This window comes from Zoogloea sp., from assembly GCF_028689785.1.
In the GTDB taxonomy this organism is placed as follows: domain Bacteria; phylum Pseudomonadota; class Gammaproteobacteria; order Burkholderiales; family Rhodocyclaceae; genus Zoogloea.
Genome location: NZ_JAQVCN010000004.1, coordinates 111,986 through 169,150, shown reverse-complemented (window position 1 = coordinate 169,150; position 57,165 = coordinate 111,986). Strand labels below are relative to the sequence as shown.

Annotated in this window: 46 protein-coding genes (1 of these 46 running past the window's edge); 20 read left to right on the top strand and 26 right to left on the bottom strand. The window is 65.9% G+C overall.

The annotated features are described in order from the left end of the window. The 5 genes from PHI64_RS03890 to kdpE form a co-directional block, all read left to right on the top strand. Nucleotides 1–289: the 3' portion of a hypothetical protein gene (locus PHI64_RS03890; RefSeq protein WP_299878882.1), read on the top strand. 47 nt of this gene lie to the left of the window's left edge; only the last 289 of its 336 coding nucleotides appear in the window; its start codon lies beyond the left edge, outside the window; its stop codon occupies nucleotides 287–289. A gap of 107 nt (nucleotides 290–396) precedes the next feature. Continuing rightward, complete coding sequence (locus PHI64_RS03885) at nucleotides 397–699, top strand: hypothetical protein (protein ID WP_299878879.1); 303 nt, start codon at nucleotides 397–399, stop codon at nucleotides 697–699. 283 nt (nucleotides 700–982) lie between these two features. Further along, on the top strand, nucleotides 983–2,617 hold the full coding sequence (locus PHI64_RS03880) for a CorA family divalent cation transporter (protein WP_299878876.1): 1,635 nt from the start codon (nucleotides 983–985) through the stop codon (nucleotides 2,615–2,617). 2 nt (nucleotides 2,618–2,619) lie between these two features. Continuing rightward, nucleotides 2,620–5,337 carry a two-component system sensor histidine kinase KdpD gene (kdpD, locus tag PHI64_RS03875; protein WP_299878873.1) on the top strand — a complete coding sequence of 906 codons (2,718 nt, stop codon included), beginning with the start codon at nucleotides 2,620–2,622 and terminating at the stop codon, nucleotides 5,335–5,337. Further along, the gene (gene kdpE, locus PHI64_RS03870) at nucleotides 5,334–6,056 is read left to right on the top strand and encodes a two-component system response regulator KdpE (RefSeq protein ID WP_299878870.1); all 723 of its coding nucleotides are present in this window, start codon (nucleotides 5,334–5,336) and stop codon (nucleotides 6,054–6,056) included. The genes kdpD and kdpE overlap by 4 nt, the downstream gene beginning before the upstream one ends. Nucleotides 6,057–6,089: 33 nt before the next feature. Here the strand turns inward: kdpE and PHI64_RS03865 are convergent, their stop codons facing one another. Together PHI64_RS03865 and PHI64_RS03860 are read right to left on the bottom strand one after the other, a co-directional pair. Beyond that, nucleotides 6,090–6,764 (bottom strand): hypothetical protein, encoded by a 675-nt coding sequence (locus PHI64_RS03865; protein ID WP_299878867.1) that lies wholly within the window; start codon nucleotides 6,762–6,764, stop codon nucleotides 6,090–6,092. Continuing rightward, nucleotides 6,764–7,546 carry an exodeoxyribonuclease III gene (locus PHI64_RS03860; protein ID WP_299878864.1) on the bottom strand — a complete coding sequence of 261 codons (783 nt, stop codon included), beginning with the start codon at nucleotides 7,544–7,546 and terminating at the stop codon, nucleotides 6,764–6,766. The genes PHI64_RS03865 and PHI64_RS03860 overlap by 1 nt, the downstream gene beginning before the upstream one ends. Before the next feature lie 34 nt (nucleotides 7,547–7,580). Here PHI64_RS03860 and pyrE point away from each other — a divergent pair, with 34 nt between their 5' ends. The 4 genes from pyrE (at nucleotide 7,581) to PHI64_RS03840 (ending at nucleotide 10,669) form a co-directional block, all read left to right on the top strand. Next, the gene (pyrE, locus tag PHI64_RS03855) at nucleotides 7,581–8,231 is read left to right on the top strand and encodes an orotate phosphoribosyltransferase (RefSeq protein ID WP_366945127.1); all 651 of its coding nucleotides are present in this window, start codon (nucleotides 7,581–7,583) and stop codon (nucleotides 8,229–8,231) included. Between the two features lie 4 nt (nucleotides 8,232–8,235). Continuing rightward, nucleotides 8,236–8,859: a hypothetical protein gene (locus PHI64_RS03850; protein ID WP_299878858.1), complete on the top strand. Its 624-nt coding sequence runs from the start codon at nucleotides 8,236–8,238 to the stop codon at nucleotides 8,857–8,859. A gap of 354 nt (nucleotides 8,860–9,213) precedes the next feature. Next, nucleotides 9,214–9,855, top strand: coding sequence for an MBL fold metallo-hydrolase (locus tag PHI64_RS03845; protein ID WP_299878855.1), 642 nt, complete (start codon nucleotides 9,214–9,216; stop codon nucleotides 9,853–9,855). An 85-nt stretch (nucleotides 9,856–9,940) separates the two neighbouring features. After that, nucleotides 9,941–10,669: a response regulator transcription factor gene (locus PHI64_RS03840; RefSeq protein ID WP_299878852.1), complete on the top strand. Its 729-nt coding sequence runs from the start codon at nucleotides 9,941–9,943 to the stop codon at nucleotides 10,667–10,669. A 41-nt stretch (nucleotides 10,670–10,710) separates the two neighbouring features. On the opposite strand, the gene mscL is transcribed toward PHI64_RS03840, so the two are convergent. Next, nucleotides 10,711–11,133, bottom strand: a complete 423-nt coding sequence (gene mscL, locus PHI64_RS03835) for a large conductance mechanosensitive channel protein MscL (RefSeq protein WP_299878849.1) — start codon at nucleotides 11,131–11,133, stop codon at nucleotides 10,711–10,713. A gap of 266 nt (nucleotides 11,134–11,399) precedes the next feature. Here mscL and PHI64_RS03830 point away from each other — a divergent pair, with 266 nt between their 5' ends. The 4 genes from PHI64_RS03830 (at nucleotide 11,400) to PHI64_RS03815 (ending at nucleotide 18,650) form a co-directional block, all read left to right on the top strand. Further along, nucleotides 11,400–12,935, top strand: a complete 1,536-nt coding sequence (locus PHI64_RS03830; RefSeq protein ID WP_299878846.1) for a FecR domain-containing protein — start codon at nucleotides 11,400–11,402, stop codon at nucleotides 12,933–12,935. Next, a complete protein-coding gene (locus tag PHI64_RS03825) occupies nucleotides 12,932–15,268 on the top strand; it encodes a CHASE2 and HATPase_c domain-containing protein (protein WP_299878843.1) in 2,337 nt (778 codons plus the stop codon). The genes PHI64_RS03830 and PHI64_RS03825 overlap by 4 nt, the downstream gene beginning before the upstream one ends. A gap of 30 nt (nucleotides 15,269–15,298) precedes the next feature. Next, entirely contained in the window at nucleotides 15,299–17,599 is a 2,301-nt protein-coding gene (locus PHI64_RS03820) for an AsmA family protein (RefSeq protein ID WP_299878840.1), read from the top strand. 82 nt (nucleotides 17,600–17,681) lie between these two features. Then, nucleotides 17,682–18,650 carry a nitronate monooxygenase gene (locus PHI64_RS03815; protein ID WP_299878837.1) on the top strand — a complete coding sequence of 323 codons (969 nt, stop codon included), beginning with the start codon at nucleotides 17,682–17,684 and terminating at the stop codon, nucleotides 18,648–18,650. Between the two features lie 55 nt (nucleotides 18,651–18,705). Here the strand turns inward: PHI64_RS03815 and PHI64_RS03810 are convergent, their stop codons facing one another. Genes PHI64_RS03810 through PHI64_RS03800 form a run of 3 tightly spaced genes read right to left on the bottom strand, consistent with a single transcriptional unit; the run spans nucleotide 18,706 to nucleotide 21,053 of the window. Beyond that, a complete protein-coding gene (locus PHI64_RS03810; protein ID WP_299878834.1) occupies nucleotides 18,706–20,004 on the bottom strand; it encodes a diguanylate cyclase in 1,299 nt (432 codons plus the stop codon). Nucleotides 20,005–20,039: 35 nt separating this feature from the next. Further along, nucleotides 20,040–20,684, bottom strand: coding sequence for a chemotaxis protein CheC (locus PHI64_RS03805; protein WP_299878831.1), 645 nt, complete (start codon nucleotides 20,682–20,684; stop codon nucleotides 20,040–20,042). 3 nt (nucleotides 20,685–20,687) lie between these two features. Further along, nucleotides 20,688–21,053 (bottom strand): response regulator transcription factor, encoded by a 366-nt coding sequence (locus tag PHI64_RS03800; protein ID WP_299878828.1) that lies wholly within the window; start codon nucleotides 21,051–21,053, stop codon nucleotides 20,688–20,690. Between the two features lie 256 nt (nucleotides 21,054–21,309). Here PHI64_RS03800 and PHI64_RS03795 point away from each other — a divergent pair, with 256 nt between their 5' ends. Further along, entirely contained in the window at nucleotides 21,310–22,539 is a 1,230-nt protein-coding gene (locus PHI64_RS03795; RefSeq protein ID WP_299878825.1) for an MFS transporter, read from the top strand. 7 nt (nucleotides 22,540–22,546) lie between these two features. On the opposite strand, the gene PHI64_RS03790 is transcribed toward PHI64_RS03795, so the two are convergent. The 17 genes from PHI64_RS03790 to ilvA all read right to left on the bottom strand — a co-directional run bounded on the left by PHI64_RS03790 (nucleotide 22,547) and on the right by ilvA (nucleotide 43,009). Beyond that, the gene (locus tag PHI64_RS03790) at nucleotides 22,547–23,842 is read right to left on the bottom strand and encodes a DUF2325 domain-containing protein (RefSeq protein WP_299878823.1); all 1,296 of its coding nucleotides are present in this window, start codon (nucleotides 23,840–23,842) and stop codon (nucleotides 22,547–22,549) included. Beyond that, complete coding sequence (locus PHI64_RS03785; RefSeq protein WP_299878820.1) at nucleotides 23,826–24,074, bottom strand: hypothetical protein; 249 nt, start codon at nucleotides 24,072–24,074, stop codon at nucleotides 23,826–23,828. The genes PHI64_RS03790 and PHI64_RS03785 overlap by 17 nt, the downstream gene beginning before the upstream one ends. A 130-nt stretch (nucleotides 24,075–24,204) precedes the next feature. Beyond that, nucleotides 24,205–24,618: a Fur family transcriptional regulator gene (locus tag PHI64_RS03780; RefSeq protein WP_299878817.1), complete on the bottom strand. Its 414-nt coding sequence runs from the start codon at nucleotides 24,616–24,618 to the stop codon at nucleotides 24,205–24,207. A gap of 139 nt (nucleotides 24,619–24,757) precedes the next feature. Continuing rightward, nucleotides 24,758–25,762, bottom strand: a complete 1,005-nt coding sequence (locus tag PHI64_RS03775) for a cytochrome-c peroxidase (RefSeq protein ID WP_299878814.1) — start codon at nucleotides 25,760–25,762, stop codon at nucleotides 24,758–24,760. Between the two features lie 221 nt (nucleotides 25,763–25,983). Then, nucleotides 25,984–26,247: an amine oxidase gene (locus tag PHI64_RS03770; protein WP_299878810.1), complete on the bottom strand. Its 264-nt coding sequence runs from the start codon at nucleotides 26,245–26,247 to the stop codon at nucleotides 25,984–25,986. A 138-nt stretch (nucleotides 26,248–26,385) separates the two neighbouring features. Continuing rightward, nucleotides 26,386–28,566 carry a primosomal protein N' gene (locus PHI64_RS03765; protein ID WP_299878807.1) on the bottom strand — a complete coding sequence of 727 codons (2,181 nt, stop codon included), beginning with the start codon at nucleotides 28,564–28,566 and terminating at the stop codon, nucleotides 26,386–26,388. Between the two features lie 467 nt (nucleotides 28,567–29,033). Continuing rightward, nucleotides 29,034–30,107: a uroporphyrinogen decarboxylase gene (gene hemE, locus PHI64_RS03760; RefSeq protein ID WP_299878804.1), complete on the bottom strand. Its 1,074-nt coding sequence runs from the start codon at nucleotides 30,105–30,107 to the stop codon at nucleotides 29,034–29,036. A 95-nt stretch (nucleotides 30,108–30,202) separates the two neighbouring features. Continuing rightward, complete coding sequence (locus tag PHI64_RS03755) at nucleotides 30,203–31,660, bottom strand: potassium transporter TrkG (RefSeq protein ID WP_299878801.1); 1,458 nt, start codon at nucleotides 31,658–31,660, stop codon at nucleotides 30,203–30,205. Beyond that, on the bottom strand, nucleotides 31,660–33,087 hold the full coding sequence (trkA, locus tag PHI64_RS03750; protein WP_299878798.1) for a Trk system potassium transporter TrkA: 1,428 nt from the start codon (nucleotides 33,085–33,087) through the stop codon (nucleotides 31,660–31,662). Before trkA ends, PHI64_RS03755 begins: the two co-directional genes overlap by 1 nt. A gap of 30 nt (nucleotides 33,088–33,117) precedes the next feature. Continuing rightward, on the bottom strand, nucleotides 33,118–34,368 hold the full coding sequence (locus PHI64_RS03745) for a response regulator (RefSeq protein ID WP_299878795.1): 1,251 nt from the start codon (nucleotides 34,366–34,368) through the stop codon (nucleotides 33,118–33,120). Beyond that, a complete protein-coding gene (locus PHI64_RS03740; RefSeq protein ID WP_299878792.1) occupies nucleotides 34,346–36,487 on the bottom strand; it encodes an ATP-binding protein in 2,142 nt (713 codons plus the stop codon). The genes PHI64_RS03745 and PHI64_RS03740 overlap by 23 nt, the downstream gene beginning before the upstream one ends. Then, entirely contained in the window at nucleotides 36,484–37,020 is a 537-nt protein-coding gene (locus PHI64_RS03735) for a DUF4390 domain-containing protein (RefSeq protein ID WP_299878789.1), read from the bottom strand. The genes PHI64_RS03740 and PHI64_RS03735 overlap by 4 nt, the downstream gene beginning before the upstream one ends. 37 nt (nucleotides 37,021–37,057) lie before the next feature. Next, nucleotides 37,058–38,386 carry a 16S rRNA (cytosine(967)-C(5))-methyltransferase RsmB gene (gene rsmB, locus PHI64_RS03730; protein WP_299878786.1) on the bottom strand — a complete coding sequence of 443 codons (1,329 nt, stop codon included), beginning with the start codon at nucleotides 38,384–38,386 and terminating at the stop codon, nucleotides 37,058–37,060. Between the two features lie 5 nt (nucleotides 38,387–38,391). Then, nucleotides 38,392–39,255: a fused MFS/spermidine synthase gene (locus PHI64_RS03725; RefSeq protein ID WP_299878783.1), complete on the bottom strand. Its 864-nt coding sequence runs from the start codon at nucleotides 39,253–39,255 to the stop codon at nucleotides 38,392–38,394. Between the two features lie 127 nt (nucleotides 39,256–39,382). After that, nucleotides 39,383–40,216 (bottom strand): Sir2 family NAD-dependent protein deacetylase, encoded by an 834-nt coding sequence (locus PHI64_RS03720; RefSeq protein ID WP_299878780.1) that lies wholly within the window; start codon nucleotides 40,214–40,216, stop codon nucleotides 39,383–39,385. Beyond that, nucleotides 40,213–40,974: a trans-aconitate 2-methyltransferase gene (gene tam / locus PHI64_RS03715; protein ID WP_299878777.1), complete on the bottom strand. Its 762-nt coding sequence runs from the start codon at nucleotides 40,972–40,974 to the stop codon at nucleotides 40,213–40,215. The genes PHI64_RS03720 and tam overlap by 4 nt, the downstream gene beginning before the upstream one ends. Before the next feature lie 361 nt (nucleotides 40,975–41,335). Continuing rightward, nucleotides 41,336–43,009, bottom strand: coding sequence for a threonine ammonia-lyase, biosynthetic (gene ilvA, locus PHI64_RS03710; protein ID WP_299878774.1), 1,674 nt, complete (start codon nucleotides 43,007–43,009; stop codon nucleotides 41,336–41,338). On the opposite strand from ilvA, the gene PHI64_RS03705 reads away from it, so the two are divergent. From PHI64_RS03705 to PHI64_RS03685, 5 genes are all read left to right on the top strand, one after another. Next, nucleotides 42,953–43,309 carry a RidA family protein gene (locus tag PHI64_RS03705; protein WP_299878771.1) on the top strand — a complete coding sequence of 119 codons (357 nt, stop codon included), beginning with the start codon at nucleotides 42,953–42,955 and terminating at the stop codon, nucleotides 43,307–43,309. The genes ilvA and PHI64_RS03705 overlap by 57 nt on opposite strands. 212 nt (nucleotides 43,310–43,521) lie before the next feature. After that, nucleotides 43,522–47,424, top strand: coding sequence for a DUF3683 domain-containing protein (locus PHI64_RS03700; RefSeq protein WP_299878768.1), 3,903 nt, complete (start codon nucleotides 43,522–43,524; stop codon nucleotides 47,422–47,424). Nucleotides 47,425–47,547: 123 nt separating this feature from the next. Next, nucleotides 47,548–49,449, top strand: a complete 1,902-nt coding sequence (locus PHI64_RS03695) for an SAM-dependent methyltransferase (protein WP_299878765.1) — start codon at nucleotides 47,548–47,550, stop codon at nucleotides 49,447–49,449. 24 nt (nucleotides 49,450–49,473) lie between these two features. After that, a complete protein-coding gene (cobA, locus tag PHI64_RS03690) occupies nucleotides 49,474–50,259 on the top strand; it encodes a uroporphyrinogen-III C-methyltransferase (protein ID WP_299878763.1) in 786 nt (261 codons plus the stop codon). After that, entirely contained in the window at nucleotides 50,252–51,556 is a 1,305-nt protein-coding gene (locus PHI64_RS03685) for a cobyrinate a,c-diamide synthase (RefSeq protein ID WP_299878758.1), read from the top strand. Before cobA ends, PHI64_RS03685 begins: the two co-directional genes overlap by 8 nt. Nucleotides 51,557–52,390: 834 nt before the next feature. On the opposite strand, the gene PHI64_RS03680 is transcribed toward PHI64_RS03685, so the two are convergent. Next, nucleotides 52,391–53,605, bottom strand: coding sequence for an RtcB family protein (locus PHI64_RS03680; protein WP_299878755.1), 1,215 nt, complete (start codon nucleotides 53,603–53,605; stop codon nucleotides 52,391–52,393). 139 nt (nucleotides 53,606–53,744) lie between these two features. On the opposite strand from PHI64_RS03680, the gene PHI64_RS03675 reads away from it, so the two are divergent. Further along, a complete protein-coding gene (locus PHI64_RS03675) occupies nucleotides 53,745–55,391 on the top strand; it encodes a diguanylate cyclase (RefSeq protein ID WP_299878752.1) in 1,647 nt (548 codons plus the stop codon). On the opposite strand, the gene PHI64_RS03670 is transcribed toward PHI64_RS03675, so the two are convergent. Together PHI64_RS03670 and PHI64_RS03665 are read right to left on the bottom strand one after the other, a co-directional pair. Continuing rightward, entirely contained in the window at nucleotides 55,378–55,842 is a 465-nt protein-coding gene (locus tag PHI64_RS03670) for a DUF2269 domain-containing protein (protein ID WP_299878749.1), read from the bottom strand. The genes PHI64_RS03675 and PHI64_RS03670 overlap by 14 nt on opposite strands. Then, nucleotides 55,830–57,122, bottom strand: coding sequence for an SDR family oxidoreductase (locus PHI64_RS03665; RefSeq protein WP_299878746.1), 1,293 nt, complete (start codon nucleotides 57,120–57,122; stop codon nucleotides 55,830–55,832). The genes PHI64_RS03670 and PHI64_RS03665 overlap by 13 nt, the downstream gene beginning before the upstream one ends. Nucleotides 57,123–57,165: the final 43 nt, after the last annotated feature.

Here is a 57,165-nt window from a genome sequence, read left to right as displayed (position 1 = left end):
GGTTCTTGCCGAAGCGCTTCCCTACATCTACGCCTATCACGGTAAGACTTTCGTCATCGACTACCAGCGCAGCAGCGCCGGACATCCTCTCGCGTGGAACAGCCTGGGGCGGGATCTGGCCTTGCTCAGCCTCGTCGGGCTCCGTCTGGTTGTCGTCCATCGCGGTAGCGTCCTCAATGCAGAACTGGTCAGCCTGATCAGCCGTCATGGCGGCCGGGCGGCAGGTCTCACCGGTGTGGATGGAGGCTTCTTGAAGCTGCACGCGGCGCCCCGACGTCCTGCTGCTTGAAATACTGACCAGCGAAAGTCGTGGAACCCTGGTACGCCCGGATGGAACTGCAGGAGTGGTCGCCAAGAGCGCGCTATACCTGTCGCCGGATGAATGAGGAGATGAACGTGAGTCCTGTTGAACTGTGTGTTGGCATCCTTGCACGCGAGAACAGCTGTGAGGTGGCCATCCTTGATGCGTCGGGCGTGCCCGAGCCTTTCGGGTTTCCGGCATCCCCGCTGGGGCGGGAGGCCTTGCGCGTCTGTCTGGCCGGCCAGCATCGCCCGGTGCGCCTCGCGGTGTCGGGCAATGCCGCCATGGGTATGGCCTTCGCCGTTGGCCCCGTGGAGAACTGCAACATCTATATCGTGGCCAGGGGCGTGGCCGACCATCCGGTCGCCCTGGTGCGTTACGCGTTGCGGGCCCTGTAAAACATGCCCATCCATGTGTGCCCGGTGTGTGGTGCCCGGCATGAAGTCCCGGTGGTACTCCACCGTCTTGCCTGGGGGTGTGCCCTGACGTGCTCACCCAAGTGCAAGGTGGCACTGGCGGCGCTGGCCCGAAGGCGCACACTGGCGGAAATGGCCGAGTCTGCCGACCGTTGCCGGAAGTCGGCCAGAACGGAAGACTAGCCAGTCGGTGACCTTCAGGTGCGGCGCCAGCAGCGGAGGCCAGGCATTCCGGGCCGCCCGGGGACAAGAAAAAGGGAGACCCATGCTTTCACAACCAGAGCACCTTGTGCGCCATTTCCGGGATGTACTGGTATGGCCGGTTCAGATCCGGCCCGCTTTCTCGGGTGAAAACGTCGCCCGCATTCATCACTTGATGACCGCTGACGGCCAGTGGGCACCCGTTGACGACGAGTTCACCGCCGATCCGGCAGATTTCCAGGAGCGCCACTACAAGGAGTTCGTGGCCTTTTTGCCCTACGTGCAGCGCTTTCTGTATGGCGAAAGCCGTTCTGGCGGCTCGGGCGGAAGGGCTCATCGGGCTGCGCCAATGGCTGTATACCGGCGCACCGACGTGGCTGGCCTGAACGTTACCCTGCGTGCCGGGGATACGCCGATCTACCTGCGGGTAGCGCATGTAGACCTGTACCTGTTCCTCGACATGGATGTGGCCCTTCTCAATGTGGAGGTTGCTGCCGATGATCTGCCCCTCTCCACCGCGTTGGAGCTGCTCTACCGCTTCGGCCGGGCCTACCCTACAGGCTGGGATAGCGACGGACAGGGCGTGCACAACGTGTATCGCTCCGAGTTGCTGGACCGCCAGGGGCAGGTGCTCGCCGCCTCTGACTCCGAAAACCGGGCGCGTTATCTGCATTTCGTATGCAGAAACCGGGCACCTTGTGTCGGCGCCCTGTGGGCCTGGCTGCTGCGGCCGCTGGTACTCGATCAAGAGGAGGAGATCAGCGAACTGCGTTTTCGGCTGATTGAGTACTACCGGATGCCCATGATGGCCTACCTGGCCCTGGATAACCCGCGCCGTCTCAGCCGGGAGGATTTCATCCGCATCGGCTTCGCTGCCAACCTGTCGTCCCGCGATCCGGTGCCATTGCGCGATCCGGCGGTGGTCCGCTTCGAACGACTGCACTGCGAGGATCGCTACTGGACCGATTCGGATGGCGGGCCCAATACCCGCTTCATCTGCACCGGGAATGCACTGCTGCTGGTGGGCGAAGCCGGATCGGATTACTTCCGTGATGCGGACCAAGGCTTCCTGGCCCGCTTCCGGCACCAGTATTTCCTCGTTTTCCTGATCGCCCACTTTCATCGCGCCGCCCTCCTCTCCTTTTCAGACGGGCTGGCCAGTGCGGTGAATGATCTGGATATTCGCGACAGTGAATCGGTACGCCGCTTCAAGCGGCGCATCCGTCAGTCCTTCGAGACCTTTCTGCGCTTCACCCATCGTTACTGGTTTCATGAGGTCTCCGAGCAGGGGCTGGTGCAGGCGTTGTTCCAGCGCACCACACGCCTGCTGCGCAATGACGAGCTGTTCTCCGATGTGAAGGGTCAGGTTCGCGAGATGAGTGCCTACCTGGATAGCGACAGTCAGCGGCGTCAGTCGGCTACCGTGCTGAGACTTACCGTGGTGACCATCTTTGGCCTGATTGCCACCGTGGTGACCGGATACTTCGGGATGAATCTGTTCAACTTCCCGGAGGTGCCGGAGTCGCGCAAGCTGCTGCAGTTCAGTCTGGTGACCGGCGCCGCCCTGGGTCTTGTGCTGTTTGCGGTTGCCCGCTCCAAGCGACTCTCGGACTTCCTGGAGGCCGTGTCCGACGAGCGTCTCGGTCTCCGGGCCAAGTGGACGTCCCTGGCCCGTGTGTTCAGGAAGGCGGAGGAATAGGAATGGCGCTTGGTGAGCTCCCCGGCAAGGGGCGCCCTGACCCCGACGAACTGCTCGCGCGGGTGCAGCAGGATGAGGCGCGGGCCGGCCGCGGGCGTTTGAAGATCTTCTTCGGCGCCTCCGCTGGCGTCGGCAAGACATGCGCCATGCTCGCGGCGGCGCGCCAGCAACTCATCCAGGGTGTTGATGTGGTCATCGGTGTGGTTGAAACCCACGGGCGTGCGGAAACCGAAGCGATGGCCGACGGGATAGAGCGCATCGCGATGGTTGAGGTGCCCTACCGGGGGCGCGTACTGGCCGAGTTTGATCTGGATCTGGCCCTGGCGCGCAAACCGGCACTCATCCTGATGGACGAACTGGCCCATTCCAATGTCGCGGGCTCACGTCACCCCAAGCGCTGGCACGACGTGGACGAGCTGCTGGCGGCCGGCATCGACGTGTATACCACCATCAATGTCCAGCACCTGGAGAGCCTTAACGACGTGGTCAGCGGCATCACCGGCATTCGCGTCTGGGAGACGGTGCCGGACAAGGTCTTCGATGACGCCGACGAGGTCGTTCTGGTGGATCTGCCGCCGGATGAGCTGCTGGAGCGCCTCCGGGACGGCAAGGTCTATCTGCCCAATCAGGCGGAACGGGCGATCCGCAACTTCTTCCGCAAGGGCAATCTGCTGGCCTTGCGCGAACTGGCCCTGCGCCGTACGGCCGACCGGGTGGACGATGATGTGCAACAGTACCGGCGTGATCGGCTGGTCTCCCCTGTCTGGCAGACCCAGGACTCACTACTGGCCTGCATCGGGCCTGGCGTGGGGAGCGAGAAGATCGTGCGTACCGCTGCTCGCATTGCCGGGCGCCTCGAGGCGCCCTGGCATGCGATCCATGTGGAGACCCCGGATCGCCAGTACCTGTCGGCCGGTAGCCGGGAGCGCATCCTGAAGACACTCAAGCTCGCCGAGGAGCTTGGTGCCACCACCGCGACCGTTGCAGGCACGAAGGTTGAGGATGAGGCGGTGCATTACGCTCGTGCCCACAACCTTTCCCGGATCATGGTCGGCCGGGACGAGCCATCGCCCTGGCGTATCTGGACGCGCTCGGTGGCCGATCGGATCGGACAGCGAGCCCCTGATCTCGATGTCATTCAGGTGGCGCGCGGGGATGGGCATGTGCCCGCAGCCGAGGGCCTTTCACAACGGCCTGCAGGCCCGCTCGCGGTTGACGGGCGGGCCTACGCGTTGACCGTCGTGGTCTGTGGTCTGGCCGGGCTGCTTGCCACCCCGCTGCATCCGCTGTTTGATCTGGCCAATATCGTCATGGTCTTTCTGCTCGGGGTCGTGTTCGTGGCGGTCCGCTTCGGTCGAGGCCCTGCGGTGATGGCGTCCTTCTTATGCGTGGCCATCTTCGACTTCTTTTTCGTTCCGCCACGGATGTCCTTCGCGGTCAGCGACGTTCAGTACCTGATGACCTTCGCGGTGATGTTGGTTGTCGGCCTGGTGGTGGGCCAGCTCACCGCCGGGTACAAATACCAGGCGTATGTCGCAGGTAGTCGGGAGAGCCGTGTCAGAGCCCTCTACGAAATGTCGCGGGACCTGTCCGCAGCCTTGTTGCCGGAGCAGATTGCCGAGATTGGTGAGCGGTTTCTCATGGCGGAGATGGGCGCTCGGTCGGCTTTCCTGCTTGCCGACGACGCTGATCGCCTGCAAGCCCCCATCTTTGCCTCCGCGGGCCTGCCCGAGATCGATCCCGGCATTGCCCAGTGGGCCTTCGACCATGCCGAGCCCGCCGGCCAAGGAACCGACACGCTGCCGGCCAGCCCTGTTCTTTATCTGCCCCTCAAGGCCCCCATGCGCCTGCGTGGCGTGCTGGCCCTGGAGATGCACCATCCGGCCCGCCTTCTCATTCCCGAGCAGCGACGTCTGCTGGAGACTTTCGCATCGCTGATCGCCATTGCCCTGGAACGGGTGCATTACGTTGTTGTGGCTCAGGAGAGCACCGTACAGATGGAGTCCGAGCGCCTGCGCAATTCCCTGCTGTCCGCCATTTCCCATGATCTGCGTACGCCATTGAGCGTGATGATCGGGTTGGCGGATTCCATGTTCCTGACCCAGCCGCCGCCAACCGATGCGCAAGCGCTCATCTCCCGGAAGCTGCGGGAGCAGGCTTTGCGGATCAACGCTCAGGTGGACAACCTGCTCGACATGGCGCGCCTGCAAGCGGGCCGGATTCAGCTGAACCGTCAATGGCAGCCCGTTGAGGAGGTGGTCGGCAGTGCGCTAAAGAGCCTGCGGCCAGTGCTGGGCATGCACCAGGTCAGGGTGGAACTCGATGAGGATCTGCCTCTGATCGAGGTGGACTCGGTTCTGATGCAGCGGGTGTTCTGCAATCTGCTTGAAAATGCGCTGAAGTACACACCGTCGGGTAGCCACATCTGGATTCGGGCCATCACGACAGACCGCAGGATGGAGATACGCCTGGAGGACGACGGCCCGGGCCTGCCGCCTGGTCGTGAGGAGGCGATATTCAAGAAATTCGAGCGGGGGATGCCGGAGAGTAATACGCCCGGGGTTGGTCTGGGGCTGGCGATCTGTCGTGCCATCGTCGAAGCACATGGGGGCACCATCCACGCACGACAACGCCCCGGTGGCGGAGCGTGCTTCATCTTCACCCTGCCTCTGGGGTCTCCGCCGACACTTGAGACCGACGAAGCCGACGCGGCAACATGAAGGTCAGGGAGAAAACAGCCATGTCTCACTCAATGCCGACAGTCATCGTCGTCGAGGACGAAGCCAATCTGCGCCGCTTCGTGCGCCTGGCACTGGAAGCCGAAGGCTGCGAGGTCTTCGAAGCCGATTCGCTCAAGCGTGGCCTCATCGAAACGGGAACGCGGAAACCCGACCTCCTGGTGCTTGATCTCGGGCTGCCGGATGGTGACGGGATCGACCTGATCCGGGAGCTCCGTGCTTGGTCGGAGATTCCGATCATCGTCCTGTCCGCCCGCACCGCTGAAGCCGAGAAGGTTGCCGCTCTCGATGCGGGTGCCGACGACTACCTCACCAAACCGTTCGGATCGGCGGAGTTGCTGGCGCGCATACGGGCCCATCTGCGGCGCCGTCAGCGCGCAGGCACCGACGGGCCCAGCCTGCTTGCGTTCGGCTCAATCCAGGTTGACCTGGGCCGGCGGCTGGTCGAAAAAAACGGGCAGCCACTGCATCTGACCCCGATCGAGTTTCGGCTGCTGGCTTACCTGCTGGCCAATCCCGATTGCGTGCTGACGCATCGACAACTGCTCAAGGCCGTGTGGGGGCCTTCCCATGCAGAGGATAGTCACTATGTTCGTGTCTACATGGGACACCTGCGCAAGAAGCTCGAAGCCAACCCGGCCAATCCGGACCACATCGTGACCGAACCGGGTATTGGCTATCGGTTTGTTGTCGAGCCCTGATACGCAAGGCCCTGACCCTCGCAGGAGGGGGTATCAGAACTTCTGCACGAACTCCATGATGTACGCGTCGCTGGCGTGGCGGCCCGTGCCCGCTTCCCAGTTGCGCACGAAGCGGAACTCGATTTCCGAGGCGCGGCCCAGATCGAAACTCGGGCCGATGCGGAACTTGTTGAAGTCATGGCCCGGGCTGCCATCGATCGAGCGCACGGCGCGAAAACCCATCATCATCTCCAGGGCATCGAAGTCGTACCTGAAGCTGGGCTCCAGATAGGCGTAGGAGTAGCCCTCTCCAGCGATGAAGGCGTGGCCGAGAAGCCCGCGCAGGACGAGGCGGGCGCGCTCCGTCAGGGCGAAGTCCTTGCGCAGGCGCAGGCCCAGCTTGCTTGCCCTTTCCGTTACGCGGCCGGCTTCGCGCTCTTGTTCGGTCTCGATCAGCAGCTCGGTCATGGTCAGCCAGCCCGAGCGCCATTTCACGCCGGGCACCAGGGTCAGTGCGTCGGTGCGCTGCCGTCCGTCCGCGGCCTTTTCGTACTCGTACTCGACACCCAGCTGAAACTGGCCGTCGATGATGGGCGGGCTGTCGGCCGGCACCGTACTCGCCAGGCTCATGAGGCCGGTGGCAACGGCAAGGCGCACCAGGGGCTTTCGGGCAAGGGGGTGGCTGGCGGGCCCGATGGTCGCACCCTGGCTATGGTGCAGCGCGGGCATCAGAAGGCGTGCTCGTAATCGACAGTGAGCGGGGCGTGGTCGCTGAAGCGTTCGTCCTTGTAGATGGTCGTGTTGCGGGCCAGAGCCCCGATGCCGGGGGTGGCGAGCTGATAGTCGAGGCGCCAGCCCACGTTTTTGGCCCAGGCCTGGCCGCGGTTGGACCACCATGTGTAGCAGGCATCGGTGGCTTCCGGATGCAGGTGACGGTAGGTGTCCACCCAGCCCTGTTCGTCCAGCAAACGGCTGAACCAGGCACGCTCTTCGGGTAAAAAGCCGGAGTTCTTCTGGTTTGAGCGCCAGTTCTTGAGGTCGATGGCTTGGTGGGCGATGTTCCAGTCTCCACACACGATCACTTCACGGCCGCTGGCACGCAGGGCCGCCATGTGAGGCAGGAAGATGTCCATGAAGCGGAACTTTGCCGCTTGGCGTTCCTCCGAACTGGAACCGGACGGAAGGTAGAGGGAAACGACGGAGAGGGGGCCGAAATCCAGCTGGAGATAGCGCCCCTCGGCGTCGAACTCTTCGTTGCCGAGGCCTTCGATGACCCTGTCAGGTGCCCGGCGGGTGTAAATTCCCACCCCGCTGTAGCCCTTCTTCACGGCACAATGGAAGTATCCGGTATATATGCCGGGCTTGCGCATTTCGGGCGACAGGTCGGAAATCTGGGCCTTCAACTCCTGGACACACACCACGTCGGCGTCTTGTTTGTGGAGCCAGTTGAGGAAACCCTTCACATTTGCCGAGCGGATGCCGTTGAGGTTGGCGGAAACGACGCGTAACATTTTTAGAGACATGGTCTGATTTTTGGCTGGGAGCATCGTGGATTTTAGCCGTGATTTCATCGCACTTTCGTGCGACAAGGGTGTTTTGAGGTTCGGGGAATTTGTGACCAAGGCGGGTCGCCTGTCTCCCTACTTTTTCAATGCAGGCCTTTTCAATGACGGGGCCTCCTTCGGCAGTCTGTGTGATTTTTATGCCCGGACCCTGCTGTCCGCCAGCCTGCCCTGCGACATGCTCTTCGGGCCCGCCTACAAGGGTATTCCTCTGGTGGCGGGCACGGCCATGCGTCTGGCAGAGCGCGGGCACAACCTGCCCTTCTGCTTCAACCGCAAGGAAGCCAAGGACCACGGCGAAGGCGGCACCCTGGTCGGTGCACCGCTGCAGGGGCGTGTGGCCATTCTTGATGACGTGATTTCGGCAGGTACCTCGGTGCGTGAGTCGGTGGAGATCATCCGTGCCCACGGCGCCACCCCGTCGGCCGTGGTCATTGCCCTCGATCGCATGGAGCGCGGTACCGGCAGCCTGTCGGCGGTTCAGGAGGTGCGCGAAGCCTACGGCATTCCCGTACTGGCCGTGGCCAGCCTCAAGGATCTGATCGGCTTTCTGGCCGACAGTCCGGCGCTGAATGCCAATCTGGATGCTGTCCAGCGTTACCGTGAAAGCTATGGTGTTAGTGGAGACGCATAGGCCCATGCGTCGTCTGGTTTTCGTCTCCTTGCTGGTGGCTCTGCCCCCTGTCCACGCCCAGACGGCGCCGCGGGGGACGGTCTATTGCTGCACGGACAACGGGCACCAGGTGTGTGGTGACGTGTTGCCGCCCCAGTGCTTTGGCAAGAGTTACCGGGAAATGAGCCCCCAGGGTACGGTGCGGCGCACGGTCGAGGCGCCCCTGAGCCCTGAGCAGTTGGCCAAGCGTGAAGCCGAGGAGCGCGCCCGGCGGGCCGAGGTGGCCCGTCAACGGGCAGAGATGCGGCGCAATCAGTCTTTGCTTGAGACCTACTCCAGCGTGGCCGACATCGACACCCGGCGTGATCGGGCCATTGAGGCGGTCGAACTGGAGTTGAGGCAGGCGGAGGCACGTCAGGCCCAGCTCGTCAAGAAGCGTTCGGGCCTGCTGCGCGAAGCCGAGTTCTTCCAGAAACGCGCCATGCCTCCTAACTTGGCGGCGGCCTTGCGTGATTCCGACAGCGAGCTGGCGGCCCAGGGTTCGGTCATCGAAGCCAAGCGGCGCGACATCGAAGCGATCCGCAGTCGTTACGAGCAGGACCGCAGCCGCTACATCGCCCTCACGGAATCACGCCCTTTCCCCCGCTGAAGGTTTTCTCCGTGCGTCTCCGGCGGTAACGCCGGAGGGCATTCTCCCCTCTGGCGCGCATGCCCCTTCCGCAAGAAGGGGCATGGGGCTCCAGGGTCCGTTCCGCAAACCTGCTTTTCTGCCCGGCATTGTTTTTTGACGTTTGAATAAACTCAAACGAATGGACTGTGAAAACATGCGTGTCAGCAAGCCTCCTGGAGGCAAGGGGGACGATAGGGTTTATGGCTCCCCAATTTGAGCGTGATAAACTTTGGCGCATGCCGAGACCAGTTACGCCGGTCTTGATAATTGTGCGGCCCAGGCGTAATTAGTCTTTTTACCGACCCCTGCCCTTTTGGCAGGCATGTGCAAACCATGCTCAGATACCAGATCGTTCCCGTAACGCCCTTCGAACAGAACTGCTCGATACTGTGGTGTGACCAGACTCGCAAGGCCGCGGTTGTAGACCCGGGGGGCAACCTCGAACGCATTCTCAAGGCTGCCGAAACTCTCGGCGTCAGCATCGAACGCATCCTGCTGACCCACGGCCACATCGACCATGCCGGCGGCACGGCGGCGCTTGCCCGCCAGCTGGCGGTGCCCGTCGAGGGGCCGGAGAAGGAGGATGCGTTCTGGATCGACGATCTGCCCAAGCAGAGCAAGATGTTCGGCTTTCCCCTGGTAGAGGCCTTTACGCCGGGGCGCTGGCTGGAGGACGGCGACAGCGTGCGCGTGGGGGAAGAGACCCTGTCGGTCATCCATTGCCCCGGGCATACCCCGGGTCATGTGGTGTTTTTCAGTGAAACTGCACGTTTGGCGGTGGTCGGTGACGTGCTGTTTGCCGGTTCCATCGGCCGCACGGATTTTCCGCGGGGCAACCACAAGGATCTGATCGATTCGATCCGGCAGAAACTGTGGCCGCTGGGCAAGGACGTGAGTTTCATTCCCGGTCATGGGCCGATGTCGACCTTTGGCGATGAGCGGGACAGCAATCCGTATGTGGGTGACTATGCGTAGAAAGGCCCCCGAAGGGTTTCTCCCGGTGCGGCCGGCGCATAGTCTTGAGTGGTGTGCTTCAATTTCTCGATAAAGGTAAACCAGCGTGCGATTCGCTATTCTCGAAGACGATCCGGCCCAGATGGAAGTCCTGACGGGCTGGCTGCGGGAAGCCGGGCACGATGTGCATGGCTTTGGACTGGCCCGCGAATTGATGCGGGTCGCCAGCCGCGAAAGTTTTGACCTGTTCCTGGTGGACTGGGTGCTGCCCGATCTGACCGGCGAGCAGGTTCTGCGGTGGCTGCGGGTGGAAAGGGGCAACGATACCCCGGCGATCTTCATCACCTCCCGCGATGCGGAAGAGGATATCGCCAATGCCTTCAGTGCTGGCGCTGACGACTACCTGATCAAGCCGCCCCGGCGCATCGAGTTGCTGTCGCGTATCGAAGCCGTGCTGCGTCGGGCCCAGCCGCGCAACACCAACCAGACCCTGACGGTGGCGCCCTACCACTTCGATCTGGTCAAGAAGGCCCTGACCATCGATGGCGTGGTGGTGGAAATGACCGACAAGGAATTCGAACTGGCGGCCTTCCTGTTCCGTAATCTTGGTCGGCTGCTGTCGCGGGGGCATTTGCTGGAAGCGGTGTGGGGGCGCAACCCCGATCTGGCCACGCGTACCGTTGATACGCACATCAGCCGAGTGCGCAGCAAGCTCAACCTGCGACCTGAGAATGGTTTCCGGCTGACTCCGACCTACAACTTCGGCTACCGGCTGGAGAAGATCGATCCGTCTGAAGCGCCGACTCTTGGCGAGGCCGCCATGTCGCAGGCCTGATGACTTCAGGGGTCCCGGGGAGGGACCCCTGTCTTGCGCGCTTACTTCTTCAGCGCGTCGCGGATTTCCCGCAGCAGCTTCACATCTTCCGGCTCGGCCGGGGGCGCTTCGGGCGCCGGCGCCGGTTCGTTACGCTTGAGTTTGTTCATGGCCTTGATGGCCACGAAGATGGCCAGCGCAACGATGGTGAAGTCGATGATCGAGTTGACGAAAACGCCATACTTGAACAGCGGGGCACCAGCCTTTTCAGCCGCTTCCATGGTTTCGAAGGTCTTGTCTCCGAGGTTGAGGTAGAGGTGCTTGAAATCGACACCGCCGAGGAGCTTGCCGATCACCGGCATCAGCATGTCCTTGACGAGGGAGTCGACGATTTTCTGGAAGGCGCCGCCAATGATGACGCCGACCGCCAGGTCGACGACGTTGCCTTTCATGGCAAATTCCTTGAATTCCTGAATGAAGCTCATAGGGTTTCCTTTGAGAGAGTAGTGAAAGAGGGAAAAGGATATGACAACAACCCGGACGGGGAATGGCCGATGTGTCTGCTCCAATGATAGGGCCCAGGCGGGCCGCCCTTAGCGTGTAATTGGCATCTCGGGCACGACTTCATCCCCCATTTTGCGAAGTTTTGCACCCTGTGCCAGGCCGGGAACTAATATAGTCCCCCAAATTCGACTGAAAGATTTCGTCCGTGGCCCGTCAATCCGTTTGTCTCCTGGGTGCTGCCTTAGGCTTGGCGGCTTCTTCCGGTGTCTTTGCTAGTGATCTGGAAGTCATCTACACCACCCGTGCCGGCGACACTCTGATCGGGCTGGAGCGCCAGTACCTTTCAGCGCCCTTCGGCTGGAAGGGCGTCAAAGCACTCAACCGCATCGGCAACCCGATGCGCATCCCCGTCGGCACGCCCCTGCGCATCCCTGAAAGCTGGCTGCGGGTGGAGCCGCGCATCGCCCGGGTGGTGGCCCTCAGCGGAGATGTCACCATGGATGGGCAGCCTCTCACGCTGGATGCCAAAGTGCCGGCAGGCGCCATCCTGCGCACCGGTGCGGGCGGCTTCATTACCCTGGCTATGCCCGATGAATCTCGCCTGACAGTACAGCCGGGCAGTGCAGCACGTATGGAGAAGATCCAGGGTTTCCAGGGCTTCACCGGTCAGAACACTCGCATTTTCCTGGAGCAGGGGCGGGTTGAGACGACGGTCTCACCCCAACGGGGCCCGGCCGCCCGATACCAGATCCGTACCCCGACGGCGGCTCTCAGTGTGCGTGGCACGGCGTTCCGGGCAGGATCGGATTTGGCTTCCGGCGTAGCCCAGGCCGAAGTCACGGCTGGCGAAGTCGGCGTGAGTGGCGCCTCAAGCTCTGCCGCCACCGCCTTGCCAGCGGGCTTTGGCGTGGTTGCGCGGACCGGTCAGCCGCTGCCGTCGCCCCGGCCGCTGCTGGCTGCGCCGTCCCTTGACGGAGTTCCGGCGGTGTTCGAGCGGATCGACATGCAGATACCCTTCCCGTCTGTGGACAAGGCTGTCGCTTATCGGGCGCAGATCGCCCGGGACGCGCAGTTCAGTGATGTCGTGGCGACCGCAGTTTTCACTACGCCCAGGGCCCGCTTCAATGCCCTCCCCGACGGGAGCTACCAGCTGCGTATCCGTGCCATTGACGCTGATGGCCTGGAGGGCCATGACGCCACCCGATCCATTGAACTGCGTGCCCGTCCGGAGCCGCCCCAGGCCATCAAGGCTCCGCCCGGGGTTCTGGCATGGACGCCAAGCCCCGACGCGGTGGGGTTCCGGCTGCAGATCGGCCAGGACACCAGCTTCGCCAGGCCTCTTATTGAACAGGACATCGAGGGATTGCGCAGCGAGCCGAATCTTGGCCCGGGCCGATACGCATGGCGGATCGCCAGCCTGCATGCCAGCGGCAAGCGCGGCCCATGGAGTGATGTAGGAACCCTGGACATCCGGCCGGCTCCCGGCCCGGCCAGCGTGGAGGGATACAACAACCGACTGCGCTTCGTCTGGGCGGGCAAGCCTGGGCAGATCTACGACGTCCAGCTGGCCCGCGATGAGGCCTTCCAGGATCTGCTCGTCGATCAGCGTATCGGCGAAGCCGCCCTGACCATCGCCGAGCCTGGGCGGGGACGTTATCGGCTGCGGATTCGCGCCACCGATCCGGATGGCGGAAGTTCCCCCTGGTCCGGCATCCAGAACCTGCAGTCCCTGTTCGTGCTGCCCGCGTGGACGCTCTCCGCCCCCGCAGCAAAGAGTCCGTGAGTTCCCACGCAGCGACCCTGCGCCGACCCACCCTTGAGTGGTTCGCTGTCACGCTCCTGTGCGTCCTGCTGACCCTCGTGGCGGCGGTCGAGGGCTGGCTGTGGAGAATCGACCAGACGCTCTATGACGGGGTGCTGTCTGCCTGGACGCGCCCGGCCAGCGAGGATGTGGTGATCGTTTCCATCGACGATGCGAGCCTCGCCAGCATTGGTCGCTGGCCCTGGTCGCGGCGGGTGCATGCGGCGCTTATCGACGTGGCCCGGGAGGCCGGAGCGCGGGCCGTCGTGCTTGATCTGCTCCTCGAAACCGCCAGCTCCGATGATCCGGGCGCCGACGCGGCCCTGGCCCGGGCCATCCGCGACCACGGGCGGGTGGTACTGCCCCTCGCCCAGGCCACCACTGGCGCGATCCTCTCCGGGGAGGTGTATCCCCTGGGTGTGTTTGCCGACGCGGCTGCCGCCATCGGTCACAGCCAGGTCGAGTTCGACCCGGACGGTATCGCCCGCAGTGTTTACCTTTGGGAAGGCTTTGGTGCGGCCCGGCACCCCCAATTGGCTCTCGCCCTGTTGCGCCTGGTCGATCCGGATGCCGCCAGCCGTTTCCCGCCCCCGCCCATCGGCGAAGGGCGGGATCATCAGCACTGGCAGCGTGCCGACTGGTTGCGCATGCCCTTCTCCGGCCCTCCTGGCACCTATACCCATTTCTCCTACCGGGCCGTGCTCAGCGGCGAGGTGCCGGCCGAGGCTCTGCGTGGCAAGATCCTGATGGTGGGGGCCACTGCAGCCGGCATGGGTGACGCGGTGCCCACGCCCACCTCCGGACTGTCCCGGCCGATGTCCGGTGTCGAAGTGCAGGCCAACGTATTTGACGCCCTGCGCCGGGGGGTGGCTGTCACCCTTCTGTCGGCGTGGGTCTCCGCCGTCGTGGCGATGGTGCTGGTCCTCGTCCTCATGTTGATCCTGCTCTACGCCGAGGCACGCGCCGGCCTGATGGCTTCCTTCATCCTCGGGGCTTCCGCCGTGCTGCTGGCCGGTCTGGGCCTGCATCTGGGGGGCTGGTGGTTCGGCCCCGCGCCGGCAGTTCTCGGTTGCATGCTGGCCTACCCGCTATGGAGCTGGCGCCGGCTGGAGTCCGCCCAACGCTACCTGGATGCCGAGCTGATCGCCCTCGAACGCGAGGGGACGCCCCTCGGCCTGCCCAGCGGTGACGCCGGGCGGGGGGCCGCCGACCCCCTCGAACAGCGCATCCGCATCGTGCGTCAGGCGGCCCAGCACCAGCGCGATGTGCGCCGCTTCATTGCCGACACCCTTGAGCACCTGCCCATTGGTGTGGTGGTGATCGACCAGATGGACCGGGTCATCCTTCACAATGAACGGGCCCGCCATTTGCTGCGCGCCTTTCGCAGTGATGCCCTGCTGCGCGCCCTGCGTACCCTGCCGTGGCCCGGCTACCTGCCGATGCGCGATGGCCTGCCGGACCTGAGCGGCTATTCCGGTACCCGCCAGTTCGAGCTCACCCCCGACAAGAAGCGCTACCTGCTGGTGTCGGTGGCCGACCTGATGACCGAGTCCAGCAGCCGACCCGGGCGAGTCATCGGTCTGGCTGACGTTACCGCCATGCACGAGGCCCAGCGCAGCCGTGAGGACACCATGCACTTCCTGTCCCACGACCTGCGGGCGCCCCTCGCCTCCATCCTGACCCTCATCGACGGCTACAGGGACGATCCCGCCCTGCAGGCCGAACAGATTCCCCGCATCGGCCGCTACGCCCGCTCGGCCCTTGATCTGGCCGACGGCCTGTTCCGGCTGGTGCGTGCCGAAGGGTCCGATCCCAAGGACTTCGTCGAACTCGACCTGGCCGGTCTGGTGGACTCCGCAGCCGACGAAGTGTGGCCCCAGGCCAACGCCCGGGGTATCCGCATTGAGGTGGATACCCGTGATGCCGACAAGGAGGAGGCCATCGTGCGGGGTGACTTCTCCTTGCTGCGCCGGGCGGTGATCAACCTGCTCACCAACGCCATCAAGTATGGCAATGCCGGCAGCCGCGTGGCGGTGAGCCTGAAAGCCCAGGGTAGCGACTGGATCATCCGGGTCAGCGACCAGGGAGCCGGTATCCCCGCCGAGGCCCTGCCGCGGCTGTTCCGGCGCTTCAGCCGCATCGTCGAAGAGGGGCGCGACAAGCCGTCAGGGGTTGGGCTTGGCCTGGTGATCGTCAAAACGGTGGCCGAGCGTCACGGCGGCAGCGTGAGCGTGGAAAGCCAGGCAGGTGAAGGCAGTACCTTCGAGCTGCGCCTGCCCTTGCGCAGCCACGCGGCGCAGCCGGCCGGTGCTTGAGCCCCCTGGGGTAAGATCGGGGCATCGGTGATGGATTTGCCTGACATGCGCTTCAAATACCTCAAGTACCTGGCCTTTGTTCTGGGTGGGTTGAGCACGGTCGTCGCCGCTGGCGCCCTGTACCTCTACGCCACCTTCGACGGCGTGCGCCTGGCCGCCGAACTGACCTACTTTGCCAAGCAGCGTTATCAGCGCAGCCTGCGCATGGACGGGCCGGTGGAGCTGTCCATGTTCCCCCGTCTGCGCCTCAAGCTACCGGCGACCACGCTGTCCGGGCGCAATGGCGGCAGCGAGTTCATTGGTATCGAGCAGGCCGTCGTCAGCGTCAGCCTGCTGCCCTTGCTGACCCGTCGGGTGGTGGTCGAGCGGATCGAGGTGGACGGGCTGCGGATGGCCCTGCAGCGCGACAAGGCGGGCAAGCTCAATGCCGAAGATCTCCTCGATCCGGGTAACGAGGCCGCGCCGGCCAGTGCCGTCACCCCCTTCGAGCTGGATGTGGGAGCCCTGATGGTGCGTAGCGGCGCCCTTACCTGGGCCGACGAGCAGAGCGGCCGTCAGCTTGCGCTCTCCGGGCTTGGCCTCGAAACCGGGCGTATCGGCCGCAACGCCGACGGCCACCTGCACGCCACGACCCGTCTGACCCGTGCCGAACCTGCCACTGATGTGAGCATTGAGCTGGAGAGTGCCTACCGCTTGGACGCAGGTGACAGCCTGCCGCGCCTGCGCCAGCTGCGCCTGGTGGCCCGCGGCGATGTGGGTGGCTGGGAGGCCCTGGACAGCGAGCTGTCCCTGACCGAGATGGAATGGGCCGACGGCAGCCCGTCGGTGATCCAGGGCTGCAGCCTGCAGGTGCGCGGCAAAGCCGCCGGTGAGCCCTTTGAGCTGAAGGCCAGCACGCCCCGCCTCAAGCTCGGTCCGCGGGGCCCTGATACCGATAGCGTCGATGCCAGCCTGCGCCTGGATGGCAAGCTGCGCGGTGGTAACGTGCGTCTGCGTCTGACCGAGCTGCAGGCGGGCGACAAGGGCCTGCAGGTCAGCAAGCTGATGACCGAGCTGGACCTGCGCCTCGCCAGTGGCCGGCTCACCGGCACTCTGGCCGGTCCGGGCCGCTGGCAGGGCAACAGTGGCCAGCTCGACCTGGCGGCCCTCACCGGTGAGCTCAACTTCGCCCCAACCCGGGCCGGTTTGCCCCCTCTCAAGTTTTCTACCGAAGCCGATGCACGCATCGACCTGACGCGTAGCTCCGCGGCGGGCCACCTTGCGCTGCGCTCGGCGCAGAGCCAGATCAAGGGTAGCTGGACCCTGCCCCGGTTCGACGGCGCAGCCCTTGGTTTCGACATGGACGTGAACCAGCTGGATGTGGACGCCTATCTGGCCGGCAAGCCCGGACGCACGCCGGTACCGGACAAGGCAGTCGACGAGCGCTTCGACCTGTCGCCCCTGCGCGGGCTGGAGATGGATGGAGTGATCCGCTTCGGCCAGCTGAGGGTGGCGGGGCTCAAGCTGGAACACGTCAAGCTGCCGCTCAGCGTGCACGGGGGGCGCCTGCAGTCCGCCGGACATACGCTCTCCCTTTACGGCGGGAGTCTGGAGGGCAGCCTCAGCTTGAACGCAGAGGACGCCCAGGCGAGCTATAGGGCTTATCTGCAGAATGCAGAGCTTGGCCCGTTGCTGAAGGATTTCGGAGTGCAGCAGAAGCTTGGGGGGACGACCAACTTCTTTGTGGACCTCAGCAGCAAGGCTGAGAGCCGCAGTGGCCTGGTGAACGCGCTGCAGGGACTGGCCCGGGTGCGGATACGCAACGGCAGCGTGCCCGGCATCGACATGGGGCAGGCCATGAAGGAGTGGCGTGGGCTGCTCAGCACCCGGCAGGGTGCCAGGCGGCCTCACCGGGCGCGCGAATCCACCCCGGTGGGTGAGCTCACGGCGAGTTTCCTGATTGCCGACGGGGTGGCCCGCAGTACGGATCTGAAGGCCAAGAACGGCATGCTGCAGGTGGGGGGCGCCGGCGAGATCGACCTGAGCCGGAGCCACATCGATGCTCTTTCCCGGGTGACCCTCGTGCTTGTGCCGCCGGGGCCCGACAGCGGCTCCCTGTCCAGCCTGCGTGGCATGACCCTGCCGGTTCGTGTCAAAGGCCCCCTGAGCGGGCCCGACTGGCATCTGGAGCCCGGCGCCAGCCTGTCTTCGGTGGTGCCTGGTGCCGGGCAGGCTGCGGCCGGTAATCCGCCCAAGGTGATCCCCAAGCGGGCTGTCCGGGCGGTGAGCAAAGTGGTGAAGCAGGCCGGGCCGGCGGCCGAAAAGGCCGGCGAAGCGCCTGTGACGGAGTAGGCTGACCACTGCTGTCTCCTTGGTGACGTGCTAGATTCGCCACCGCAGGACCCACAAGAAGATAAATCCAGGAGACAGCAACATGACACTTCCGCACGCATTCCGCGGCGCAATGCGCCTTCCCGCCATCGCCGCGCCGATGTTCCTGGTGTCCGGCCCCGAACTGGTCACCGAAACCTGCAAGGCCGGCGTTGCCGGTAGTTTTCCTGCCCTCAATGCGCGCACGCCAGAGCAGCTTGACGTCTGGCTGGGCAGCATCAACGGGGGGCTGGCCGAGGCCAGGGCCGCCGATCCCTCGGCGCCCGTCGCCCCTTACGGCATCAACCTAATCCTGCATGCCTCCAACGCCCGGGTTGAACCCGACCTGGCGCTGATCTGCCGCCACCGGGTGCCTTTCGTGATCACCAGTCTGGGCCATCCGGGCGAGGTGGTGAAGGCCGTCCACGCTTACGGCGGGTTGGTTTTCTCGGATGTGATCCACACCTACCATGCCCGCAAGGCCGCAGCTGCCGGGGTGGACGGGATCATCGCCGTGGCCGGTGGGGCCGGCGGCCACGCTGGCACCCAGAGCGCTTTCAGCCTGGTCCGCGAGATCCGTGAGTTCTGGGACGGTGCCCTGATCCTCGGCGGCGCCATCTCCGATGGCTATGCGGTGAGGGCCGCTGAAGTTCTCGGCGCCGATCTGGCCTACATGGGCACGCGCTTCATTGCCACCCGCGAATCCAGCGCCCAGGACGCCTACAAGCAGATGCTGGTGGATTGCGGGGCGGCAGACATCGTCTATACCGACGCGGTTTCGGGCACCAATGCCAATTTCCTGTGGCCGAGCCTGGAAAAGCTCGGCCATCAGCGCGAAAACCTGGTGCAGGGGGTGGGCAAGGGCAAGCTCAAGCCCCTGGCTGATGAGGCCAGGGCCTGGCGCGATGTGTGGAGCGCCGGCCACGGGGTTGCCACCATCCATGATGTGCTTCCCGTGCGTGAGCTGTGTGACCGCCTTGCCGCCGAGTATCGGGCGGCCTGCGGCTTGCCGCCCAGTCCTGCGCTGGGCTGAGTCGAGCCGGCCCTGGCCGCACTGGAGAGTGCTGCTGCCCCTGCCGGTGGGTGCCTCAGGCGGGGGTGGTGATTTGGCCTGAGCGGGAGCGCTTGGCCGCGTACATGGCCTTGTCGGCGTGGGTCAGCAGGCTCAGCGGGTCGCTGCCATGGTCGGGAAAGACGGAAACCCCGATGGAGCAGCCGATGCGCACGTGGCAGTGGCCCAGATTGATGGGCAGGCCAACGGCCTGGTGGATCTTGAAGATGATGGCGTCGAGGGTGGCGCTGTCGCCAGTGCCGGTGAGCAGCACGGCAAATTCGTCACCGCCGTAGCGGGCCACCATGTCTTCGCTGCGCAGCACCCGGCGCACCCGGCCGGCGATGGTCTTGAGCACGGTGTCGCCGGCATGGTGGCCATGGGTGTCGTTGATGCCCTTGAAGTCGTCCAGGTCGATGAACAGCAGGGCCAGCCGGTCGGCAACCTCGCGGGCGCCGGAGATGGCGGCGCGCAGGTGACGTTCGAAGCGATCCCGGTTGAGCAGGGAGGTGAGGCCGTCGTGGTTGGCCCGGAACTCGTTACGGATGGCCCGCTCGTGGAACTCGGTGACGTCCAGCATGGTGCCGATGAAGCCGCTGATGCGCCCGTGTTCGTCGTGCTGTGGGCCGGCCTCGGCGCGCATCCAGCGGTACTCGCCATCAGGGCGGGTATAGCGGAACTCCTCGGCAAAACGGGTAGCGGATTCGGCCGCCAGACACCAGATGGCGCGTACCCGGGCCTGCTCGCCCACGGGCAGGAGGTTGATCCATGGCGTGCCGGCAACCTGCTCCAGATCGTGTCCGAGGATCTGTTCGCAGCGCTCGTTGAGGAAGGTGCAGCAGGCCTGCGCATCGGCCTCGAAGAGCCCCGCCGGGGCCTGACGGGCCAGTTCGCGGAAGCGCATCTCGCTGCGCTGCAGCTCTACCTGGGCTCGGGACAGGCGCTGCAGGTCGAGGCGCAGCTGTCGGGACTGCTGCTTGAGCAAGGCTTCGCGGCGCACCGTCTCGGTCACGTCGCGCACCTGCAGCAGGCAGTGATAGCGGCCTTCGCTGGCTACCGGGGTGACGTCGATGGACTGCTTCATGCGTTCGCTGCGACCCCCGCCAGGAGGGTAGAGGGGCAGGGGCGTGGGATGCAGGGCGTGGGACAGACGTGCTGACCATCCAAAATCGAGGGCTTCGCGCACGACGAGCGCGACCCGTGGGTCTACGTGGGGGCCAAAGGCTTCTGCCAGGGTGATGCCGGTCACCTGGCTGGCCGCCAGCCCGGCCCGCTCTTCAATCCAGCGATTCCAGAGCAGGATGCGGCCCTCCCCGCTGATGAGGATGAGCCCCATATCGACGCTGTCCGGGAGGAGGTGGCAGCAATCCATCACGAGGGCTGGCTTTCTCCGTGTTGGGGGAGATGGAAGAGGCGGCTCACCTGGTCCATGAAGTGCTCGATGGAAGGCACGTCCATGATGAACAGCACGAAGCCGGAGAGATTGTGAGCGGCCATGGTCATGCCGATGCGCGCTACCAGGATCACGTCGGTGGCGGCTTTGTCATCGAGCAGGGTGCGGGCCGTGCGCGACTGGACCCGGGGCAGGGAGCCGCTCATCTCGGTGCCGAAAAGATTGGCCAGGCTGCTCATGCAGCTGTTGATGATGATGTTGCCGATCTCGGCCAGGGCGTCCTGTTCGAGTTCGGTGATCTGTTCGATGGAGGTGTCGTCACCGAGCATGCGGCGCACGATCTCGAGGCTGCCGTGCTCCGGGAAGAGCAGCAGGGCGTCGGTTTGAAAGCCGCTGGCGGCATCGAAGTGCTGGTTGATGCGGCACAGGCGCTCGGCGGCACCACCAGGCTGGGTACTTTCCAGGCGGAGGGTCAGCTCTTCCCGGGAGACGATCTCGATGGTGGGCACCGACAGTTCGATCTCCTCGCGGACAATGGCCGAAAAGGTGTTCGCGGCTTCTCCGAGGGACAGGTTGAAGGCCTCGGTCAGGGCATCCATCTCGAGTTCCGAGAACGTCCGCATGCTCTACTCCAGCAGCGCCAGGATGTTGGCAATTACCGCCTCACCGATGGGTTTGCGGAAGAAGTGTACGCCGAGGTCTGCGGCCCGACGCTGGATGGCGTCCTGGGCATTGGCGGTGAGCAGCGCCAGTTTCATCTCGGGGTGGCTGGCGCGGAGCTTTTCAGCCAGCTCAAGGCCGGAGATGCCAGGCATGTTCATGTCGAGCACTGCCAGAGCGGGGCTCACGTCCACCAGCATGGCCAGGGCAGCGGCGCCGTCACCGGCTTCGAGCAGTTGCAGGTCGGGACGGACACTGCGCATGACCGAAGCGCACAGCATGCGTGAAGCACGGCTGTCATCAACGAGCAGAATCGTGGCGGGCGTGGGCATGGCTACATTCCGATGATGTCGTAGGCCGGTAACGACGGCTGCTGTGCAAACTTTAGTTAAATTATGCACAGCAAATCGATGAATCGCGCCGTTGCGCGCGCCCGGCTTTCCGGGGCCGGAACAAAGCCAGTCAAGGTGTTCCGGACCGTTGGAGAAGGTGCACAGGATGCGCCCTGGGGCTTTCCCTGATGTTCCGACACGAAGGCCATCGGGCCCGGTAAGCTCCGGGCTCGCCCAATCCCAGCACGTCCGTCCCATGCACGCCCGCCCAGCTCCTTCGTCGCTCTTTCTGGTCAGCCGGATCTTCCTGCCCTTCGCCCTGGGTTATTACCTGTCTTACCTGCTGCGTACGGTCAATGCGGTGATTTCCCCGGATCTGACCCGGGAGCTGGCGCTGACCGCTGCGGACCTGGGTCTGCTTACCAGCACCTACTTTTTCGCCTTTGGCCTGGCCCAGATTCCGGTTGGCATCGCCCTGGACCGCTACGGCCCGCGCCGGGTGGAGGCTGCGCTGTTGCTGATTACGGCCCTCGGCGGGGTGCTCTTTGCCACCGGAGACAGCCTGCCCACCCTGGCCAGCGCCCGGGGGCTGATCGGTCTGGGGGTGGCGGCCTGTCTGATGGCCGGGTTGAAGGGCTTCACCCTGTGGTTTCCGCGGGAGAGACTGGCGTCGATGACCGGCTACATCATGTCTTGCGGTGCTCTGGGGGCTGTCACCGCGTCGGCGCCGCTGGAGGCGGCGTTGCCTTTTCTCGGCTGGAGAGGGGCTTTTTGGGTGGTGGCAGCCCTGGCTGCGGGCATTGCCACCCTGATCTTTCTGGCCATGCCGGAGAAGGATGGCGGGGGGCATGGCGTAGATCTGCAGAGCGCCTTGCGGGGCGTCACAGAGGTCTTGTCGGCAGGGCGTTTCTGGAGCTTTTCAGGGCAGTCGGCCTTCTTCACCGGTGGGTTCATGGCCCTGCAGGGCTTGTGGGCCGTGCCCTGGCTGATGGAGGTGAATGGCTACAGCCGCAGTGTGGCGGCGGACCACCTGTTCTGGCTCAACGTCGGCATGCTGGCCGGCCAGCTGTCCATCGGTACGTGGGCCACCCGGCTTGCTGCCCGGGGCATCACGCCGCTACGCTTGATGCAGGTGGGGCTGTTCCTGACCATGGTGGTGGAGGGGCTGATCATTGCCGAAGCCGGGCCGACGCTGGTGCTGTGGTGCGCGCTCGGCATCGTGTCGGCCACTGGCGCCCAGATGTACGGGGTGGTGGCCGGCCTGTTTCCCCTGCATCTTACCGGCCGGGTGACCACCAGCATCAACCTGATGGCCTTCATCGGCGCCTTCGTGGTCCAGTGGGGCCTGGGCGGGCTGCTGGACGGCCTGGGGGCCGAGGGTATGGGCGGCGCGGATGCCCTGCGGGTGGCCTTCCTGATCTTGCTGGGGGCGCAGATCCTGAGCTTTGTGCCACTGGCCCGGGCCGGCCGCTTCAAGCCCCACTGAGGGGCGTTCAGCCGGCCTCGCTGCCCGCCACGCTGAACTCGCCCCGGCTGACCCGCGCCATGGCCACGGCAAAGCCCGAGACGCCGCCGCCGCGGTAGAACAGGCAGGGTTTGCCGACCCGTTTGCAGTGGGCCTTCACATGGTAGTAGGCGTTGTGGCTGATACGGTCGGTGGGGCACACCACTGCGTCGGCGCCATGGATCAGTTCGGGCAGGCGTGACAGGGACTCCTCCTGCCCGCCATCGTGGTGGATCAGGGTAATGCCCAGGCGTTCGGCGAGTTGCCGGTACTGCGCCAGCAGGGACGCACGTCCCCCCACGTAGAGCACGCAGCGGGCCGTGAGGGACTGGCTGCAGCCGGCGCAGTCGTCGCTGCCGGCCTTGTCGCAGACGGGGCTATCCAGGGCCTGGAGCAGGTGTTCGAGGGCGCCCCGTTCGGCCACCGCGGTGTCGCGCTCGGCCACCAGCCGGCGGGATTCCTCGCGGCTGTCCTTGAGCTGGCGTTCCAGCTCAAGCAACTGCCGGGTGCTGTCGAGCAGGGCCTCGTGGGAGGTCTGCAGGGCCAGCAGGCGCTGCCCCATCTCGACGTAGACCTGGCCGGATTCGAAGCGCTGCAGGCGCTTCTGGAACAAAGCCGCCTGCTCGATGGCTGCATCCCGCGCGTCGAGTCCGGCTGTTGCCTCGCTGAGCTGCCGACGCAGTGCGGCCACCTCACGCGCATGGTTGCGCTTCAGTTCGGCGTTTTCGGCCTCCAGATGGGCCAGGCGCCGGGCGTCGGCCGCCTGCCCAGCCCCCACCTGATGGGACAGCATGTGGATGTCGGTGTAGGCGCGCTGGCGGGTTTCGGCGGACACGGCACGATGGGTGCACACCGCCCACAGGGGACCAGCCACGTCGCCCCGGTTGCAGCACTCGATCCATTGCTGACGGACTTCCGTATCGCTCTTGAGTTTGCTGAAGCGCTCCACTGCCAGATGAAATTTTTTCTCCAGGTGGCGCTGCAGGGCTTCGGACACCGGGTTGCGACTGCGCGCCAGACCCACGGCTTCCACGTGTACCGTGAAGTCATCGTCGGACGGGCGGGCAAACTGGAAGCGCCGCGCAAAACGCTGAAGTTCGTCAATGGAGATGCAGGTGCCGATGATGGGGCAGTGCAGTTTATCGTCCAGATCCCACAGGCGGGCGCGGCGCAGGACGGGCACTGTGCCTGGCTTGGGCAGGTCGATGGCGACCAGAGCGCTGGCGTATTCGGCGCGTAGCAGGGACTGCAGATCGCCGCCTTTGGGGTCAGAAGCCAGACACATGGCGACGCTCCTGTTCTGGGTGGATCAGTCGCTGGCAGGCCCGTTCGCACAGGTCGCGCACGTCACGATCGACGGCGGGGCTGTCGGCCAGGCGGGTCAGGAGGTCAACCGCCCGTTGCGCCGACTGGCGGCAACCGGTTTCACCGTGATTGAGGAGTTCACTGAGCGCCCCGGCCCAGAGGCTGGCCGGAACAGGGGCAGGGGCGGAAGGCAGTCCGCTGACAGGATCCATGGAGTCACCCGATCGGGATTGATGAGAACAGTTCTCAATTTAATCCCGCGGCTCCATTTTGTAAACGAGAATAATTCTCAAATTGTAAGCAAGCACCGCATCTGTTCCTGCAGCGGGCAGGCGAGGGGCCTTAAGCGCGACTCCGCACACGGATGATCACATCCACCTCTTCAAGCTCCATCCCGGGGGGAAGGGCCGGCATGCCGACCACCTTCAGCTCGTCGGCGGAAACGTCGACGAGCCGGCCGCTTGCGGCGTCATAGAGGTGATAGTGGGGCGCGGTGTTGGAGTCATACACAACCCGTTCCGGGTCCACGATGAGCTCTCGTACCAAGTTCTTCTCTCTGAACAGTTTAAGGGTGTTGTACACCGTGGCCCGGGAGGTGGCCGGCACGCTTTCGCGGACACGGCTGAAGACCTGGTCGGCCGACAGGTGGACGGGCGCGGACAACATGCTGCGGGCGATTTCGACACGCTGCAGGGTGACCGGTATGCCGGCCTCGCGCAGCAGTTCGGTGGCCTGCCTGATGCTCATGTCTGCCATGGTGGGGTCTCCGTCGGGCGTCCGTACTGTTCGAGTTCTGTCTCCCCCTTGGGAGGAGTGATCCGGATCTTATCGAGTCAGGGCGCCACACGTCCACGCGGGCGGGGCCGTCCATGCCGGACCACCCCGCCAGAGAGACTTACTCGAAGGGCTTCGGACGTGGCGTGGCGTTGGTCGAAGGCGGCAGGATGGGCATCCGGAAGTTGGGCTGATCGCCGGTCAGGGTCTTCAGGAAGGCTACGATCTTCGCGTTCTCTTCGGTCGTGAACTGCTTGCCGAGCTGCAGGCGGCCCATCGTATCGACGGCCTGTTCCAGGGTTGCGGCTTCGCCGTCGTGGAAGTACGGATAGGTGAGTTCGACGTTGCGCAGGGTGGGCACCTTGAAGTTGAAGCGGTCGGCGTCCTTGCCGGTGACCGCTGAGCGCCCTTCGGCCGGGCTGGTGGCCTTGTACGGCTCGACCACGCCCATCTTCTGGAAGGAGGTGCCGCCCAGTGCCGGGCCGTTATGGCAGGCCACGCAGCCACTGTTCTTGAACAGGGCATAGCCGGCCAGTTCCTTCTCGTTGAGGGCCTTCCTGTCGCCCTTCAGCCACTTGTCGAAGCGGGAGTTGGGGGTGACCAGGGTTTCCTCGAAGGCGGCGATGGCATCGGTGACCTTGCTGATATCCACCGTCTCCGAGCCGAATACAGCCTTGAACTCGGCCACGTACTGGGGAATGGACTTGAGCACATCCACGGCCAGCTCGTGGGTGAAGGCCATCTCGCCCGGGTTGGCGATGGGGCCACCGGCCTGGGCCTTGAGGTCCTTGGCCCGGCCGTCCCAGAACTGGGCCAGAGCGAAGCTGGAGTTGAGGACCGTGGGGGCGTTGATGGGGCCCTTCTGCCAGTTGTGACCAATGGAGGTCTTGAGGTTGTCGGTGCCGCCCATGGACAGGTTGTGGCACGAGTTGCAGGAGATGAAACCCGACCTGGACAGGCGCGGATCGAAGTAGAGCTTCTTGCCCAGCTCGACCAGCTTGGGGTTGGTGACCTTGGCCGGCTGGATCGGGCTGACCGGCTCGCTGGCGGGCTTGGCTGCCCATGCAAAGGGGGTGAGGCTGCCGCAGACGACGGCAGTGGCAAGGGCAAGGTGGCTGATCTTCATGTTTTCATCCTCCAGAAAATGCTGATGTCAGAATGCTGAAACCGGATCTCTGGGGGTATTTTTTAGATTAAGTCTAAAGCGCGGAATGATTTGACGCCTTTCGCGTGGGCTTGATCTTGATCTGAGTCATGGAAGCGCGCGGTAAACGGCTGAGGGGGCGTGCCCCGGTTATCCGGGACACGCCCCCTCGAAGGGCAGGGAAGAGGCTGACCTGGCAGGGCTTACTTGGCAGCGGGTGCAGCAGCAGCCGGCGCAGCGGCGGGCACCTCGGCGTGCTTGGCATGGGCCTTGGCGTGCGCCTTGGCCTTGTGGGCCTTGTCGGTAGCGCCCTTCTCGACCTTGGCCACTTCAGCCTTGACCGGCTCGGCCTTCTTTTCTGCTGCAGCGGCAACCGGGGCAGCCGCGGGGGCGGCAGCCGGCGCCTGGGCAAAGGAGACGGAAGCGAAACCGGTGGCGATGGCAAGGGCGATGATCTTGTTCAGCATGGTGTTCTCCTGGGCAGTGTTTGCTTTTAAGCCAGGCCGGCGTGATTGCCAGCCCGTGGGGAGATCAACGCGCCCTGTCTGCGCCGGGTTGGCAATCCAGTTGTAAGGGTATGTGGAGATGTAACAGGCGGGCCCGGCTCACACCTCGGCCGGGTCTACGTCCAGGTGCCAGCGCAGCTCGCGGGGAGGGCGCAGGCTCCACAGGTGGTGACTCCATTCGGTGAGGAAGGCCTGCAGTGTGGGGCGGGTGGCGGCCTCGACGAGTAGCTGGGCGCGTTCGCGGCGGGCCAGGCGGAGCATGCGCATGGGTACTGGGTCGAACACCTGCACGCCAAAGGCCTGGGCCAGGGGCGCGGCGCGGGCGCGGGCCTCCTTGAGCCAGTCGATGGCGGTGGCCACCTCTGGTGCCGTCGCAAACAGCAAGGCGTTGGCAGCGTAGGGCGGGAAGTGGGCCTGTTTGCGCTCCTCAAGCTGGAGGGCGGCGTAGCGGGCGAAGTCGTGGGCTTCCAGGCACTTGTAGAGGGGGTGATCCGGGTATTGGGTCTGGATCATCACCTCACCTGGCAGCTCCCCCCGGCCGGCCCGGCCGCCCACCTGCATGAGCTGCTGGAACATGCGCTCAGGGGCGCGGAAGTCGGCGGCAAAGAGGGATGAGTCGGCATTGAGCACGCCCACGAAGGTGAGCCTGGGAAAGTCGTGACCCTTGGCCATCATCTGGGTGCCGACGAGGATGTCGGCATCGCCTCGGCCGATCTGGTCGAGGAGGGCGTCCCATTGGCTGCGGGTGCGGGCGGCGTCCCGATCGACGCGCAGCACACGGGCGTCCGGGAAGCGTTGGCCGAGGGTCTCTTCGAGGCGTTGGGTTCCGCGGCCGAAGGGCTGGATGTCCTGGTCGCCACAGTCGGGGCAGGCCAGGGGGATGCCGGCCTCGTAGCTGCAGTGGTGGCAGCGCAGACGCTTGTCGGCCAGGTGCAGCACCATGTTGGCGGTGCAGTGGGGGCAGCGGCTGACCCAGCCGCAGGACGGGCAGGAGAGCACCGGCGCGTAGCCCCGGCGGTTAAGGAAGACGAGGCTCTGTTCGCCGCGCTCCAGACGGGCCGCGATGGCCCGCAGCAGATGCTCCGACACCCCGTTCTGCAGTTTCTCGCGGCGGATGTCCACCGGCCGGACTTTGGGCAGTGTGGCGGCGACGGCGCGGCTGGTCAGTTCCACGCGCCGATAACGGCCGGTATCCGCCGCATGCCAGCTTTCCAGGGACGGGGTGGCCGAGCCCAGGACGATGGGCACGCTGCGCTGGCGGGCGCGCCAGATGGCCAGATCCCGGGCGTTGTAGCGGACGCCTTCATGCTGCTTGTAGCTGGCGTCGTGCTCTTCATCCACAACGATCAGGCCGAGGCGGGGCAGAGGGGTGAACACCGACAGGCGGGTGCCGAGGACGATGTCGGCGCGCCCCTCCATGGCCTGCACGAAGCCCTGGGAGCGGGCGCCTTCGGCCAGCGCCGAGTGCAGGCTGATTACCCGGGCGGCGGGGAAGCGCCCTGCCACGCGGCCTTCGAGCTGGGGCGTGAGGGCGATTTCGGGCACCAGGATCAGGGCCTGCCCGCCCTGCGCGATGATCTGCTGGACGAGGCGCAGATACACCTCGGTCTTGCCGCTGCCGGTTACCCCGGCCAGCAGGAAGGGCTGGAAGCGGCCAAAGCCTTCGGAGAGGGCCGCCAGGGCGGCTTCCTGTTCGGTAGTGAGGGTCGGGGCGCCGGCCATGGCGGCAGGGTTCGCGGCGACGGCTGGGGCGATCCAGCCGCGCTTGAGGGCATCGGCCACGGCTGGGGTGGCGCCTTCGGCGGCCCGCAGCAGGCTACGCCGCCGGGGGCCGTGGGCGGCGAGATCACGCAGCAGGCTCAGGGCGCGGCTCTCCCGTTTGCCGGCAGTGAGGGCGGTGCGGCCGTCGTCCGTGAGATCAAGCAGGGGGTCGGCCTCGGCGCCGGCCACGGCATCGGCCTTGCGAAGGCGGGGCGGCAGGGCCATGGCGACGACTTCGCCGAGGGGGTGTTGATAGTAGCGAGCTGCAAACTCGACCATGGCCAGCCAGTCGGCGGGGAGGGCTGGGGCGTCCCGTTGGATGGCGATGACCGGCTTGAGGCGATCGACGGGCAAATCGGCGGCATCGGGCAAGGCGACGATGAGCCCGGTCTTCTCGCCCCGCCCGAAGGGCACCCGAACGCAGCGCCCCAGATCTCCGGCCGAGATATTTTCTGCCGTGTAATCAAAGGCCTGGGGCAGAGGCAGGGGCAGGGCGACGCGGATGATGACGGGACTCATGGCCGGAGGGGCGGGTTCTTTAAGAAAAATTCATTTAAATCAGTTGATTGCGCAGTTTTGGTGAGGCTCTGCTTGGGAAACAGGCTTGAAGCCTTTGGGGCGGCGCGGGTATTTTCCCTTGTCCACAAAAGCTGTGGATAACTTTGTGGGAAACATGGGCGTAGTGCCGCTAAACCCGCTCCCCGTCAGCGTTTTTCCTACATTGCCTCATTCCTGAACAAATAATAATTCCTTTTAAAACAAAGGCCTGAGAATGTGAAGATTTTCGCTTCCAAGTTCTGTCGCAAAACTGACACGATCCGTGGTGCTGTGCACAAGTCAAGCCCCTCTTATCAAATTTAGTGCTTGACGGGGGGCGTTTCGGGGCGATCGGTCGGGACTCCTGGCGTTGGGCAGGATGACCCGGGAGCGTCTGACAAAAGATCAGGGCCGGCAGATGCCGGCCCCGGATTGCCTTGCCAGATGCCTTAACGTGCCTGACTGCGCAGGGCCCGGCTGTGTGCGTGAACTGTATCAACGAGCACGGTGACGTTGTCCGGCGGGGTGAACTGGGAGATGCCATGCCCCAGGTTGAAGACATGACCGGCGTGGGGACCATAGGCGTCGAGTACCTTTTTGGCTTCGGCGGCGACGGCTTCCGGGGTGCCGAACAGCACGGAGGGGTCAAGGTTGCCCTGCAGGGCAACCTTGTCGCCCACCTGGCGCCGGGCGGCACCGATATCCACAGTCCAGTCGAGGCCTACCGCATCGGCACCGCTGTCGGCGATGTCGGCCAGCCACAGGCCACCACCCTTGGTGAACACGATGCAGGGAACCTTCTCGCCGTCCTTCTCGCGGGTCAGGCCGGCAACGATCTGGCGGATGTAGGCCAGCGAGAATTCCTTGTAGGCGTCGTGGGCCAGTACCCCGCCCCAGGAGTCGAAAATCATCACTGCCTGGGCGCCGGCTTCGATCTGGGCATTGAGATAGGCGATGACGGAACGGGCGGTCACCTCTAGGATGTGGTGCATCAGGTCCGGGCGGCTGTAGAGCAGGGACTTGACCTTACGGTAGTCGTCGGAGCCGCCCCCTTCAACCATGTAGCAGGCGAGGGTCCAGGGGCTGCCGGAGAAGCCGATCAGCGGCACGGAGTTGTCGAGGGCGCGGCGGATCTCGGCGACCGCATCCATCACGTAGCCAAGCTCGATGTTGGGATCGGGCACGGCCAGATTGCGGATCTCCCATTCTTCCTTGAGGGGGCGCTCGAACTTGGGGCCCTCACCTTCGGCAAAGTACAGGCCCAGGCCCATGGCGTCGGGTACGGTGAGGATGTCGGAGAACAGGATGGCTGCGTCGAGCTTGTAGCGGGTCAGGGGCTGCAGGGTGACTTCGCAGGCCAGGCCGGGGTTCTTGCACAGGTCGAGGAAGCTGCCGGCGCGCTTGCGCGTCTCCCGGTACTCGGGCAGGTAGCGCCCGGCCTGGCGCATCAGCCACAGGGGGGTGTAGTCGGTGGGCTGGCGCAGCAGGGCGCGCAGGAAGGTATCGTTCTTCGGACGGCTCACTTGAAATCCTCAGCAGACAGGACCGCGCGGGGCGGCAAAGGCGGGATTATCCGCCATTTGCTGCCGGGGCGTGGATGGAGCAAATCAAGAAGCGCTTACTTGCGCCAGAACTGGGGGGTGAACACCACTGCCAGGGACAGTACTTCCAGACGCCCGAGGAGCATGGTGAAGCTGCATACCCAGGTCTGGAAATCGGTCAGGACCGCATAGTTGGTGGCCGGGCCGACTTTGTTGAGGCCGGGGCCGGCGTTGTTGATGCTGGCCACCACCGCGCCGAGGGAGGTCATGAAATCCAGTCCCGAGAGGATCATCACGAAGGTCAGCATGACCACGCTCATGAAGTACAGGAAGATGAAGCCGAGAACGGCGATCACCACGTTATTGGGAATGGCGCTGCCGCCGACTTTGACGGGATTGACGACGGCAGGATGGATCAGGCGGGTGAGTTCGCGGTTAGCCTGCTTGGCCAGGATGAGCGTGCGGATCATCTTGATGCCGCCCCCCGTGGAGCCGGAGCTGGCGGTGATGCACGACAGGAAGAGCATCCACAGGGGGGCGAAGATGGGCCATTTGTCGAAGTCCTGGCTGGCGAAGCCGCAGTCGGTGGCCATGGACACGAGGTTGAAACTGGCATGCCGCAAGGCGGTGGGGTAGTCCTCGTAGGTGCCTTCAAGCCACAGATAGAGGGCCACGCCAAAACATGAGGTGACGATCAACCCGACCACGCCGCGGGCCTCCACGTCCTGCCAGTAGACGCGGAGGTCGCGTCCCCGCAGGGCGACGAAGTGGGTGGCGAAGTTCATCGCCGCGATTACCATGAAGACGATCAGGATGAACTCGACCATGGGGTTGTCAAAGGCACCGACGCTGGCGTCTCGGGTCGAGAAGCCGCCCAGGCCCAGGGCAGCGAAGGCGTGACAGATGGCATCGAGCCAGGACAGGCCGGCCTGGTTTAGCAGCAGGATGCAGGCCACGGTGATGAGGAAGTACACCAGCCACAGGGCCTTGGCGGTATCGGCAATGCGCGCGGTGAGCTTGGAGTCCTTCATCGGGCCGGGGGTTTCGGCCTTGTAGAGCTGCATGCCCCCCACTCCCAGCAGAGGGAGCACGGCCACGGCGAGGACGATGATGCCCATGCCACCGAGCCAGTTGAGCTCGTGGCGCCACAGGTTGATGGCGGGGGGCGCATGATCCAGATCGGTCATGATCGTCGAGCCCGTGGTGGTGAGGCCCGACATGGTCTCGAAGAAGGCGTCGGTAAAGCTCATGGTGTCGTACACCAGGAGCAGGGGAATGGTGGCGATGGCCGCCATCAGCGCCCACACCGTAGACACCAGCAGGAAGCCGTCCCGGGGCTTGAGCTCCCGGTAATGGGAGCGGGTCACCCCGTAGAGCATCAGGCCGCTGCCGAGGGAGATGACCATGGCAGCGATGAAGTCGGCGGCTGTGCCATCGTCATAAAAAAAGGCCGCGGCGATGGGCATCAGGTAAGCCAGGCTGAAGATCGACAGCAGGCGGCCCAGGACGTTGGCGACAGGGAGCAGGGCGTCCATCAGAAGAAGCCCCAGCCTACCTGGAAGAGCTTCTCCACTTGGCCGATCAGTTTTTTGCTGGTGCAGAAGACGATGACGTGGTCCTCGGCACGGATCTCGGTGTCATGGTGCGCCATGATGACTTCGTGGATGGGCACCTCGTAGGGCATCAGCTCCTTGTACTCGGTGCGGCTCTGGCCAGTATTGCGCACGATGGCGGCAATGGTGGCGCCTTCGGGCAGGTCGATCTCTTCGATGCGGCGGCCGATCACCTTGCAGTGTTTGGCGTCTCCGTGGGCAATGACTTCCAGGGCTTCGGCGGCGCCTCGGCGCAGGCTGTGCACGGCGGCCACATCGCCCCGTCGCACCCGGGCCAGGAGCTGGCCGATGGAGGTCTGGGCCGGCGAGATGGCGATGTCGATGCGCCCGCCCTGTACCAGGTCCACATATGACTTGCGGTTTATCAGGGCCAGGGTGCGGCGGGCGCCCATCTGCTTGGCCAGGGAGGCCGACATGATGTTGTCCTCCTCGTCGTTGGTGAGGGCGAGGAACATGTCGGTTTCCTCGATGCTCTCCGAGTCGAGAAGGGCTTCGTCGGTACCATCACCGCGCAGAACCAGGGTCCGGGACAACTGCCCGGCGAGCACCTCGGCACGACGTCGGTCGCGCTCGATGAGCTTGACGTTGAAGGTGCTCTCGATGGCCCGGGCGAGGCGGAAGCCGATGTTGCCCCCGCCGGCGATGATGACCCGTTTGATGGGCTTGTCCATGCGTCGCAGCTCGGTCATGACCTTGCGGATATGGGAGGTGGCCGCAATGATGAAGACTTCGTCACCACTTTCGATGATGGTGTCCCCGGAGGGGATGATGGATTGGTCGCGCCGGAAGATGGCGGCCACCCGGGCATCGATGTTGGGCAGGCGCAGGGGGATGGTGTTGAGCGGTTTGCCCACCAGCAGGCCGCCTTCGAAGGCCTTCACGGCGATCATGGTGACCATGCCCTCGGCGAACTCCAGCACCTGCAGGGCCTCGGGAAACTCAATCAGCTTGCGGATGTAGTTGGTGACGATCTGCTCGGGGCAGATGGAGTGGTCCACGGCGAAGTTGCTGTCGTTCAGCAGCTCGGGGTGTTCGGCGTAGTCGGCAGAGCGCAGGCGCGCGATGCGCGTCGGGATGTTGAACAGGGTCTTGGCAACCCGGCAGGCGCACAGGTTGGTCTGGTCCGACTGGGTGACGGCGATCAGCAGATCGGCGTCCTGGGCGCCGGCGGCGTCCAGCACTGACGGGGCAGCCGCATTGCCGGTCACCACGCGCAGGTCGAGGCGCTCCTGGAGCGAGGTGAGATGCTCGACGTTGTTATCCACCACGGTGATGTCGTTGGCTTCGGAGACGAGGCTCTCGGCGACGGAGGTGCCGACCTGGCCGGCACCAAGGATGATGATCTTCATGTCTTCCTTCCTTGCCCCGGCGGGGAGCGCTCAGGAGCTGCTCTCTTCGTGCCGACGGCCAACGCTGATGCCGAGCTGCTTGAGCTTGCGGTACAGATGGGTGCGTTCGAGACCAGTCTTCTCGGCGAGGCGGGTCATGTTGCCACCGTCGATCTGCAGGTGGTGTTCGAAGTACAGACGCTCGAAGATCTCGCGGGCTTCGCGGAGGGGCAGGTCGAGGGGCAGGCCGAGGGCTGCGGGGGGTGTCTTGACCAGCAGGTGGGCCACCTCGTCCATGCCGATCTCTTCTTCGAGGGTGCCCAGGGCCAGGGACTTGATGGCGGCCTTGAGCTCGCCGTAGCCCCCCGGCCAGCCCTGGTTGCGCAGGGCGTTGAGGGCGGCGGAGGAGAGCCGGCGGGCGGGCACCTCGCCGGCTTCGACGAAGTGCAGCAGGATCTGGCTGGCGATCTCGGGGATCTCGTCGCGGATCTCGCCCAGGGCCGGCGGGGCCAGGGAGACTTCGAACAGGCGGGCCAGGGCGCGCTCTTCCCAGCCGTGTTCCACCAGTTCCTCGGGGCGGTGCTCGGTGGCCACCACCAGGGTCTGCCCGTGGCGCTCCAGGCGGTCCATGGCAAACACCAGGTTCTTCTGCTGGGGGCGCGACAGATAGATCAGCTCGGGCACATACAGCACGCCGTTGCGGGCGCCTTCGAGCACGTTGAGTTCGATGGGCAGGGACGAAAGGGACAGGTCGAGCCAGGGAGTGCCGACCCGCTGCAGGCTGCGGGCACATAGCTCGGCCAGGCTGCCCGGCCCCACGCGCAACAGGATGATGCGCGACTTGTCTGCCATCTGCTCCAGGCGCTTGCGCAGGTCACGCAAGGGCGCCGAGCGGCTGAAGGCAGCCAGACCCAGGGGGCTGGGGGCGTGGGCGGGTTTGATGCGCGACAGCCCCCGTTTCACCGCGGCAAGCAGTTTCTGCAGGGCGATGGGCTTTTCGAGGAACTCCATGGCACCGATGCGGGTGGCTTCCACGGCGGTGTCGATGGTGCCGTGGCCGGACATCATCACCACCGGCATGGTCAGCTGGCCGTTGGCCGACCATTCCTTGAGCAGGCTGACCCCGTCGGTGTCGGGCATCCAGATGTCGAGCAGCACGAGGTCAGGCCGGGCTGCATTGCGCGCAGCCCGGGCTGCGCCGGCGTTCTCGGCGAGGATGATGTCGTGCCCCTCGTCGCGCAGGATCTCGGAGAGGAGTTCGCGGATGCCGACTTCGTCGTCAACGATGAGGATCTTGGCCATGGGTGGTGGACTCGGATTGGGGAGCGGTGCACAGGCGGATGCGGATTTCCGCACCACCAGCTTCGCGATTGGCGAGACGGATCTCGCCCTCATGTTCGTCGATGATCTTCTTCACGATGGCCAGACCCAGGCCGGTGCCACGGGTCTTGGTGGTGACATAGGGCTCGAAAGCCCGGGACAGGATCTCTGGCGGGAAACCCTGCCCGTTGTCGCGCAGGATCAAGTCTACCCGCCGGGCATCGGCTCGGGTCAACAGGCGTATCTCGGGCGCATCCTCTTCGCTGAGGGCGTCTTCGGCGTTCTGCAGCAGATTGTGGATGACCTGGCGGAGCTGGGTGGCATCGCCGAGCACCTGGGGCAGGTCGGCGGCGAGTTCGGCGTGGATCATCACCCGGGAGCCCTCGTAGAGCACCAGCACTTCGCGCACCAGGGCGTTGAGATCCACCGGCGTCATCACCGGGGTGGGTAGCCGGGCATAGTCACGGAAGGCATTTACCAGGTTCTTCATCGCCTCCACCTGGTTGACGATGGTGGTGGTGGAGCGTTCGAGCATTTCCCTGCCCTCGGTGTCGAGGCGATCGGCGAGCTTGAACTGCAGGCGTTCGGCGGAAAGCTGGATGGGCGTGAGGGGGTTCTTGATCTCGTGGGCCAGGCGCCGCGCCACCTCCGCCCAGGCGGCGGTGCGCTGGGCGGCGATGAGATGGGTGATGTCATCGAAAACCACCACCCAGCCGCCGCCGGTGTCGTCGGGCAGGCGGGTGCCGTGAAGGAGCAGGGTTTGGGTGCTGCCATCCGGGTTGGAAAACTCGATCTGCCGGTTCCAGTTCGGCTCGGGGTCCCGCAGGGCGCCCAGCAGGGCCTCACGAAAATCCCCGTGGGCAGTCCATTCCTCCAGACGTACCCGCTCGTAGCCGTCCAGGGGGTCGTTGAGGATGGTCATGGCACCATGGTTGGCGGCTCTCAGATGTCCGTCCGGCGAGAAGGCCAGCACTCCGGCGGAGAGGTTGGCCAGCACTCCTTCCAGGTAGGCCCGGTTGCGCTCCACGGCGGCTCGGTTGTTCTCGGCTTGGGCGCGGGCATCCTCAAGCTGGCGGGTCATCTGGTTGAAGGACTGGGTCAGCACGCCGAGCTCGTCCCGGGCGGGCAGGGCCTGGCGGGGGCTGAAGTCGCCGGCAGCCACGGCCTGGGTGCCTTCGGCAAGGATGAAGAGCGGTGCGGCCAGGCGGCGGGTGAGGACGAAGGCCACGGCGACGGCGGCAAACAGCGCCAGCAGCAGGGTGAGGGTGAGGGTGAGGGTGTAGATGCGTTTGAGGCCGTTGCGGGCTAGGGACAGTTCCTGGTAGTCCCGGTGCACGGTCTCGACGCTCTCGGCATGGGCGGCGAAGGTGCTGGGCACCGACTGGGTGAGTTGCAGCAACTGGGGCTCGACCAGGCGGCGCGAGGGGATGGGTACGATGACCCGCAGGATCAGGCCGTCCGGTGCCTGGCCTTCCACCGCCCGGTAGCCCTGGGTCTGGCGGGCCTGGCGCAACTGGGCAACGCTGGGCCGTTCAGGCACCAGGCTGTCGATCTCGGTTTCGGCGGTGGCGACGATCGTGCCGCTGGACGAGAAGACCGTGGCTGATTCGACATTGGCGCGCTCACGCAGGTTATTGAGCAAAGTGGAGCGCACCTGGGGGGCCAGCTCCAGCTCCTCGACCATGCGCTCAGCCTTGTCGGTGAGCTGGCCGAGGAGCATGTCGAGGGAGCTGCGGCCGAGTTGCAGGCCGCTCTCAAGGGCCGCATCCACTCGCACATTGAACCAGGAGTCGATGCTCTTGACGGCAAACTGGAGCGACACGGCATACACCAGCACCCCGGGCACCACCGCCATGGCAGCAAAGATGGTCATGAGGCGCAGCTTGAGGCGGGACCCGAAGCGACGCGCCCGGTACTCCCGCCACAAGCTGCGCAGCTGCACGAAGACCAGGCTGGCCAGGCCCAAGGCGATGATCCCGTTGAGGATCAGCAACAGGGTGTAGTTGCGGGCAAAGAGGGGCGTGTTGGCGCTGGCGGTGGCCAGCAGGAAAAGCAGAATGCCGGCGACGGCGGCGACGACGACGAGGGCGGTCGGTCTCATTTGGCCTCGCGGGCAACGAAGGTCCAGCGGTACCAGTCGGTGCCGAGGTTCCAGTCCTTGCGGCCAAAGGCGCTCACCTGCAGGGGCTTGGGCAGTTCGGTGACATCCAGGCGGAAGCGCAGGGCGGCGTTGTAGCTGCGCCCGATGCGTAGGGTGCCGCGCTCGGCCACACTCCAGTTGCGGATGCGCAGCATGGTGCGCATGGCCTCTTCAACGGTGCTGAAGTTCTGGTGCAGGGTGCCGGTGGTGAGGCGGTACTGGCGGGTCAGGGACTGGTAGGACAGGCGGTAGGTGACCGTCTTGCTGACGATTTCTTCGTCCAGCCAGTACCAGCGCGGCGAACGCAGTTCAAACTCGGTGACGAAAAACAGCGCCACGCCCCGGCTCACCACGTCGGCCAGCAGGGGGGTGAGTTCGGCAGAGATGTCGGCGTTGAGCACGAATTGCTCCTCGCCGGCCTCGATCGAGGCCGTCCGGATCTCGGCTTCCGCCGCCCGGGCGGGGGCGGCCCCGATGGCCAGACTGCCTGTCACGATGAAGGCAGCCGCCCCCCGCAGGAAGCGACGTCGTTCAGGCAGCTTTCTCGAGCAGGGCGTAGAAAAATCCGTCATGTTCGGTGCAAGGCAGATACTGGCAATCGGGCTGGCCTGCGATGGGCAGGGGGCAGCAATCGGGATGGCGGCTCGCAAATGCGGCGATCTGCTCCCGGTTCTCTTCGGCAAACACCGAGCAGGTGACATAAAGCATTTTGCCACCCGGGGCCAGGACCTGCCACAGGGTATCGAGGATCTCGGCCTGCTGGGCCGCGAAGCGGGCAATGTCGTCGGAGCGGCGCAGCCACTTGATGTCTGGGTTGCGCCGGACTACTCCGGAGGCGGAGCAGGGCACATCGGCAAGGATGCGGTCGAAGGGCTGGCCGTTCCACCAGCGGGACAGGTTGCGGCAGTCGGCGGTCTTTACCTCGGCGGAGAGGCCGAGGCGGGCCAGGTTTTCGCTGACTCGATGGGCCCGGAGGGCATCGCTGTCGAGGGCGGTGAGCGCCACCTGGGCTGTTTCCAGGATGTGGGAGGTCTTGCCGCCGGGGGCTGCGCAGGCGTCGAGCACCCGCTGGCCGTCGGCCAGGTCGAGGTAGCGGGCAGCGTGCTGGGCGCCGGCATCTTGCACGCTGAGCAGGCCCTCGGCGAATCCCGGTAGCCGCGTTACCGGAACCGGGCGATCGAGAAGCAGGGCTCCGTTGTTGAACTCACGTACAGGCAGCTCGGCGGCGGCAAACGCCGCCAGTACTTCACGCCGTGTTGTCCGGCGGCGATTGACGCGCAGGGCCATGGGCGGATGGGTGTTGCCGGCGGCCAGAATGGCGCGCCAGTCATCCGGATACTGGCTGCGTAGGCGGCGGATCCACCAGGGAGGGTGGCGGAACTCGGCCACCATGTCGGCATCGGCGGCCCGGTTCAGCTCGGCAGACTGACGCAGGGCATTGCGCAGCACGCCATTCACCACCCCCTTGAATTTGCCGCCCAGCAGCGTTGCGGCGCCAGTGACGGCCTGGTCAACGATGGTGTGGGCGGTGTCGGCGCGGCTGTCGAGGCGATACAGGGCCACCCGCAGCAGGGATTGGACCGGCTCGGGGAGCGGCTTCTGGAGCAGCTTGCCGAGGACGAAATCCTGCCGGCCGTAGTCGCGCAGACTGCCGTAGGCGAGGTCGAGGATGGCACCACGGACACTGGGGGGCGTGGCCGGCCGTGCACTCCACAGAGCCGCCAGGGCCTCGGTCAGAGTGCCCCCGGCAAGCACGTCGGCGATGAGCTGGGCGGTGGTGACAAAACTGTAGGCGAGGCTGTCTTCGGCAAGTGGGGGGGGGGACGCGGGGGCAGTGGGGCGAGGGGGGCGGCTGGGCATGGATCTCAGGCGAGCAGGTCGCGGATGTAATTGGGCAGGGCCCGGCTGGCAAGATGAAGCGCCGGATTGTAGTAGCGCAGACCGTGAATGCATCTGGCGGTCATGCGTTCGACAAGCGTGGTTTCGTCCGGCTCGGGCTGGGCGTTTCCGCTGCAGCAGGCCAGAAGCCAGGGGCCGCCATAGAGCGGAACATGGATGAGGCTGACCTGTGGTTTGGGGAAAACGGACTCCAGCCGACGATACAGGCTTGCCACCTTTTCCGCTTGGTAGAAGGGGGAGCCGAGCTGGACGTGGATTATCCCACGGGGAGCCAGACTGGCCGCGCAGAGTTGGAGGAAATCGGGCTGGTGCAGATGGGCGCAGGCGGGGTCGTCGGCCTCGGTCAGGTCGAAGAGGATCACGTCGAAGCGCTCGCCTGCCTGGTAGGCTGAGGCAAGGGTGTGGGCGGCGTCGCCGATGCGTAGGTCGACCCGCCCGTTGTCGAAGGCGTCTTGGGGCAGGGCGGGCAGAAGTCTGCGGATGGTAACGACCACCCCCGGATCCAGCTCGGCCACGATGATGCTGTCGAGCCCAGGATGCTTGAGCAACTCCCGGGCGGAGGCGCCATCTCCACCCCCGAGAACCAGGGCCCGCCGGAGATCAGGATGACTGAGGGCCGGGATGTGCACCAGGCTCTCATGGAGCATGAACTCATCGGCCTCCGCTGCCATGGCGTCACCATCCAGACTGTAGAGAGTGCCGAAGGTGTGGGTGTCTTCGAGGGCGATGGACTGGAGATGACCCGGAACAAGCTGGGGTGCTTGACGGCGCTTCAGTACGAGGGCCGCATCCGGGCTGAATGGCAGGTGGAGTGGGGCGGTATGTTTCACGTGAAACACTCCGTTCTGATCAAGGGAGTTTTGGGGGCAGGACGCAGGATCAAAATCGGAACTGTGAAGGCTGATCAGCTCCATCGACATTGTTTCACGTGGAACAAGGGCCGGGCAGGCCGCCTGCTCATGCAGCAAAGCCCTGCTGCACCAGGGCCGAGTGGATGCCACTGAGAGCTGCCAGCCCCCCCATTGGCAGGCTGATTCCTCGACCTGGAATCTCCGCCTCGGTCGGGTTGATGCGCACCAGGGGCTCGCCCAGGGTTTCACTGAACCAGCGTACGGTAGGCACATGGCTGCCGGCACCAATCTCGATGACCACCGGGCGCTGCACCCTGGCCAGCCACGCCTCCAGCCGCCGACGCTGGGTGGCGGTGCGCTGACTGAGCCATTCACCGTCGCCGAACATCAATACGTTGGGGCGGAGGAGGGCGCCGCAGCGGGGGCAGCGGGGCAGGGGGCTGGTGAGCAGGCATGCCTGCCCATCCACCTCCGGAAAGTAGGCCTCTGCCGAATGAATGGGCTGCCCACAGGCCTCCATGCACTGGAGGTGATGCAGCGAGCCGTGCACCTCGCAGATCGACTCTTCCGGAAAGCCGGCCTGCTGAAACTGCCCATCCACATTCGAGGTGAACACGAAAGCGCCCCGGGGCAGACGAGCGCCGATGCGTTGCAGGATGGCAAAGCCCTGGTGGGGAATGGTGCGTCGATACAGATTCAGACGATGACCATAGAAGCCCCAGGCCTGCCGGGGGTGACGGCGAAAAGCGTCCGGGCTGGCGATCTCCTCGAAGGCGATGCGGGCCTTCGCCAAGGCCGGGTAGGCCCGCCAGAAGCCCGTGTTGCCGCGAAAGTCCGGCAGGCCAGAATCAACCCCCATGCCTGCTCCGGCCGAGATGATCAGGCCATCCGCCTTGGCTACCCAGGCCGCCGCACCGGCAAACAGGGCTGCGGCGCTCATCTTTGGGCAACGATGAAAATGCGCCGGAAGGGAAAGAGGGTCGTCCCGTGGGTGTCCGGCGGATAGGCCACCGCCAGCCGCTCGCCAAGCTGGGCCAGAAAGTGTGTCTGCTCCTTCTCATCCAGGGGCGCGAGATAGGGAACCAGGGTGGTGCCACGCAGCCAGTCGAGCACTGGAGATGGCCCGCTCATGCTCTGCCAGTAGGTTGTCTCCCACAGGCTAAGACGTGTGCACAGGGGCGACAGCAGACGGTGGTAGTCGGCCATGCCCAGCACCGCACCCATCCGCGCCGGGCCAATGCGCTCCGCCCATTCCGGCGCGGCCGCCAGTTCGCGGATGAGCCGATGGGACGGTGCCTCGAAATTGCCGGGCATCTGCACGGCCAGCACCCCGCCCGGAAAAAGCGCATCCACCAGGCGCGGAAACAGGCTTTCATGGTCGCCGACCCAGTGCAGGGCCGCATTGGAGAACAACAGGTCGAGGGCCTCTTCGGGCTCCCAGTGTTCGACGCCAGCCTGATCGAAGCGGACCCCGGGCAATACGCTGCGCGCTCGTTCCAGCATGGCGGGGGAGCTGTCCAGGCCGGTGATGTCCGCCTCCGGCCAGCGCTCGGCCAGAAGGCGTGTCACATTGCCGGCCCCGCAGCCCAGGTCAACAATTCGCCCCGGTCTGAGCAGAGGAATCCGCCCGAGCAGATCTACCGCCGGGCGTAGACGTTCATCGGAAAATTGCAGATATCGATCCGGCTCCCAACCCATGGCATGACCCTCCTGTTGAAGGATTCAATTGTCACCGATGGGGCGTTGGGGGGACAGCGGAGAAGTGATGGGGGCTGTGAGCAACAACCAGCCTGAGCCGACCTCACCCATGGGATGAATGATCGAGCAGCCGTGATCCATCAGATTGACATGCGATCTGCTGACGGGCGGTCACAGCGCCTTTAGGTCTTCAAACCATCGGCGCCGACAGGCTGCAACGGGCAGGCCGGCATTTCTGGGGAAGGCCAGGAGGCGCATGGGTGCTTGCGCTGCGCTGCGTGACGCAAGGTGTTCCGTACAGGCCCCGTACTGTACTTGCCATATACGCGATACGGGCTGTACGACCGGGGCCGGGGAGGCATTAGCCCAGGAACATCCGGTAAGCCGGGTTGCCCGTTTCCTCCACATACTCATACCCCAGCCGCGCCAGAAAGCCCTGGAAGGCCTCGCGGTCTTGCGGGGGCACCTGCATGCCCACCAGCACCCGGCCGAAGTCGGCACCGTGGTTGCGGTAGTGGAACAGGCTGATGTTCCAGTCGGAGCGCAGGGTGTCGAGGAAGTTGAGCAGGGCGCCCGGGCGCTCGGGGAAGACGAAGCGGTAGAGCACTTCGTCGTCGGCCTGAGGGGCGTGACCACCGACCATGTAGCGGATGTGGCTCTTGGCCATCTCGTCGTCGGTGAGGTCGAGGCAGGGCAGGTCGTGGCGTTGCAGCAGTTCGGTGATGCGCACGCCTTCGGCACGGTTGTGCACGCCCACGCCCACGAAGATGTGGGCCTTGGCTGCATCGGCGTAGCGGTAGTTGAACTCGGTGATGTTGCGGTTGCCCAGCAGGTCACAGAACTTCTTGAAGGAGCCGGGCTTTTCGGGGATGGTCACGGCCAGCACGGCTTCGCGCTGCTCGCCCACCTCGGCCCGCTCGGCCACGAAGCGCAGGCGGTCGAAGTTCATGTTGGCGCCGGAGGCCACGGCCACCAGGGTCTTGTCCTTGAGGGCGTGGCGCTTGGCGTATTCCTTGGCGCCGGCCACGGCCAGGGCGCCGGCGGGCTCAAGGATGGAGCGGGTGTCTTCAAAGACGTCCTTGATGGCGGCGCAGATGGCGTCGTTATCCACCAGGATCATCTCGTCCACGTACTCCTGGCACAGGCGGAAGGTCTCTTCGCCCACCAGCTTTACTGCTGCGCCGTCGGCAAACAGGCCCACCGTGGGCAGTTCGATGCGCTTGCCGGCGGCCAGGGATTGGGTCATGGCGTCGGCGTCGATGGTTTCCACGCCGATCACCTTGATCTCGGGGCGCACCCGCTTGATATAGGCCGCCACGCCGGCCAGCAGACCGCCGCCGCCGACGCAGCAGAACACCGCATGGATGGGTTTGGGGTGCTGACGCAGAATCTCCATGCCGATGGTGCCCTGGCCGGCGATCACCTCCACGTCGTCGTAGGGGTGGACGAAGGTGAGCTTTTCGGTCTTTTCCAGTTCCTTGGCGTGGCCGTAGGCGTCGGAATAGCTTTCGCCGGCCAGTACCACTTCGCCACCGTGGCGCTTCACCGCGTCGATCTTGATGGCCGGGGTGGTGGTGGGCATCACGATCACGGCGCGTACCCCGAGCTTCTTGGCAGACAGGGCCACGCCCTGGGCGTGGTTGCCGGCCGAGGCGCAGATCACCCCGCGCTTGAGGGCCGCCGGGCTGAGGCTGGCCATCTTGTTGTAGGCGCCGCGCAGCTTGAAGCTGAACACCGGCTGCATGTCCTCGCGCTTGAAGTAAATCTTGTTGTGGATGCGCGCCGACAGGTTAGGGGCCGGGTCGAGGGGCGTTTCGATCGCCGCGTCATAGACCTGGGCAGTGAGGATTTTCTGGAGATAGTCGGGGTGCTGCGCGCTCATGGCTGAACCTGCGTTTCGGCTGGGAGAAGCTCTGGAGGGTAGCAGCCGGAGCGCCCGCGCTGCAACATACACACCTTTTCCCCACCGGAGTCTTTCATGAATCCTATCCACCGCGCCGGCACGACGCCGCGATATTCCGATTCGACAACCCATAATGGGGTGGTGTATTGCGTCGAAGTGCCGCCGGACGACAGCGCCGCCATTGCCGAGCAGACCCGCGCCATGCTGGCCAGCCTGGAAACCCTGCTGGAACAGGCCGGCAGCGGCAAGGAGCGCCTGCTGATGGCCACCCTCTACCTCACCGACATGGCCGACTACGACGTGGTCAACGCCGTGTGGGACGCCTGGGTGCCCGCCGGAACGGCGCCGAGCCGGGCCTGTGTACAGGTGGTGCGCCTGGCCAAACCCGGCTGGCGTGTGGAAATTGCGGTGCAGGCAGCATTGCGCGACTAGGCTGCAATCTCCGTGGGGTCGATTGAGTTCGACGCCACGGGAAGGGCATGCCGGAACCGGCCGCTGGCAGGGAAGTCAAAAATAGGTGTCCTGGTATTCCTTTCGGCCCTGTCGGGCAAACCCCCAGATTCCGTAAGGCTTTGTTTTTCGACAGAAGGCGGAGCGGTCCGTTAAAATACTCCGTTCTCCGCTGCACAGACCCAGGTATCCCGATGACTCAGCGCCTGCGTGAAATTCCCTACAACTACACCTCGTTCTCCGACCGGGAGATCGTCATTCGACTGCTCGGCCAGGAGGCGTGGAAAACCCTGGACGCCTTGCGTTCCGAGCGCGTCACCGGCCGCTCCGCGAGAATGCTCTACGAGGTGCTGGGGGATGTATGGGTGGTTCAGCGCAACCCTTACCTGCAGGACGACCTGCTCGGCAACCGGGATCGCCAGGGTGCCCTGATCGGGGCGCTGCGCCACCGCCTGCATGAGGTCGAGAAGCGCCGCGAGGAATCCAGTGCCGAAGACCCCGAGCGCAGTGCCAAGGTGGCCAGCCTGGTGGTGGCGGCCCATGGTGCCGTCGACCGCTTTGCCAAGCTTTTCCAGGACACCGCCGAGCTGCGCAAGCGCGTGCAGCGCGAGCTGGTTCGCCACACCCGCAAGGACAACATCTGTTTTGACGGCCACGCCCGGGTGTCTCACGTTACCGACGCCACCGACTGGCGTGTCGAGTACCCCTTCGTAGTTCTCTACCCCGACACCGAGGAAGAGATGGCCCCGCTGGTGAAGAGCTGCATCGAGCTCGGCCTGACCATCATCCCCCGCGGGGGCGGCACCGGCTATACCGGGGGCGCCGTGCCGCTGGACGCCAAATCGGTGGTCATCAACACCGAAAAGCTCATTACCCTCGGACCGGTCGAGGACGTGGTGCTGCCCGGCCTCAACGGCCCCATGAGCGCCCCCTACGCCACCATCCGCACCGGTGCCGGTGTGGTCACCGAGCGCGTCTCCGAAGCCGCCTCGGCCGCTGGCCGTGTGTTTGCCGTGGACCCCACCTCCGCCAGCGCTTCGTGCATCGGCGGCAACATCGCCATGAACGCCGGCGGCAAGAAAGCCGTGCTGTGGGGCACTGCCCTCGACAACCTGGCCTGGTGGAAGATGGTCACGCCGGACGGCAACTGGCTGGAGGTGGAACGCCTCGACCACAACTTCGGCAAGATCCACGAACAGGAAACCGTGCACTTCCGCCTCAAGCGCTTCGACGCCAGGGGCTACAAGTTCATTTCCGAAGAAATCCTCTCCCTGCCCGGCGCCTCCTGCCGCAAGGACGGCCTGGGCAAGGACGTGACCGACAAGTTCCTGGGTGGCGTGCCGGGCGTGCAGAAGGAAGGCACCGACGGCCTCATCGTCGCCTCGCGCTGGGTGCTGCACAAGATGCCGCCGGTTACCCGCACCGTGTGCCTGGAGTTCTTCGGCCAGGTGCGCGAGGCCGTGCCGGCCATCGTCGAAATCACCGACTACTTCAAGCCCGGCGGTGCCGGCAACGCTGCCGGCGTGCTGCTGGCCGGCCTGGAGCACCTGGACGAGCGCTACGTGAAGGCGGTGGGCTACACCACCAAGGCCAAGCGCCACGGGCGGCCCAAGATGGTGCTGATCGGCGACATCGTCGGCCACGACGAGAACGCGGTGATGACCGCCGCCTCCGAAGTCATCCGCATGACCAACACCCGCGGCGCCGAGGGCTTCATCGCCGTCAGCCCCGAGCAGCGCAAGAAGTTCTGGCTCGACCGCTCCCGCACCGCCGCCATCTCCCGCCACACCAACGCCTTCAAGGTGAACGAGGACGTGGTGATTCCGCTGCCGCGCATGGGCGACTACTGCGACGGCATCGAGCGCATCAACATCGAGCTGTCCACCCAGAACAAGCTGGCCCTGTGCGACGCCCTTGCCGAGCTGCTGCAGGGCGATCTGCCCCTGGACACCGGTGACGCCACCATCTCCCGGGACGAGCTCATCGGCGAGCGCCGCAAGGACGCGCTGGACTACGTGGCCAGCGTGCGTCGCCGCTGGCAGTGGCTCCTCGACAACCTGGACCTGCCTCTGGCCCAGGCCGAGCCGCAGTTTGCCGACTACGGCATCCAGGCTGCCGAACTGTCCAACCGGGCGGCCAACCCGCGCCTGTTCCACCGCCTGCAGGATTACTCCGTGCGCACAGGCTGGAAGACCGAACTCAAGCCCCGTCTCGACAAGATCTTCGACGGCCAGCTGTTCGGGCCCGTGCGTGAGGAGATCAAGAAGCTGCACAAGCAGGTGCTCCGCGGCCGCGTCTTCGTGGCCCTGCACATGCACGCGGGCGACGGCAATGTGCACACCAACATTCCGGTCAACTCCGACAACTACGAGATGCTGCAAACGGCCAACAAGGCCGTGGACCGCATCATGGAGCTGGCCCGCAGTCTTGATGGCGTGATTTCCGGTGAGCACGGCATCGGCATCACCAAGCTCGACTACCTCACCGACGCCGAGATGGCCAACTTCTGGGCCTACAAGCAGAAGGTGGACCCGGAAGGCCGCTTCAACCGCGGCAAGCTGATGCGCAACGGGCCGATCAAGGGCAACCTCGACAACGCCTACACCCCCAGCTTCAACCTGATGGGGCATGAGTCGCTGATCATGGAGCAGACCGCCATCGGCGAGATCTCTCACGACATCAAGGACTGCCTGCGCTGTGGCAAGTGCAAGCCCGTGTGCTCCACCCACGTGCCCCGCGCCAACCTGCTCTACAGCCCGCGCAACAAGATCCTCAGCACCTCGCTGCTGATCGAGGCCTTCCTCTACGAAGAGCAGACCCGCCGCGGCGTGTCTCTGGCCCACTGGGCGGAGTTCGAGGATGTGGCCGACCATTGCACCGTGTGCCACAAGTGCGAGAAGCCCTGCCCGGTGGACATCGACTTCGGCGACGTGTCGATCAAGATGCGCAACCTGCTGCGCGAGCAGGGCAAGAAGTCCTTCAACCCCGGCAAGGCCGCGGCCATGGCCTTCCTCACCGCCAAAGATCCGGCCACCATCAAGCTGATCCGCAGCGGCATGATCGGCTGGGGCTACAAGGCCCAGCGCCTGGGGCACCGCATCGGCAAGAGCCTCGGGCTGATCCAGGATCAGGTCCAGCACCCGCCCGCTACCCTGGGCAAGCCGCCGGTCAAGGCCCAGGTCATCCACTTCATCAACAAGCCCATGCCGGGCGGCCTGCCCAAGCGCACCTCCCGGGCCCTGCTCGATATCGAGGACGACGCCATCGTCCCGGTGATCCGCAACCCGCAGGTCAAGCGTGACGAATCCGAGGCCGTGTTCTACTTCCCTGGCTGCGGCTCCGAGCGTCTGTTCAGCCAGGTGGGCCTCGCCACCCAGGCCATGCTCTACCAGGTGGGGGCCACCACCGTGCTGCCGCCGGGTTACCTGTGCTGCGGCTATCCGCAGACCGCCGCGGGCGAGGAGGATGCCGGCCAGAAGATCACCACCGACAACCGGGTGCTTTTCCACCGGGTCGCCAACACGCTCAACTATCTCGACATCAAGACGGTGATCGTGTCCTGCGGCACCTGCATGGATCAGCTGCAGAAGTACCAGTTCGAAAAGATCTTCCCCGGCTGCCGGCTGCTCGACATCCACGAGTACCTCATGGAAAAGGGCCTCAAGCTCGACGGCATCACCGGCACCCGCTACATGTACCACGAGCCCTGCCACACCCCCATGAAGGTCCATTCCGGCATCAAGGTGGCCAACGAGCTGATGGGTACGCGGGTCGATCTGTCGGACCGTTGCTGCGGCGAATCCGGCACCCTGGCCGTGGCCCGCCCCGACATCTCCACCCAGGTGCGCTTCCGCAAGCAGGAGGAGATCGAGAAGGGTGCCGAGAAGCTCCGCGGCGCCGACGCCACCGCCCAGGTCAAGATCCTCACCTCCTGCCCGAGCTGCCTGCAGGGCCTGTCCCGCTACAGCAGCGATGCCGGTGGCGTGGATGCCGACTACATCGTGGTCGAGATGGCCAAGCACATCCTCGGTGACAGCTGGATGTCCGACTACGTCGCCAAGGCCAATCAGGGCGGCATCGAACGCGTGCTGCTGTAAACCGGTGCCCTTGTGGGGTCGATTGAATTCGACCCCACGGTTCGGCTGCTCTTGGCCTGAAAACGCTTCATGCTATCCTGCGACCCCCGTTTTTCCGGCTGCGAATGTGGTGGCTGACAGAGCATGAGCGACGAACAGAATTCCGCCCCGGTGGCCGAGTTGGCCGAGGTGACGAACCCGGCTCCGCGCAAGGCCCCGGCCCGCAGCCCCCGCAAGAAGAAGGCCCCGGCCACCCCGGCCGAGGCCACCGTAGACGCCGTCGCAGTCGAGCCTGTCGCCGACGCGGCCGAAGCCAAACCCAAGGCCCGTCGAGCACCGCGCAAGCCTAAGGCCAAGCCGGCCGAGGCGCAGCCCGACGAAGTCACGGCCGATCTGTTCGCGGAGCCTGCCGGTGCCGCGGCTCCTACGCCGGACGTCGCGCCCGCCCTGCTTCCCGCGCCGGAGGTGTCTGTCGCCGAGCTCCGCCCCGAGCCAGGTGCTGTCGTCGCTGTCGGTGACGAGGCCTCTCACGCCCCTGACAGCGCGGAGCATTCCGATGGCGCCTATGCCCCGTTCGACGACGCCTCCGAAGGTGAAGAAGGCCCGGCAGGCCCCAGGCGCAAGCGCAAGCGTCGCCGTGGCAAGGGTGGTGCTGACCGGGAGGCTGCCCGCGGTGAGCAGATCGAGATGCCCGGCCTGGCCGATGGCGCGACCGGGTTGCCCTCCGAGCCGGACGGGGAGTCCGAGCCCGGGATCACCCTCGAGATCGTCTCCGAACCTGCTGCCGATGCAGATACCGGCGTCGCGCCCGAAGTCGCCGCCACGCCTGAGGAGTCTCTGCCCCCTCTCACTGTTGTCAGCCTGGGCCTCGAACTGCCGCCGGTGTTGTCCGCCGCGGCCCTCGAAGCCCTGCGTGGCGCCCGGGTGATTCTCGGCACTGCCGACGCCCTCGACCGCCTTTCCGGCCTGGGCCTGGAGGCGCCCCAGCAGCTGTGCGCCGCCGATTCTGCCCACATGGATGTGCGCGTCGTCGGTCACGCCGGCAGCGTGCTGGCGGTGGTCGGTGATGGCGCCGGCGACGGCCCGGCCCCCGAGCTGCTGGCCGACCTGGGCCCGGCCTATGTGCGCGTGCTGCCCGGCGTGGGCCGGGTGCAGGCCGCCTGCGCCGCCCTGGGCCTGTCGGCCGAGGTGGTCACGGTGGTGGATCTGCGCCGTGCGCCCCTGGCGGGCCTGCGCGGCCGCCTGCGCGCCCATTGTCTGTTTGCCCTGCCCCTGGCCGATGCCGAAGGGCCTGCGGCAGTGGCCCGACTGCTGCTCGACAGCGGCTTTGCGGGGGCCCGGGTGTGGGTTTGCGAGTTCATCGCCGGCAGCTTGCAGGCCCGCGCCTGGTTGGCCAGCGAGCTGGTGGAGATGCGTGAGGCCTTCGATACCCACGCCGTGCTGATTGTCGCCACCGGCCCGTCTTCCGGCGTGTTTGCCGAGCTGCCCGGCCTGTCCGATGCGGCCTTCGGTGACGAAGCAGGCGCGGCGCTGCCCCTGGCTGCCCGCGTCCTGGCCATGGCCTGGCTGCAGCCTGCCGCCTGGGAAACGGGCTGGGTCATCAGCGAGGGCGAAGCCAGCCTGGCTCTGGAGTGGGCCCGTGCCGTGCCCACCGCCCGAGTGCGGGCCGTGGGCATCGAGCCCACCCTGTTGGGCGTCAGCATGGCCCGCGCCGGGGTGGGGGACAAGCTCTCCGCCATTCCCTCGGCCTCGCCCCTGCGCTGCCGCGAGTGGCCGGTGCCCGAAGCTGTGTTCATCCGCGGCGGGGTTGGCCTCAGCGACTGGTTGGCCGCAGCCTGGGCGCGTCTTGCGCCGGGCGGCCGGCTGGTCGCCACGGCCGAAGACGATCAGGCCCGCGCCGATCTCCTTGCCTTTGCCAACCAGGTGCCCGCCGAGGCCTGGCAGGAGCTCAGCCTGTCCCGGGGCGAGACGGTGGCGGGGCGTCTGCGCTTTGCACCCAGCGCCCCGGTTCGTCTGGCCCTGTGGCGCAAGCCGGCGCTATCCTGAAACATTCCTTGCTGGAGCGCTGACGTGCCCGATTCCTCCTTCCCCCGCGAACGTTCCCCGGCCCGGCCGGGGTGGGTGTACCTGGTGGGTGCCGGCCCCGGCGACCCGGAACTGCTCACCCTGCGCGCTGCGCGTCTGCTGCTTGAGGCCGACGTGCTGGTTTACGACAACCTGGTCAGCAAGGAGGTCCTGGCCTGCGTGCCGACGGCCACCGAGCGCATCTACGTAGGCAAGAAAGCCTCCAATCATTCCCTGCCCCAGGAAGGCATCAATGCCCTGCTGGTGAAGCTGGCCGGGGAGGGCCGCAAGGTGGTACGCCTGAAGGGCGGAGACCCCTTCATCTTCGGGCGTGGTGGTGAAGAGGTGGAGGAGCTGGTCAAGGCCGGTGTGCCCTTCGAGGTCATCCCCGGCATCACTGCGGCGGCGGGCATTGGCGCCTACGCCGGCATTCCCCTGACCCACCGGGACTTTGCGCAGTCGTGCATCTTTGTCACCGGTCACCTCAAGGATGGTTCGGTGGACCTGGACTGGGAGATGCTGGCCCGGCGAAAGCAGACCCTGGTGTTCTACATGGGCATCACCCAGATGGCGGAGATCTGCGCCCAGCTCACTGCCCATGGCCTGGCGGCGACCACGCCGGCGGCGGTGGTGCGGCGCGGCACCACCCGTGAGCAGCGGGTCGTCACCTCCGATCTCGCCGGTCTGCCGGCTGCCGTCAAGGCCGCCGGTATCACCCCTCCGGCCCTGACCATCGTCGGTGACGTGGTCAGCCTGCAGCCCCGCCTCGCCTGGTTCCACCCTGATGAATAGCCCGTTGCGCGACCCCGCCCTGTGCCCCGCCCTGTTTGTCGCCGCACCGGCGTCCGGTCAGGGCAAGACCACTGTCACCGCCGCTCTGGCCCGTCTGCACACCCGCCAGGGGCGCCGCGTGACGGTGTTCAAGTGCGGGCCGGATTTTCTGGACCCACAGATCCATGCGGTGGCCAGCCGGGCGCCGGTCTATAACCTGGACCTGGGCATGTGCGGCTCCGCTGACGCAGCCTGGCGCCTGCACGCGGCGGCCCGCAGTTCCGACCTGATCCTCATCGAAGGGGTGATGGGCCTGTTTGATGGCAGCCCCTCCGGGGCCGACATTGCCCGCCTCTTCGGCGTGCCGGTGATGGCGGTGATCGACGCCAAGGCCATGGCCCAGACCTTCGGGGCCCTGGTCCACGGCTTGGCCACCTGGCAGCCGGACCTGCCCTTCTCGGGGGTGCTCGCCAACCATGTGGGCAGCGAGGGCCACGCCCGCCTGCTGCAGGACAGCCTGCGCCCCGGCATCGCCTGGTATGGCGCCCTCCCGCGGGACGCCGACGCGGCGCTGCCCGAGCGCCACCTGGGCCTGCTCCAGGCCGCCGAGATCGCCGATCTGGACGCCCGCCTGGATCGCCTGGCCGACCATCTGGCGCGTACTGGCGCTGCCGACCGCCCGGTGGCGGTGGCCTTCCCCGACGCGCCGGCGCCCCACGTGGCGCCCCTGCTTCAGGGGCGGCGTGTCGCCATCGCCCGGGACGCTGCCTTCGGCTTCATCTATCCGGCCAACCTGGACACCCTGGCCTCCCTCGGGGCCGAGCCGATCTTCTTCTCTCCCCTGGCCGGCGAGGTCGTGCCCGATTGCGATGCCCTGTGGTTGCCGGGCGGCTACCCCGAGCTCCATGCCGAAGCCCTGGCCGCCAACGCCGGCTGGCAGGCCGGGCTGAAGGCCCACCAGGCCGCCGGCAAGCCCCTGTTGGCAGAGTGCGGTGGCATGATGAGCCTGTTTGAAAGCATCACCGACCGGGAGGGCACCACCCATCCGGGCGCCGGTCTGCTCCCCGGCCACACCCGCATGCAGGCCCGCCTGGCCGCCTTGGGCACCCAGGTGGCCGAGCTGCCGGAAGGGCGCCTCACCGGCCACACCTTCCACTATTCGAAGAGCGAGACGCCCCTGGCGCCCCTGGCCCGCGCCACCACGCCAGCCGGCCGCGAGGGCGAGGCCATCTACCGCCTCGGCCGCCTCACTGCCTCCTATGTGCACTTCTACTTCCCGTCCAATCCGGCGACGGTGGCGGCCCTGTTCGGCGCCTGAGCGCTGGCTAGTCAGCCTACTTTCCTTGGTTTGAAGTTGTCTGCCACCTTGGGCTCCGTGGCGTTCCCCGTGGGGTCGAATTCATTCGACCGCGGACTTTGGTCAGCGGCTTGCCGGTGATTGGCGTGAGCAGGTCGAATAAATTGGCTCTGTTCGCGTTCGGTATGTAAGCACTATCCCGAGCAGGCCCGCTGGGCTTGGAGAGCCTTGGCTTCCGGGACGGTTTTCCGTTCTCTTACGTCACATTGGCCAGGGACTCGCCCCGGCGGGCGACCTTCTTCTTTGTTGTACGACAAAGAAGAAGGCAAGAAAACGTACCCCGCTGTCGCGCCCCCTTCGGGGGTTCCCTCTTTCCGGGCCCGTCAGGCGGGGTCTGCGCAAACTCGCCCTGCGGGCTCAGACATGCGCAGCCCTTTTTCCGCCTGCCGAACCCTCCAGTCGGCGCGCCAGAGGGGAAAGGAAATGCAGGTGATCAACGGCCAGTGCCCGACTCGATTTCCGCAGGGGCTCGGTGCATCCGAAAAGCCCGTTCCGACCCGCCGAGCAGCGCACCAGCGGGCGGGGAAGTCCGGCGCGGCTGTCTGAGCCCGAAGGGCGAGTTCCGCGCCGGCCGCCTGCTGGGAGCAGCGCAGGGGAGTCATTCGCGCAGCGAATGACCGGGGTGGCCGGGTCGCCTTTCTTGCCTTCTTCTTTGGCGAAGCAAAGAAGAAGGTCGCCCGCCGGGGCGAATTCCCGGCCAACGTCACGCCAGGATTGGTGAGCCTTCCCTGTCGGGGCGAAAACGCTTTCCACGCTTAACGCGAACATCGCCAATAAATTCGACCCCACGGGCCTTCACCCCTTCACGCAGACCACCTGGCGCAGGGTGTGGACGATCTCCACCAGTTCGGACTGGGCGGCCATCACCGCGTCGATGTCCTTGTAGGCCATCGGTATCTCGTCGATCACGGCCTCGTCCTTGCGGCACTCCACGCCGGCGGTGGCGCGCACCTGGTCGGCCAGGCTGAACTGTTTCTTCGCCTGGGTACGGCTCATGCGCCGGCCGGCGCCATGGCTGCAGGAGCAGAAGGCCTCTGCATGGCCGAGCCCGCGCACGATGAAGCTCTTGGCGCCCATCGAGCCGGGGATGATGCCCAGCTGACCCCGCTGGGCCGACACCGCTCCCTTGCGCGTCACCAGCACCTCGCGGCCGAAGTGGGTCTCCCGCTGCACATAGTTGTGGTGGCAGTTCACCGCCTCCAGGTCGACGCTGAAGGGCTTGGATATCTCCCGGCGGGCGGCGGCCACCACCGCCTCCATCATCAGCGTCCGATTGTGCCGGGCGTAGTCCTGGGCCCAGCCGACGGCCTCCACATAGTCGTCGAAATGGCGGCTGCCCTCGGTGAAGTAGGCCAGGTCACGGTCGGGCAGATTGGCGATGTGCTGGCGCATGTCGGCCTGGGCCAGCTCGATGAACAGGCTGCCGATGGCGTTGCCCACCCCGCGGGAGCCCGAGTGGAGCATGAACCACACCCCGTCGGCCTCATCCACGCACACCTCGATGAAGTGGTTGCCGGTGCCCAGGGTGCCCAGGTGCAGGCGGTTGTTGCTGCGCGCCAGTTTCGGGTGCTTGTCGGTGATGCGCCGGAAGCCGGGGGCCAGGGCCTGCCACCTGGCATCCACGGCTGCCGGTGCCTCGCTCCACGCACCGCTGTCGCGCTTGCCGAAGGTCTTGCCGTGGGGCACCGCCGCCTCGATGGCGCTGCGCAGGCGATGCAGGGCGTCGGGCAGGTCGGCGGCCACCAGCGAGGTGCGTGCGGCGATCATGCCGCAGCCGATATCCACCCCCACCGCTGCAGGAATGATGGCGCCGAGGGTGGGGATGACGCTGCCTATGGTCGAGCCCTTGCCCAGGTGCACGTCCGGCATGACCGCCAGGTGCTTGTAGATGAAGGGCAGGCGGGCGGTGTTCATGAGTTGCTGGCGGGCGGCGTCCTCCACCGGCACGCCGCGGGTCCACAGCTTGATCGGGGCGCCGCCGGGAACGGTAAGGGTATCGTGATGGGGCATGGGCTGACTCGTCGGGCAGAGCCGCGAGTGTCGCCGGAAACGGCCCCGATGGGGTGACCCCTTGGGGTGTGGGGGCATTGGCGCTACCATCCCGCCTGGCCCGCCACCCGGCGCAGGTCCGTGCAGCTTCGACAGGCCCATGAACCTGAAACGCTACGGCAACAGCCTTTTCGCCCGCATCATCCTGTTCGGCCTGCTGCTGGTGGTCCTGGGCGGCGGCACGCGTTATTACTTCCAGGCGCGCTTCCTGCGCGAGGACCTGACCCAGCTGGTGTCGTCCCAGCAGACCGCGCTGGCCGAGGCGGTGGCCCAGGACATCGACACCAAGATCCAGGACCGCCTGCGTCTGCTCGAACGCCTCGCCCTGACCCTGCCTCCGGCCCTGCTTGATCAGCCCGAGGCCCTGCAGGCCTGGCTCGGTGAGCGCTACCAGCTGAACCCGGTGTTTTCCCTCGGCGTGCTGGTGGTGGACACCCGCGGGCGGGTGCTGGCGGACTATCCGAAAGTGGCGGGGCGCGTCGGCTCATCCATCGCCGACAACCCCGACTTCGTGCGCGTGGCCCAGGGCGAAAGTGGGGTGGGCAGGCCACGCCTGGGGCCGTTCACGCGGCAGTCGGTCCTGCCCATGGGGGTACCGCTGCGGGCCCCCGACGGCAGCGTGCGGGCCGTGGTGCTCGGCATCTCCGCCCTGGGGGCGCCGGGCTTCCTCGATCGCATCACCCACGGTCGTATCGGCGAGAGCGGCGGCTTTCTGCTGATTTCACCGGCCGACAAGCTTTTCATTGCGGCCGGCGACCCGGACCTGGTGCTCAAGCCGACCCCTGCCCCGGGCATCAATCTGCTCCACGACCAAGCCATGGCGGGCTTTCGGGGCAGCGGCATCACCCGCAACGCCAAAGGCATCGAGGAGCTGTCGAGCATCGTCGGTGTGCCCAGCACCGGCTGGTTCGTGGTGGCCCGGCTGCCCACCACGGAAGCCTTTGCTCCGGTCCGTCGCGCCCAGGACGTGGTGATCCGCCACAGCGTAACGGCCATGTTGCTGGTGTTTCTGGTGGTCGGTTTCATGGTGCGCGTGATGCTCGGCCCGCTGAAGCATGCGGCCACGCTGGCCGACGCGATGACCCATGGCGAGATCCCCATGCGGCCCCTGCCGGTGGTGCGTGATGACGAGGTGGGGCGCCTGACCACGGCCTTCAACAAGCTGCTCGACAAGCTCACCCGCAGCCAGGTGAAGCTCGAACGCATGGCCCATCACGACGAGCTTACCGGCCTGCCCAATCGCGTCCTGCTGGCCGACCGGATGCGCCAGGGGTTGGCCCGTGCCCGGCGCCATGATGTGCGCATCGCCGTGCTCTATCTCGACCTGGATGGCTTCAAGCCCATCAATGACCGCCTTGGGCATGGAGTGGGTGACCAGGCTCTGGTGGAGGTGGCCCGCCGCCTCTCCAGCGTGCTGCGCCAGAGCGACACCCTGGCCCGGGTGGGGGGAGACGAGTTTGTGCTGCTGGTCACCGACGTGACCCGGGAGGAGGAGGCGCACATCCCTGTGTTGGCCGAGCGCTGCATTGATGCCCTGCTGCCACCTTTGAGCCTGCAGGACAGCTCATGCATTCTGGGGGTCTCCATCGGCATCGCCCTGAGTGAGGCCGACGACGAGCCCGAGGCCGTGCTGCAGGCCGCCGATCAGGCCATGTACGAGGCCAAGCAGGCCGGCCGTGGCCGCCACGCCACAGCACCCGGCGCCCGCACCCCCCAGGCACCTGCCCGGCCCTTCATACGGGTTTGAACACCATCAGGCCGTACACCCCCACCATCGCCGTGAAGGCCGGGTAGCCGAGCCGCTCCCAGCGGCGTGCCCAGACCCAGTACTGGGCCGGCAGTGGCCGCCCTTCGGCGTGGGCCGCCACGGCCATCTTCCCCATCCGGATCTGGTACCACACCACCGGCAGCCAGCATAGCCCGGCCAGGGCATACAGCCCCAGGGAGGCCATGATCCACAGGGAATCCAGGGGATAGCCGGCCCGGTGGATCAGCCAGGCACCGGAGAGGGGCTGGATGATCACCGCCGGGGTGGTGAACCACCAGTCGGCCCGCACCACCAGGCGCGACACCACGGCAATCGCCTCCACCGAGCCCGAGCGGTTGGCAAAGAACAGGTAGAAGGCCGTGCCGAAGCCGGTGCCGACCATCAATACTGATGACAGGATGTGCAGGGTCTTGATGCTCAGGTAGTCCATGGTTGAGGCTCCGACATGAGGATGAGGAGGATGGCGAGGATGGGCAAGTTCTTGAGAACCGGGCCAAAGGGGTGGGCCAGGAAGGCCGGCAGGGCGACGGCGATGATGGCGGTGTAGCCCAGCACCAGTGCGGCCTGCAGGCACCACAGGCGACGGCCGGGGCGGAACAGGCAGGCCAGGCCCATGGCCAGGTCAAGGGCGACGGCGGCGTTCAGGGTCTGCTCCGCGAGGGTGCCGCTCAGGCCCACTCCGGCGAGCAGGGCCAGGCTGGCGTCGCGGGGATACACGGCGAAGCTCACCCAGGCGGTCGCCAGCCACACCGCGGCCAGGACGTAGCGCAGCAGCGGCGTGCGCCAGGCCGCCAGGGCGCGCCCGCGCAGGGTCTCGGCCTGGGCGGGGGGGATGAAGCCGGCGATGCCCCGGGGCGGCCGTCCGAGCAGACGGGTCAGGGCGGCGGGGTCGCCGGTATTGCCGGCCCGCAGCATGCGCCAGGTGTCCGGGTTGAGCGGCCCACCCGGGATGCAGCCGCCCAGGCGGGCGGCCAGAGCCATTACCGGGGCCGGCACCGGCAGCCGGCGGGTGGGGGGCAGGCCCATGCTGTGCCGGTAGTGCTCAAGCATGCGGCCGAAGCTGACCCGGGTCGCCCCGACCACATCGATCTGCTGGCCGGTGGGGTGGTGTGGGTCCATGGCCCGCAGCACGGCCTCGGCCACATCGCTCACCTCCACGGGCTGGAAGCAGGCATCTCTCAGGGCCGGCACCGGCAGCAGGGGCAGGCTGGCGAGCAGGCGGAACAGCCTGGCGGAGGCGCCGTCGGCACCATGGACAATGGAGGGGCGCAGGATCTGCCAGGCGATGGGCAGGCCCATCAGGGCCTGGTCGGCGGCGTGTTTGCTGCGGAAGTAGGGGGTGGTGCAGGTGTCGGCGCCCAGGGCCGAGATCTGGATCACCCGCTCCACCCCGGCTTCGACGCAGGCTGCAAACAGGGCGGTGGGGCCGCGGTGGTGGAGGGCGTCGAAGGGCATGTCGCGGGTTTCGGCAATGATGCCGACGGCGTTCACCACCACCTGGATACCGTTCAGACGCTCGCGCCAGTGGGCCACGGTGGTGTCGGTGCGAAAATCGATGGCCATGTCCCCGGGGTGGCAGGCCTGGCGCACGCCGCGGATCACCTGATGGCCGGCGCGGCTCAGCCGGGTGCAGATGGCTCGGCCGAGAAAGCCTGAGGCGCCGCACACCAGGATGCTCAGTGGTCTTGCCGGAGGGTGTGAATCGCGCATGTTCAATCCTTTCAGACAGAATTTTCTGTAAAAACAGAAATAA

What these genes read in the sequence shown, in the direction of transcription:
- PHI64_RS03880 (WP_299878876.1), top strand. Translation starts at nt 983, where the DNA reads ATGCTTTCACAACCAGAGCACCTTGTGCGCCATTTCCGGGATGTACTG.
- kdpD (WP_299878873.1), top strand. Translation starts at nt 2,620, where the DNA reads ATGGCGCTTGGTGAGCTCCCCGGCAAGGGGCGCCCTGACCCCGACGAA.
- kdpE (WP_299878870.1), top strand. Translation starts at nt 5,334, where the DNA reads ATGAAGGTCAGGGAGAAAACAGCCATGTCTCACTCAATGCCGACAGTC.
- PHI64_RS03865 (WP_299878867.1), bottom strand. Translation starts at nt 6,764, where the DNA reads ATGCCCGCGCTGCACCATAGCCAGGGTGCGACCATCGGGCCCGCCAGC.
- PHI64_RS03860 (WP_299878864.1), bottom strand. Translation starts at nt 7,546, where the DNA reads ATGTTACGCGTCGTTTCCGCCAACCTCAACGGCATCCGCTCGGCAAAT.
- PHI64_RS03850 (WP_299878858.1), top strand. Translation starts at nt 8,236, where the DNA reads ATGCGTCGTCTGGTTTTCGTCTCCTTGCTGGTGGCTCTGCCCCCTGTC.
- PHI64_RS03845 (WP_299878855.1), top strand. Translation starts at nt 9,214, where the DNA reads ATGCTCAGATACCAGATCGTTCCCGTAACGCCCTTCGAACAGAACTGC.
- mscL (WP_299878849.1), bottom strand. Translation starts at nt 11,133, where the DNA reads ATGAGCTTCATTCAGGAATTCAAGGAATTTGCCATGAAAGGCAACGTC.
- PHI64_RS03820 (WP_299878840.1), top strand. Translation starts at nt 15,299, where the DNA reads ATGGATTTGCCTGACATGCGCTTCAAATACCTCAAGTACCTGGCCTTT.
- PHI64_RS03815 (WP_299878837.1), top strand. Translation starts at nt 17,682, where the DNA reads ATGACACTTCCGCACGCATTCCGCGGCGCAATGCGCCTTCCCGCCATC.
- PHI64_RS03810 (WP_299878834.1), bottom strand. Translation starts at nt 20,004, where the DNA reads ATGGGGCTCATCCTCATCAGCGGGGAGGGCCGCATCCTGCTCTGGAAT.
- PHI64_RS03805 (WP_299878831.1), bottom strand. Translation starts at nt 20,684, where the DNA reads ATGCGGACGTTCTCGGAACTCGAGATGGATGCCCTGACCGAGGCCTTC.
- PHI64_RS03800 (WP_299878828.1), bottom strand. Translation starts at nt 21,053, where the DNA reads ATGCCCACGCCCGCCACGATTCTGCTCGTTGATGACAGCCGTGCTTCA.
- PHI64_RS03795 (WP_299878825.1), top strand. Translation starts at nt 21,310, where the DNA reads ATGCACGCCCGCCCAGCTCCTTCGTCGCTCTTTCTGGTCAGCCGGATC.
- PHI64_RS03790 (WP_299878823.1), bottom strand. Translation starts at nt 23,842, where the DNA reads ATGTGTCTGGCTTCTGACCCCAAAGGCGGCGATCTGCAGTCCCTGCTA.
- PHI64_RS03785 (WP_299878820.1), bottom strand. Translation starts at nt 24,074, where the DNA reads ATGGATCCTGTCAGCGGACTGCCTTCCGCCCCTGCCCCTGTTCCGGCC.
- PHI64_RS03780 (WP_299878817.1), bottom strand. Translation starts at nt 24,618, where the DNA reads ATGGCAGACATGAGCATCAGGCAGGCCACCGAACTGCTGCGCGAGGCC.
- PHI64_RS03775 (WP_299878814.1), bottom strand. Translation starts at nt 25,762, where the DNA reads ATGAAGATCAGCCACCTTGCCCTTGCCACTGCCGTCGTCTGCGGCAGC.
- PHI64_RS03770 (WP_299878810.1), bottom strand. Translation starts at nt 26,247, where the DNA reads ATGCTGAACAAGATCATCGCCCTTGCCATCGCCACCGGTTTCGCTTCC.
- PHI64_RS03765 (WP_299878807.1), bottom strand. Translation starts at nt 28,566, where the DNA reads ATGAGTCCCGTCATCATCCGCGTCGCCCTGCCCCTGCCTCTGCCCCAG.
- PHI64_RS03755 (WP_299878801.1), bottom strand. Translation starts at nt 31,660, where the DNA reads ATGGACGCCCTGCTCCCTGTCGCCAACGTCCTGGGCCGCCTGCTGTCG.
- trkA (WP_299878798.1), bottom strand. Translation starts at nt 33,087, where the DNA reads ATGAAGATCATCATCCTTGGTGCCGGCCAGGTCGGCACCTCCGTCGCC.
- PHI64_RS03745 (WP_299878795.1), bottom strand. Translation starts at nt 34,368, where the DNA reads ATGGCCAAGATCCTCATCGTTGACGACGAAGTCGGCATCCGCGAACTC.
- PHI64_RS03740 (WP_299878792.1), bottom strand. Translation starts at nt 36,487, where the DNA reads ATGAGACCGACCGCCCTCGTCGTCGTCGCCGCCGTCGCCGGCATTCTG.
- rsmB (WP_299878786.1), bottom strand. Translation starts at nt 38,386, where the DNA reads ATGCCCAGCCGCCCCCCTCGCCCCACTGCCCCCGCGTCCCCCCCCCCA.
- PHI64_RS03720 (WP_299878780.1), bottom strand. Translation starts at nt 40,216, where the DNA reads ATGAGCGCCGCAGCCCTGTTTGCCGGTGCGGCGGCCTGGGTAGCCAAG.
- tam (WP_299878777.1), bottom strand. Translation starts at nt 40,974, where the DNA reads ATGGGTTGGGAGCCGGATCGATATCTGCAATTTTCCGATGAACGTCTA.
- PHI64_RS03705 (WP_299878771.1), top strand. Translation starts at nt 42,953, where the DNA reads ATGAATCCTATCCACCGCGCCGGCACGACGCCGCGATATTCCGATTCG.
- ilvA (WP_299878774.1), bottom strand. Translation starts at nt 43,009, where the DNA reads ATGGGTTGTCGAATCGGAATATCGCGGCGTCGTGCCGGCGCGGTGGAT.
- PHI64_RS03700 (WP_299878768.1), top strand. Translation starts at nt 43,522, where the DNA reads ATGACTCAGCGCCTGCGTGAAATTCCCTACAACTACACCTCGTTCTCC.
- PHI64_RS03695 (WP_299878765.1), top strand. Translation starts at nt 47,548, where the DNA reads ATGAGCGACGAACAGAATTCCGCCCCGGTGGCCGAGTTGGCCGAGGTG.
- PHI64_RS03685 (WP_299878758.1), top strand. Translation starts at nt 50,252, where the DNA reads ATGAATAGCCCGTTGCGCGACCCCGCCCTGTGCCCCGCCCTGTTTGTC.
- PHI64_RS03680 (WP_299878755.1), bottom strand. Translation starts at nt 53,605, where the DNA reads ATGCCCCATCACGATACCCTTACCGTTCCCGGCGGCGCCCCGATCAAG.
- PHI64_RS03675 (WP_299878752.1), top strand. Translation starts at nt 53,745, where the DNA reads ATGAACCTGAAACGCTACGGCAACAGCCTTTTCGCCCGCATCATCCTG.
- PHI64_RS03670 (WP_299878749.1), bottom strand. Translation starts at nt 55,842, where the DNA reads ATGGACTACCTGAGCATCAAGACCCTGCACATCCTGTCATCAGTATTG.
- PHI64_RS03665 (WP_299878746.1), bottom strand. Translation starts at nt 57,122, where the DNA reads ATGCGCGATTCACACCCTCCGGCAAGACCACTGAGCATCCTGGTGTGC.